We start from the raw sequence: 57,671 nt of genomic DNA, 5'->3' as shown, positions 1-57,671 counted from the left end.
GCGGGTCGCCGAAGCCGCCGCCGCCCTGCCAGTTGTGGTACTCGATCATGTCGGTGTCGAACCGGATCTTCGAGCTGTTGAGCTCACCGACGGTGAACTCGCCCCGGATCTCGTCCAGCGAGCCCGGCAGCGGGGACGCCGCCCGGTTCCCGGCCAGGTGGCGGGTGCGCAGGTAGCGCAGGAACCGGACGGTCGCGCCGGGGAGTCCACCCGCCACGCCGATCGCGTTGGGCGTTACGTTCCCGACTCCCGCGAAGGACGTGGCGAGCGGCCCGGCCGTCCCGTACGGGGTGATCGCGACCTCGGCGGAGACGCCACCGCGGAAGCGGCCCGGGCCGCCGGAGTCGGCGAGCTGCCGCCGGAACATGTAGATCAGCGGGTACGCCTCCTCGGTGGCCTCGATGGACGGGATGTTGGCGGTCGTGTTGATGATGATGCCGCCGCTGTCCACCCCGTCCGCGTACGTGCGGGCGCCGCATCCGGCGGCGAAGTGGCTCGCTTCGGGGGCCACGGTGAGCAGGCCGTCGGAGTTGAGGCCGACCATGGAGACGCCGAGGGACGTGCCGCACCAGCTCGCCATCGCCTCCTCGTGGTGGCGGGGGCTGGCCAGCATGACCCGGGAGAGCGCCACCAGGCAGAGGTTGAGCGTGACGATGATGGCGGAGATCGTCGACATCGACACGGGGGTCGGGTACTCGGCGGTCACGATCGTGCCCCGGGGCGCCGTGATGTCCACGCACCGGGCCGCGCCGTCGTTCCAGGTGAGGTCGTAGCCGAGGACGATGCAGACGGCGGAGAGCGCCGCCGCCCGCAGTCCGCCGTACGCGCAGTTGGCGAAGCCGTCGATCTGCGGATCCGAGCCGGTGAAGTCGAGCGTCAGCCGGTCCTCCCGCTTGGTCACGGTGCAGACGATCTTGCGTACGTTCCGGTCGTGGCCGTCGTGGTCGAGGTACTGCACCTCCCGCCACACCCCGTCGGGCAGCGAGCGCAGCCGCTGGCGCATCCGCTCCTCGACCTGGTCGATGCCCCGGCGCAGCACGGCATCGAGCACCTCGGGGCCGAACTCGTCGGCGATGCCGAGCAGCCGCTCGCGGCCGACCTGGTTGGCGACGAGCTGGCCGCGCAGGTCCAGCTCGGCCAGGGGCTCCCGGACCTGCGCCATGATCAGCTCGACGATGTCCTCGCGGATCTCGCCCGCCTCGACCAGCTTGGTCGGGGGCAGCCGCAGCCCCTCGTCGAAGACGGAGCGCGCGTTCATGTTGAACCCGCCCGGCTCCGAACCGCCGATGTCCAGCCAGTGGCCCGAGGCGCCGACCCAGGCGCGCAGGACGCCGTCGTGGTGCACCGGGGCGACCGTCGCCACGTCGGGCTGGTGGGTGGCGCCCAGGTAGGGGTCGTTGCAGATGAACATGTCGCCGGGGTTGATGCCCGGGTGCGCGGTGCGCCGCTCCAGCACGGAGGCGACGAGCAACCGCAGCACGTGCGCCTGGGTGGTGATGTAGGGGCCCATGGCCACGAGCTGGCCGTCCGGCAGCGTGATCCCGGTGCTGGCGTCGTAGGCGCCGACGAGGATCGGCGAGCCCGACGTGCGCATGTACTTGATGCCCATCTCTTCGGTGATGTCGAGGATGCGGTGCCACACGACTTCGAAGACAACGGGGTCGATACGGTCCATCATGTCGCTCAATCTCCCAACGGGCTGAAGCTGATGATGAGGTTCCGGGCCGGGTCCACCTGCCCGCGCGCGTCGGCCGGGATGACGATGCTGGTGCCCGGCTGCTCGACGATCGCCGGGCCCTCGACGAGGCCCCCGGGGCGCAATGACGATCCGATGTGGACGGCCGTCGGGAGCCAGCGGCGCTCCTCCGGCCAGTACACGTCGCGGCGGCTGGCCGGCTCGACCGCGCGCCGGGCGGCGGGCCCCGGCACGACATCCAGCAGCGCGATCTCGTTCGGCGCGACTGCATCCACCCCGATCCGCAGCACGACCGCCCGGGCCGACCCCAGCCGCGCGGCGTCGCCGTACAGCAGCCGGTATCTGGCGTCGAACGCCCGGGCCAGCCGCGCCGAGATCGACCCCTCGTGGTCGCCGTCCGGCAGCCCGACGCGCACGTCGTGGAGCTGCCGCTCGTAGCGCATGTCGGCCCACCTGGACAGCTGGACGCCCGGACCGTCGAGCCCCTGCGCGTCGAGCGCCCGCCGGGCCCGCGCCTCCAGTTCCCGGTACGCGCCCTCCAGCGCCTCGTCGTCCTCGCTCAGGTCGTGGCTGACGGACCGCTGGGCGCTCTGGATGGTGTCGGAGACCACCGCGCCGAAGGCCGAGTAGGCGGTGGCGCTCAACGGAACGACGATCTCGCGAACGCCGAGGTTGCGCGCGTACCCGGCGGCGTGCACCGGCCCCGCTCCCCCGTATGCGGCCAGGACGAACTCGCGCGGGTCGTACCCCCGCTCGATCGTGGCCTTGCGTACCAGGTCGCTCATGTGCGCGTCCACCACCTGCCGGATCCCGGCCGCGGCGGCGATCACGTCCCCGCCGAACAGCGGGTCGGCGACGTGCCGCTTCACCGCCTCGGTGGCCAGGTCGGTGCGCAGCCGCAGCCGCCCGTCCAGGAACCGTTCCGGGGCGAGGTAGCCGAGCAGGACGTCGGCGTCGGTGACGGTGGGCCGCTGCCCGCCCCAGCCGTAGCAGGCCGGTCCGGGCGAGGCGCCCGCCGACATCGGGCCGATCCGGAGCCGGCCGCTGTCCGCCCAGGCGATGCTGCCGCCGCCGGCACCGATCGAGACGATGTCGATCATCGGGGACAGCAGGGTGTACTGGTTGATGATCGTCTCCGGCGCGACCGTCCAGCGGCCGTTGATGACCAGACCGACCTTGAACGTGGTGCCGCCCACGTCGGTGGCGATGATGTTCGGCCGGCCGGCGGCGACGGACAGCTTCCGCACGGCGACCATGCCCGCGGCGGGGCCGGACTCGATCGTGCTCACCGGCAGCGTCGACCTGACGTCGTTGACCCCGCCCCCGGCCTGGAACACCAGGATCGGCACGCGCAGGCCCCGGTTCTTCAGCTGCTGTTCGAGCCGCTGGAGGTAGCGCTCCAGGGTCGGCCCGACGTAGGCGTTGACCACCGTGGTGGACGCCCGCTCGTACTCACCGGTGATCGGGGCGATCTGGTGCGAGAGCGACGCGTGGGCGTGCGGGGCGACCTCGTGGATCACGTCCCGGACGGCCAGCTCGTGGACCGGGTTCTGGTGACTCCACAGCAGGGAGACGGCGAACGCCTCCACGCCGTTGGCGAGCAGGTCCTCCACCGTGCGCCGCACCGCCCCGGTGTCGATCTCCTCGACGACCCGGCCGTGCCGGTCGACGCGCTCGGCGACCTCGCCCATCCGCTCCCGCGGCACGATCTGCGGCGGCTTGTCGGTCGCGCGCAGGTGCCGGCGCTCGGTGAGGCTCTTGCCGGCGACGCGGCCGCGGGCCCGCATGATGAGCAGCTCGTCGGCGAAGCCGCGCGTGGTGAGCAATCCCACGACGGAGCCACCCGTCCAGGTGAACATCACGTTGGTGGTCTGCGTCGTCGCGTGCGAGAAACGCACCGTCTCGGCGAGCATCGCCTCGGTGGTGAGGTCGAGCTGTTCGGCGGCGAGCCGCAGCCCCTCGAACAGCCCCTCGATCAGGTCGTCGGGGGTGGTCGGGGCCTTGGCCACGAACTCCTGGCCGGAGTGCACGTCCACGACGCACACATCGGTGAACGTGCCTCCGATGTCGACACCCAGCACGTACGGCATGTCCTTCACCTCCCGAACCGGCACGTACGCCGGCGGACACCCGGCCCCGGTGTGTCAGGTAGGGGACCGGGCGCGGGTGCCGGGCATCCGCGCAATCGATTGCGCTACCATATGGTGGGCCCCGAGCCGAGTCAATAAACCTCGGCGGTTGGAATACCGTGGTCCACACATCAGGGTGCGGCGATACACGCCGCGCGAGCGGGAGGTCCCGGTGACACAACGGATGCACCGACAACCGACGCTGAAGAGCATCGCCGCGGCGGCCGGTGTCCACCCGTCCACGGCCTCCCGGGCCCTGAACGGCCACCCGGACGCCCGGGTGCCGCCGGAGACGCTCGCCCGCATCCAGAAGGTGGCCCGGGAACTCGGCTACGAGCCGAACCCGTGGGCGCGCAGCCTGCGCACCCAGCGCACCACGATGATCGGCCTGGTGATCCCGCGGCTCACCGACGTCGTGCTCGCCCAGATGTTCGAGGCCGCCGAGGAACGCGCCCGGATCCTCGGCTACCAGGCGATAACCGTCAACACGTTCGACCGCGAGGAGTCGCAGCGCGAGATCGTCAACCGGCTGATCGACCGCCGGGTGGACGGGCTGGTGCTGGCCACCCCGACCATCGACGACCAGCTCCTGCCCGTGCTGGCCCAGGACAACTTCCCGTTCGTCCTGCTCAACCGCGCCGCAGGCGACCATCCCTCGGTGCGCGGCGACGACGAACTGGGCGGCTACCTGGCCACCCGTCATCTGCTCGAGGCCGGACACCGGCGCATCGGGCACCTCGCCGGCCCGCTGACCACCAGTACCGGCCAATTCCGGCTCGAAGGCTACAAGCGCGCGCTGCGCGAGTTCGACGTGCGGTTCGCGCCCGGCCTGGTGCGCTGCGGCCGGTTCGACGCGCAGAGCGGGCTGGCGGCCGCCGAGGAGCTGCTGGCGACGCGGAACCGCCCGACCGCGGTGTTCGCCATCAACGACGTCAGCGCACTGGCCACCATGGCCGCCGCCCGCCGTCGCGGCCTGCGCGTTCCCGACGACCTGGCCGTCGTCGGCTACAACGACTCGGAGACCGCGGCGCTGCTGCCGATCCCGCTCACCAGCGTGCACGTCCCGCTCCCGGACATGGGTCACCGGGCGGTCGAGCTGTTGATCGACCGGATCAACGGGGCGGCGATCGAGTCGGTCGTGCTGCCGCCCCGGCTGGTCGTGCGCGACTCCAGCGCACGGCCGGCCGGGGCGGCGTGACGCCGCTCAGCGCAACAGTGGCAGGAGCCAGTTGTACGTCTGCGGCACGTAGGTGATGAGCAGGGTCAGCACCAGGAGCGCCACCAGGAACGGGGTGATGGCGATGCTCAGCCGCCCCATCGAGACCCGGCTGATGGACATCGCCACGAACAGGCTCGCACCCACCGGCGGGGTCGCCAGCCCGATGGTCAGGGCCAGCACGACGACCACACCGAAGTGGACGGGGTCGACGCCGAACTGAATCGCCGCGGGCAGCAGCACGGGCGTCACCACGATGATCCCGGGCACCGGGTCGAGCGGCATGCCGACGAGCAACAGGATGACCAGCGAGATCAGCAGGAAGACCGCCTGGCTGTCGGTGACCGACAGCAGGGCGCTGGCCACCTTCGCCGGCAGCTGGGAGTAGGCCAGGCACCAGTTCAGCAGCGCCGACGCGACCACGATGATCATGATCACGGAGCTCATGACCGTCGACTTCTCCAGCACCACGCGGATCTTCCGCCAGGTCAGCGTCCGGAACACGACGAGGCCGATGAGCAGCGCGTACGCCACCGCCACGCCGGCCGCCTCGGTCGGCGTGAAGATCCCGGCCAGGATCCCTCCGATGATCACCACCGGCATGAGCACGGCGATGGCCGCGTCGCGCAGCGCGACGGGCAGCGGGGTGGCCGGCTTCCGCTCCGCGGCCGCCTGCTGCCGCGGCCGGAAGCCGCTGCGCTTGAGCATGACGAAGTTCATCACCATCACCACGACGCCGATCAGAATGCCCGGAATGATGCCGGCGACGAAGAGGTCACCAATCGACGTCTCGCTTTGTACGCCGTAGATGATGAACGGGATGCTCGGCGGGATGACCGCGCCCATCAGCGACGCCGCCGTGATCGTCGCGATGGAGAACTCGCGGCTGTAGCCGTCCTTCTCCATCTCCGGCACCATCGTGATCCCGACGGCGGCCAGGTCGGCGGCGGCCGCCCCGGTGACGCCGCCGAAGAGCATCGACACCAGCGTGGCGATGTGCGCCAGGCCGCCGTAGACCTTGCGCATGATGATCCGGGCAAGCACCAGCAGCCGCTCGGTGAGCCCGACCTCGTTCATCAGGTAGCCGGCCAGCACGAAGAGCGGGATCGCCATCAGCGTGAAGTCGTCCATGCCGACGAACAGCCGCTGCGCGACGATCGTCATCGGCACGTCCGTGGCGTACCAGACGTAGAGGATCCCCGCCCCGAGGACCACCAGCGCCAGCGGCACGCCGACGGCCATCAGGCCCACGAATCCACCGACGAGCTGGATCACGGCTGGACCTCCTCGTGCCCGTCGACGGCGGGTTCCGGCCCGACCAGCCGGACGAGGGCCTGAAGCGTCATCAGCAGGAAGCCCACCGGGATCGCCAGGTACGCCCAGGCGATCGGGATCTGGAGCGCCGGACTGGTCTGGTGCCGTTCGAAGTTGAGGACGGTCAACTCCGCGCCGAGCAGGGTCACCACGGCGCAGAAGAAGACGGTGACGGCCTCGGCGATGCGCCGCGCCCCGGCGGCGCCCAGCAGCGGCGCCCGCCGCAACACCGAGCCGACCGAGACGTGCTCGTTGCGGCGGTGCGCGCAGCTGAGCCCGAGGAACACCAGCCACATGGCGAGGTAGCGGGCAAGTTCCTCCCCCCACAGCAGGGAGGAGTTGAGCACGTACCGGAAGAAGACGGCCGCGATAACCACTCCCACCAGCGCGCAGAACAGCGCGCTCGCCACCGCCAGCACCGCCCGATCGAGCCGGCCGAGCAGCCGGTCGACGAACTCCACGATTCTCGACCACCGACCGGCCGCCGACTGCCCGGCTCCCGGCGCGGCGATCGCCGCAGCATCCCTGGTCACCATCGGCGGATCAGCCTTCTCGGACGGCGAGGATCTGCTCGAGAAGCTGCTCGGCCTTCAACTGCTTCGCCCACTTGTCCCAGGCGGGCCGGACGGCGTCATCAAAGGCCTTCTCGTCGATGTCGGTGAGCGTCACGCCGGCCTTGACCACGTTGTCGATCGCCTCCTGCTGCTTGGTGCGGAACACCTCGCGCTCGTACTTGGCCGCCTCGGCCATCGACTCGTCGATCAGCTTCCGCTCCTCATCGGACAGCGAGTCCCAGAAGGCGGAGCTCATGATGACGGGTCGCGGCTCGGCGAGGAACGCCACGTCGGGCGTGGTGGCGTACTTGATCAACTCGTGGAGCTTGAGCGAGTAGACCGAGCCCCAGTCCAGCGTCGCGCCCTTGACCACACCGGTCTGCACCCCGGTGTAGACCTCGCCGAACGGCATCGGCGTGGGGTTGGCCCCGAGGGTCTGCAGCGCGTCGGCCAACGCCGGGTTCTCGATCGACCGCAGCTTCAGGCCCTTGAGGTCGGCCGGCGTCCTGATCGGCCGGTCGACGCTCTGGATCGAGCTGTCCCCGGTGCTGAACCAGTCGATGACCTCGAACTTCCCCTCCTCCTTGATGCGCTTGGCGAGCTCGGCCGCCGCCGGGGAGTCGATGACGCGCTGCATGTGGTCCTGGTTCTTGATGAGGAAGGGCAGCTCCAGCAGGTTCACCGAGGGGGCCAGGCCGGCGAGGGCGCCCGCGCCGACGCCGATGTGCACGGCGCCGTCGAGAATGGACTCGTTGATGTCGCGCTCGTTACCCAGCTGACCCGCGGGGTGCAGCTGAACGGTGAACTTCCCGCCGGAGTTCTGCTCGATGAGCTCTTTGAACTTCTTCGCCCCATCGTGGTACGGGAACGTCTCCGGGGTGATGTAGGCGAAGACGAGGTTCCTGGCCTTGGTGCCGCCGTCCGCCGAGTTCGTCGGTCGGCTACAGCCGGTCGCCGCCAACCCGACGGTGATCACGGCCGCCAGCAGCCGGAGTGACGATCTTTTCCACATGTCAACACATCCTTACGACGGCGACCCGCTACGACTATGTTCGAAAAAATCCCATTCGGTTTCGTGGTTGGGTGGAACGCTCCCCCACCCGGGCGGGCGGGTGGGGGAGCAAGGGGACGGCGGCGGGGGGTTAGTCGAGCAGGCCCACCCGGCGCAGCGTCTCCCGGATCTCGGTACGGTCGGCCTCGGTCACCGGCGGCTCGGGCGCGCGCACCGTCGGATTGGGCAGCAGGCCCATCTGGAACAGGGCCTCCTTGACCCGCGCGACGAACGACCACGGCGTCTGCCCGAGGTCCCGGGTGAAGGTGTTCATCAGCGGGACGAGCTTCTCGTTGGCGTGCCGCACCCCGGCGGCGGTGTCACCCGACTCGATGAGCTGGTAGAGACGGGTCCACAGGTGCGTCCCGACGTTGCCGACGCCCACCATCGTGCCCGCCGAACCGTAAAGGAGCATGCCGATCAGGGTGTAGGTGTTGTTGTCGGCGAACACCGCGGTGCGCCCGGCGACGGCGTCGTAGTCGGCGGCGTACGTCTCCATCGAGGTGGCTTCCTTGATGCCCACGACGTGCTCGATCTCGGCGAGCCGGGCGATCGTGCTCGGCGGGTAACACACCCCGGAGGCGGTCGGGTACTGGAAGACCGTCATCGGCAGGTCGATGCCGTCGGCCAGGTCCCGGAAGAACTTGACGACGTTGTCCTCGTTGGCGAGGTAGCCGCGGCGGAGAACGTTGTAGAAGGGCGAGTTGACCTGCAGGACGTCCGCCCCCGCCGCCTTCAGCTCGCGCCCGAAGGCAATCGTGTCGACCGTGGAGGTCGGCTGCAGCCCGGCGATGATCGGGACCCGCTTGTCGGTGGCCTCGGCGACGGTCCGCACGACGCGCAGCTGCTCGTCGCGGTTGAGGCTGGTGACCTCGCCGGTGTAGCCGCAGCAGAGTAGGCCGGTCACTCCGTCGACGGACAGGACGTGCTCGATGTACTTGCGAAGGGCGTCCAGGTCGAGCGACTCGTCCTGATGGAATGGAGTCACCACCGCGGTGACCACACCCTGCAGACCGATCGTTCCCATCGTCACTCCCTCTGCGAAAACGATTGTGCGTGGTGGAGAGGCTAGGCTCCCGCTCCCCGAGCGTCAAGGGCCGCGACGGGCTACCCGGGCGCCAGGAGCAGGCCGCATGGCCGTGCCGGGCGGACCCGCGATCGCTCACCACGACGACGGCGTCATCCCCCCGGTGACTACCCGAGCGTATGAATGGCGGGCTCGACCGACGATCGCGATCCACACACCCGGGTGATCCAGTCCGGCAGCAGGCCCTCGTCCAGGAGGTCCAGCGCCACCGCCTTGCTGAGGTAGCTGGCGAAATGGAGTTGCGCCGCACGGCCCGGTCCCCGCAGCCGCTCCCGGAGTCGTCTGCGCTCCAGCCGGTAGCCGGGTGACTGGCGGCCGCGGACCTTGAACTCCTCCCGTTCGCGAACGACCTCCTTCAGGACGACGTTCGGCATCGCCGGTCCGTGGTACTCGAAGAGGTCGGCGTCACGGTCGAGGCCGATCGACGCCGGCTCGAGGAGCTGCACCAGGGTCCAGTGGTACTGGTCGCTGAAGCCGAAGAGCAGGTCCGTGTCGTAGCCGTGGCCGCGTAGCTGGTCCAGCACCGGGAACCGACCGCTCGGTGGCGTCGGGTACCTGCGGCAGAGCTCCAGCAACTCCCCGGCCGGCCCGATGAAACCCCCACTGTTCAGGTACGGGTAGCGGCCGGCCGGGTGGCCGGGATAGAGCGCGAACCCGACGACGCCCAGGGGCCAACTGTTGGGTTCGGCGCCGAAGACGACCGGCTGCGCGAAGCGGCGGTAGGCCGGTTCGATGTATTCCGGGCCGCGGACGAAGAGCGTGTCGTAGGCGTCGGTGAACAGGATCAGCTCGTCCGGCCTGGCCTCCCGCGCCAGGTACTCCGTGAGGATCGTCCTCTTGTCGGTGAACTGGAAGAACCTCCGGCGGGCGTGCAGGATGGTCAGGTCCAGTCCGGTGCCGGCGCACGACGGGATGAGTAGCTCGTTGAGAAAGCGGTTGTCCAGGTCGCTGGCGATCGTGACAACCCTCATCTCAGCAGCGTCCCGATCAGCCGCGCCGCCGCCCGCGCCGAGGCCGCGGAATCGATCGGCGTGGGCGGATCGACGCGGAGGTCGGCGGAGGTCGCCAGCAGCTGGGCGACCCGGTCCGCGCTCCACTGCCCCACCGGCGCCCACCGCGCCAGCCGGTGCTTGTGCAGGCGCGCGGCATTGTCCGGCCGGTCGAGGTTGAAGGGCAGGATGACCTGGGGGGTACGGGAGGCCAGGGCCCGCGCCACCGTGCTGATCCCGCCGTGGTGGATCACCGCCGAGACCCTCGGCATGACGTCCCGGAAGGGCAGGCGGCGAAACCAGTGCACGCCGGCCGGGAGCCGGTCGGGCACCAGTTCCCGATGCGGACATACCAGCAGGCCCACCCGGCCGGCGCGGGCGCATCCCTCGGCGGCCGTGGAATAGAACCGCTCGTGGGCCACCATGCTGGTGCCACCGGCGATCAGGACCGCGGGGCGGCCGGACCGGAGCAGCCGGTCGGCCTCCGCCGGGACGGGGCCGGACTCCGCCGGTTCGTGGGTGACGAAGCCGGTGCGGTGGACGTGCGGCGGGGACGCCGATCCGGCGCTGTCGAACCACTCCGGCCACAGGCCGATCTGCAGGTCGGGCCGGTCGAGCCAGGCGCCCCAGTCGTCGACCCCGGGGAGCCCGAACTCCGCACGCACCTGGTTCATCCGCGGTCCGATGGTGTAGTCGTACATCTTCTCCATGAGCGGCAACGCGTGGATCTGGCTCGGCCACGTCGACACCCACGCCACCGGCACGCCCATCGCCTCGGCCGCCATCAGGGCGGATACGCCGCTGGTATGGCGTGCCACGACGACGGTGTCGCCGGGGGCGTGCCGCTCGACCATGGTGGTCAGCTCCCGCCGAATCTGGTCGAACCAGTTGATCTGCGCGTAGAACCGGGCCACCGCCATCGGCCGGCGGAACAGGTCCTCGTTGAACCGCTTCGTGGTGGCCAACTCCGCCGCGTACTCCGCGTCGGTGTCGATCGGGACGAACCCCATCCCGTGCTTGTCCACGAGGTCCCGGTACGGGTGGTGCGTCAGCACGGTGACCCGGTGCCCCTCGGCCGCCAGTGCCGCACCGACCCCGATGAGCGGCAGCAGGTCGCCAGCCGTGCCGTGGGTGATGACAAACGCGTTGGCCATGGCCTTCCTAACGGATGTCGGCGGTGTCGAGCAGGTCGTCGACCTGAGCGTCCTCGATCGCGGCGGCGATCTCGGCGATGGTCAGGGTGGACTCGAACAGCGTGCTGGTCGGCAGCTCGATGCCGAAGTGGCGGCGGACCTGGCCCATGAACTGGACAAGCTTGAGGGAGTCGCCGCTGAGTTCGAAGAAGTTGTCCTCGATGGACCGGGGCGGCGGGCTGAGGAGGTCGGCCCAGAGCAGCATGACGGCGTGCTGGGTCGCGGTTTGCGCGGGCACGACGTCATCGGTGCCGGCGAAGCCGTCGCCTCGCCAGGCATCGACGGCGGCCACGATCTGGTCGGGGGTGGCCAGGGTGGTGGCGATGTGCTGGACCGGTCCCGAGGGCGCCGCGGGGGCCGGTCCGGTCGGCGCGGCTGCGGCGTGGCCGGGGGCGGCGTCCAACGGCCAACAGTGTGCGAGCCGCGCTGCCGCGGCATCGGCGGCCGCCGGCAGCAGCAGCGCCGTCACCTGGGGCAGGTGTGCCCGCAGCCGCGCCACCTCGACCGGATCGGCGCCGAGGAACAGCACATCGTCCAGCCCCAGCCCGAACCGTGCGGACAGCGACCGCAGGTGGTCGGGGGCCGACTGGCCACCGGCCAACAGCGCGGTCACGTACTCCTCACGTACCAGCAGGTCCGGATGTTCCCGCAGGACCGCCGAGACGCCCTGCCGCTCGCCGCGGGTGTACAGGCACAGCGGCCGCCCGGCCCGCACGTGCTCGACCAGCACCCGCTGCATGCGGCGGCGGGCCTCCGGCACCTCGACACCGGGCGCGCCCACCTCGCCGGCGGCACCGTCCCACAAGACGCCGTCGCACTCGGCCACAATCACGTTCGGGCCGGGCGTCAGCCAGCCGCGTACCGTCCGCGCCACGACCGTACCCAGTGCCGCGTATCCGGTCGGCGGGTATGGCGTCGGCTCCGTGCCGTCCGTGGCCGGCTCGTGCCACGCCGCCTGTGGGTACCACGACCGCACCTGGTCGGCGGAGATCGCCGTCGCCCCCGGCACCGCGGCCACCCGCGTCACCAGCGAGTCTTCCAGCGCCGCCACGTCCGCCACCGGCGACGGGCAGACAACCACCGCGACCGGGGCCGACCCGGCCGCGGCCCGTACCGCCTCCACCAGCTCCGTTATGGACTGCGCTGGATCGGCCGGCCAGTCCCCGGGCCGGGCCAGCACCACCCAACCCCGCACGCCGTCACCGGTCGCCAACCACTGCCGGAAGGTCTGATCGGGCGCGCCGAACTCCCACCTGACGTCCCACTCGAGCAGGTCGCTCCAGAAGCCCAGCACGTCACCCAACGGCTCCACGGCGAACGACCCGACCACTCGTACCCGGAACACAAGTCCTCCTCAGAACGAAAACCGCCGGTGGCTACCCGCGGGTGCGATCGGCGACCAGGGCGTCGAGCGTGTCCCGATACTCGTCGATCAGCGAGGTGACCGTCCGGTGGTCGAACCGGTCGGTCCGGTAGGCCAGATTGCCCTTGAGGTCACCCGCTCCGCCGAAGCTGAGCGTCCATAGTGCTCCGTCCGGTAGCTGGGCGGCCGTCGGCACGAAGCCGGTGCGGGGCCGCTGGATCGGGTCGAAGGCCACGCCGCCGGCGACGGCGGCCGCCGACGGCGGCGCGACGGGCATGGCCTGGAACGTGACCGGTGCGCGCTCGTCGCTCATCGCCGTGGCCATGAGGTCCGGAGCCGCGGTGAACACGTGCACCGAAGGAACATCGTGGGCGTACGCGGCGAGGCACGTATCGCGGGTATGCCGCAGGAGGTCCGCCGTGCGCTGGCCGTCGCGCAGCCGGATCCGCAGCGGCAGGAAGTTGAAGAACGAGCCGACGGTGTCGTCGAAGAGCCCGTTCGCCCGGCCGGGCGTATGCGTCGGGACCACGATGTCGGTGGCGCCGGTCAGCCGGTGCACCAGGCGGCAGTAGGCGGCGAGCAGCACCATGAACGGCGAGCACCGGACCCGCTTGGCCAGGCGCGTGACGGCGGCGGCGGTTTCGGGGGGCAGCACGAACCGGTTGGCGGCGGTCACCGCGGGCAGCCGCGCCGACCGTGGGTGGTCGGCCCGGAGCGCGGTGAGCCGCGCGCCGGCCAGCACCCGCTCCCAGTACGTCCTGGCCGCCGTCATCGACGCGCTCGCCGCACTCCCCCGCTCCCAGGCGACGAACTCCCGGTACTGCCGGGCCGGCGGCAGGTCGGGCTCCGTGCCCGCGCGCCGCGCCGCGTACAGCAGCGCGAGGTCCCGCCCGATCACCGGCAGCGAGAAACCGTCGGCCGCCGTGTGGTGGGTCATCAGCGCGACGACCGCGTCCTCCGGGTCGAAGTACATGAGTACCGCGCGCATCTGGGGCACCGCGTCGGCGTCGACGGTGCCCGACTCCAGTTCGACCAGGAACTCCTCCACCCGCTGCGCCCGCTCGTCGGGCGGGACGCCGGGGCACCGCCGGACCTCCAGGTGCGGCGGGCTCGCGGCGAACACCTGCTGGTAGCGCGGCTCGGCGTCGCGCACGATCCTGGTCCGGAGGGCCTCGTGCCGATCCACCAGGTCGAACAGCGCCGCACGCAGCGCGGTTTCGTCGACCGGGCCGGTCAACCGCCGGCTCTGGATGATGTGGTAGCGCGATCCGAACGGTCCCTTGTCGGAGCCGTTGGCGAACATGCACAGGAACTCCTGGTTGAGCGAGAGCGGCAGCTGATCCACGGCCGCCCGCTCCCGCCATGGCTGTTGCCTCGCCGTCGTCATGTGCTCGGCACCTCGAACATCTTCGGGAACCGCATCGCCAGTCCGAGGTCCCCCTTCGCCCGCATCCGCCCGCGCAGGAACAGCGTCGTCGGATTCGCGTTGCCGGTCACCACCCGCAGGAAGTCGACCGCATCGATCGTCAGCGCGAGCCGCGGCGCCTGCCGCGGCGAGGCGGACACCTGGCACGCGCCGTCGGCGATCACCAGCTCGTAGACGTCCTCGCCGCCGTCCGGGCGGTCCGAGATCCGCCAATGGACGACCTCCTTCTCCCGGCTGGCGCGGTCCGGGCGGAAGACAGCCGGCATGTCCAGGAAGATCTTGTCCAGCACGGCCCGGCGCCGCTCGCCGCGCATCAGACCCAACAGGTCCTCGGCGGTGGACCGCTTGACCAGCGCGGCGAGTTCCGCCGGCGCCAGGGTGGCCGGGTCGACCCCGTCGGCGATCACAGCCGATCACCGACGGTGGCGGGGGTGGTTCCCACGGTGCGGACGAACTCCCGGACGTCCTCGACGAACAGCCGCGGTTGCTCCAGGGCGAGGAAGTGACCGCCCCGGTCGTACTCGCGCCAGTGGGTGAGCGTGGGCACGATCCCTTCGGCGAACCGGCGGACCGGATGCACCACGTCACCCGCGGCGTACGTGACGCCGACCGGCATCGCCAGCGGCCATGGACCGATCCAGGTCCGCAGGAACTTCTCCATGGTGTGGCTGGACTCGTAGTACAGCTGGGCGCTCGATCCGGCGCTGCGGGTGAACCAGTAGATCGAGGCGATGGTGAGGAAGTCGTCGCGCTTCACCGCATCCTCGGGCAGCTCCGCCGAGTCCGCCCACTCCCGGAACTTCTCGACGATCCAGGCCAGCTGCCCCACCGGTGAGTCGGTCAGCCCGTAGGCGATGGTCAGCGGGCGGGTGGACTGGACCTTCCGCCAGCCGGTCCCGGTCTGCTCGAACGCCATGGCGAAGCCGAGCCGCGCCCGCTCCTCCTCGTCGAGCGTGGCCATCACCGCTGGATCGTCCGGCGGCACCGTCACCAACATGTTCACGTGTACCCCGGCGACATGCTCCGGATCCGCCAGGCCGAGCCGGAGCGAGATCGGGCTACCCCAGTCGCCGCCCTGCACGAAGTAGCTGCCGTAGCCGAGCCGGGCCATCAACGCCGCCCAGGCCCTCGCCACCCGTTCGGTGTCCCAGCCGGGCTCCTGCGGCGCGGCGGAGAACCCGTATCCGGGCAGCGACGGCACCACGACGTGGAACGCGTCCCGCGCCTGGCCACCGTGGCGCACCGGATCGGTCAGCGCGTCGACCACGCCGAGGAACTCGGTGAACGCGCCGGGCCAGCCGTGCGTGAGGATCAGCGGCGTGGCGTCCGGCTCCGCCGACCGGGCGTGCAGGAAATGCACATCCACCCCGTCGATCTCGGTGATGAACTGGGGATACTCGTTCATCCGCCGCTCGGCCGCGCGCCAGTCGTACCGGGTCCGCCAGTAGCCGGCGAGTTCCTTGAGGTACTCCATCGGCACGCCGCGTTTCCAGTCGGCGCCGGGCAAACTGGCGGGCCACCGGGTGTCGGCGATCCTCCGGTGCAGGTCGTCGATGCGGGCCTGCGGAATGTCCACACGGTACGGACGCATGTCCTGCCCCCCTCCGGGCTCAGTTGGACGTCGGTAGAACGGAGTGCCGGAACACCCGCAGCATGTTCGCCGGCCGCATGAGCGCCTGCGGCGGATCCACCAGACCCGCGGCGCGGATGAACGCGTCGGTGAGGGCCGAGTCGTGAACCGCCGCGCGCTGCAGCCGCGCGACGTACGCGTTGCCGAGGCGCACCTTCAGGGTGCGTTTTCCGTCAACCCCGGGGAAACCCAGGTCGGCGCCGGCGGACAACGCCCACGGGTTGTCGATGTCACGCCCGATGTCGCGGAAGAACGGCAGCGCCTGGGGCATCCCGTGCGCCAGGTGGTCGCGCAGCTTGAGCGACTCGATCGCGGCCATGGTCATCCCCTGCGCGTATATGGGGTTGAAGCTGCACGCGGCGTCGCCCATCACGAGCAGCCGGTCGGGAAACCTGGTCAACCGCTCGTAGCGGCGGCGCACGCTCGCCGGGTACTGGAACATCACCGGATCGTCCAGCGGCTCGGCGGTCCGGATCGCCTGGTAGATCTCGGGCACCGGCAACGACTTGGCGAAGGCGTGGAAGCCTTCCGGGTCGGTCGGCGGGTGGTCCCCCAGCATCCCGGTCAGGGACAGCTCTATCCGGTCGGTGTGGCCCGGCAGCTGGTAGAAGAAGGCGCCACGGGGAAAGGCCGGCGTCGGCGCGGGGACGATGGCCAGGTCGCTGCCGAGCGGATCGCAGTCCAACCGGTAGTGGCGCGTCGTGTAGGCCAGCCCGACCTTCACCCGCTCTTCGGGGGGCCGCGCATAACCCATCTCCGCCAGCCACGCCGGGGTGCGCGAACCACGGCCGGTGGTGTCCAGCACCAGATCCGCGTGGAGCGTCTCGACGCCGGTACCGTCGCGCTCGCGTACCCGGGCACCGCTCACCCGGGTGTTGTCCGCCGTCGTGGCGAGGCCGAGGATGTCGCGGCCTTCCAGGAACGTGACGTTGGGGATCCGCCGCACCCGCTCCCGCACGTGGTACTCCAGCACCGGCCGGGTCGCCGGCACGCAGAGCAGCCCGGAGTGCCCCGGGCGGATCCGCTTGCCGTTGAAGTACCAGCGGATGTCGCCGTTGAAGTCGCCCGGGCGCACGCCCGCCGCCGTCATGTCGGCGGTGATGCCGGGAAACTGCGCCTCGAGGATCTGCTGGCCCTTGGCCATGATCCCGTGCGCGTGCCGGCCGTGGGGGACGCCCCGCCGGTACCCTTTCGCCTCCGTGACCGCGTCCCGGTCGACGAGCACGACCTCGGCGAACCGGTCGGCGAGCACCCTGGCCGCCAGCAGGCCCGCCATGCTACCGCCGAGGACGACGACACGGTCTCCAATGTGGCCTTTCGGCACGGTATCCCTCCATTCTGGATGGTCAGCCCGGGCGGTTCCCGGAGCCCGATCAGCCACCGGCCATGGGCGGCATGATGGTGACCGTGCTGCCGGCGTCCACCACCGTCGCCGCCCGGGCCTGTCGCGGCACGAGGTCCTCGTCCACGCAGATGTTGATGTAGCCGGCGGGCTCGCCGTCCGGTCCGAGCAGCCGTCGCCGCAGGCTCGGGTTGGCCTCGACAAGCCCCTTGATGATCGCCGGCAGTGGGCCGGCCGGAACCTCGAACGTGTGCTGGCCGTCGACGTGCCACACCGATGGCAGGACGAGCTTGACCACGGGAACCTCCTCGCCTACAGGCTCTTCGCGCAGCGGAAGCCGTGCGCGAAGGTGGACCATCCGGTCGGGTCGCCGTGCATCCGGTCGGCGCACCTGACCTGGTAGCGAAGGTTCATCCAGGAACCTCCGCGCATCACCCGGTACCGGCCGACCGCCATCCGGACCGTCTCGTCGCACCGCACCGCGTCGGCGTAGAGGTGCGACAGCGTGGCCGTCCACTCGTAGACGTTTCCGGCCATGTCCCCGCAGCCGAACGGGCTGTCGCCCCGGCCGGCGAAGGCACCGACCGGCGTCGATCGGGGCACCACCGCCTCCCGGGCGCAGGTGTCTTTCCACCACGCCTGCCACTGCCCGTAGGAGGTGAAGGAGCCGGCGTGGTATTCGGTCGTGTTCGCGTTGCCCGCGTCCCAGCAGTCACCCCACGGCCAGAGCCGGAACTCCTCACCGCGAGCCGCGAACTCCCACTCCACCTCCGTCGGCAGACGCTTACCGGCCCACCGGGCGTACGCCGTCGCGTCCTCGAAGGAGACGTGCACCACGGGGTGGTCCTGGTAGCCGTCCGGGATCACGCCGGCGCCCCCGGGGTCGCTCCAGCAGGCCCCCGGCACCTCCGCCCACCCATCCGGCCCGTACACCAGACCGCGCCCGCGGCGTTCGGCTTCGGTCCGGTGGCCGGTGTCGCGGACGAACCCACCGAACTCCCCGACGGTCACCGGGTACCGGTCGATGAGGTAGGGCCGGACCGCGCGACGCACCTGTGGCGTCTCGTCGGCGAACCACTCCCGCGGAAACGGCTGGTCCGCCCGGCCCAGCATGTCCAGAACCCACTCCGGAGTGCCCTGCAGGAACGTGCCCCCGGGAATCCGCACCATCTCGCCCATCTCCAGCTCCCCCGACGTCCGTCACTCGGCCCGCTTCGCCGGGCTGGGCTTGGCGCCGATGGGCGGTATCTCGCGGAGGGTGGCGACCGTCAGGACCGCGAGGGCGAGGAAGAGGACCACACACAGCGCCGCGATGTTCGTGACCGCGTTGTTGAAGGTGTCCCGCGCCGCGGAGACCAGCGCCTCCGCCGGTCCCGTCGGGAGGTCCCGGGCGATGGCCACCGCGTGCGAGATGGAGTCGTTGGCGTGCGTCTCGGCCGCCGGCGAAAGGGCATCGGGCGTCCGGACGTTGCCCGAGTAGAAGACGTTGACCAGGCTGCCGAACACGGCAATGCCCAGCGCCGAGCTCAGCTCGCCCGCGGTCCCGTTCAGCGATCCGGCGGAGCCCGCCTGCTCGGCCGGCGCGGACTGCATCACCAGTTGGCCGCTGAGCACCCCGACCGGGCTGGTGCCCGCCATCACGATGCACAGGCCGACCAGCAGGGTGGTCAGCCCGCCGACCGCGTCGATCTGGCTCAGGACCGCCGATCCGACCGAGGCGACGACCAGCCCGCCGCCGATCACGAACGCCGGCCGGGTGCGCTTCGCCAGCATCGTGGAGAGGTGTACGCCCCCGATCGCCACCGAGATCGGCAGCACCATCCACAGCGCGGTCGCCAGCGTGGAGTACCCCTCGACCAGCTGGAGGTGCTGGTTGAGCACCAGGCCGTTGCCGCTCTGCACGATGCCGACGAGCAGGAACATGGCGAGGGTCGTGCCGATCGCCCGGATGCCGAACAGGCGCATGTCGAGAAGCGGGTTGGGCAGCCGCCGTTCCCGGGTCACGAACGCCGTGCCGAGCGCCAGCCCGACCACGATGGCGACCACGGGCGCCGCCGCCCAGCCCACTCGCGCCAGGGTGGTCACGCCGTAGATCGTCGGGAGCACCGCACTGAGCCACAGCACCACGCTGCTGAGGTCCACCGGCGCGGTCGAGCGCTGCCGCGTCTCGGGCAGCGCGATCGGGCCCACCACGAGCAGCCACAGCATCACCGGCACCGCGATCAGGAAGACCGATCCCGGCCAGAACCAGTGCAGCAGCACCCCGCCGACCGTCGGTCCGAGGGCGACACCGATCATCGCCGACGTGGCGAAGATGGACATCGCGGTGGCCATCTGCCGGCGGTCCGGAAACAGCTGCCGGATGATGGCGAAGACGCTCGGCCCGACCGTGCCGCCGGCGATCCCGAGGGCGGCCCGCAGCACGATGAGCATGACCGGGCTGGTGGTGAACGCGGCCATCAGCGACAGCACGCTGAACGCGGCGGCACCGATCAGGAGCAGCCTGCGATGCCCGATCCGGTCGGCGATGCGCCCCATCGCGACCAGGAACGCCATCAGGAAGAAGCCGTAGATGTCCGCGATCCAGAGGATCTGGGTGCTGCTCGCCCCGAGGTTCTCGGTCAGCTGCGGCAGGGCGAGGAAGATGATGCCGTTGTCCAGGAGGATGAACATCATCGGCACCACGAGTGCCGCCAGGCCGATCCATTCCCGCCGCCCGGCCCGCCGGACCTCGACTGTCTGCACGCTCTCGACCTCGACCATGCATATGAGCATTCGTCAGGAGGGGCATGGCGGGCATCTTCGAGAGTGCCCGGGCGAGTACCCACCTGTCGTCCACATAGGAACGGCCCGGTGCCGTGCGGCCTCTCACACACGGCACCGGGCTCTGTGGAATGCTCGGGAAGCGAACGGCGGTGGAGCTACGCCCGGACGGTTACCGGGACCGAGGCGGTGTACGCCACCGAACCGAACGCCATCACCTTCACCAGCGCCCAGAAGGCGCCCGGCGGCGTGTCCGGCGGGACCCGCACCCGGTACGCCAACGAGGTCCGCGCACCCGGCTCGAGGCGGAACCGCTGGGTCCACGGACCGATCAGGTCCCACGTGCCGAATGGGGTGATGAGCTGCGCCTCGCCCCGCACCTCGCCACCGCAGAGGTTGCCCAGTTCGACCCGGATCTCCTCGGCGCCTCCCGCGGATACCGTCACGGCCGGCGTTCGCACGGTGACGGCGACCGGACGGTCCCCACCGTCGACGCACCCCAGTCGGACGGCACAGACATCCTCGACGGTCTGACCGTCCGCGGTCACCCGGGCGGTGAGATGGTAGATCCCGGCGGGCGCGTCTGGCGCCGGGCGCAGCTCCACATCGAACTGTTCGTATCCGTCGTGGATGTCGACGTCGAGGTCGCCGGTGAGCACGCTCACTTCTGGCGGGGCGACCAGTCGCACGGTTCCCTTCGCGAGGCCGGTGGAGGACACCGTCACCTGTACAGTGGCCGGGCCGGCCAGGTCGACGACCCGGGGCTCCAGGTACACCGTGGCGGGCAGCTCACCCGCCGGTGCGGCGCCCTTGTCGTGCAACCAGTACCGCGAGAACACCGGATGGGCCGGTTCCGCAGCGGGCGGGTTGGGCGCCGTGGCCGCCGGCGGGTGCGGTGGCTCTGGCACGGCGATCACCGTCGCGGTCGCGGCCGCCGCCAGGTCGAGGCACACCGCCCCGTCGACCACGGCCAGCCGCTCCCCCGGCCGCTCCCGGATGTCGGCGCGGGCGGCGTCGCGCAACGGAACGAGCGAACGGATCCGCGCCCGGGTCGGCCTGCCGTCCGTCTCGTAACAGCGGACCACCAGGTCGCCACCCGCGCCCGGCTCCCGACCCGCGTCGAGCGCGTCGGCGGCCGGCTTGCACGCGGTCAGGATGACGTTCTCCGGCTCCGCCGCGAGCAGGCTGGCCCCCGAGGGCGGCAGCGGACCGGCATGCCCCGGCTCGGCCTGTGCCACGAACCGGCTGTTGTACGCCAGGCCGGCGCGCACGAACCCCGCCTCCCGCCAGTCGCCGCCGCCGCAGACGAGGGCGTACTCGAAGGTGTGGCTCCAGTGCTGCAACGCGAAGCTGGACCCGTCCGGTGTGGTCCGCCGCGGCGGGTCGATCCAGGTACCCGTCGGCCACCCGCTGCACGATCTCATCAGCGAGACGGAGAGCGTCCCGTCCGGCTCGACGACGGCGCCGGGGGTGCCACGGTTCAGGACGCCCACCGAGTAGTCGACGAGCCGCTCCCCGTCCGGCACGCCGTGCAGCCCCGCCGGCTGGTCCACGTCGACGGTGGCGTCGGCCAGGTCCGCCACGAGGTCGGCGACGGCCCGCGCGGTTGCCGCATCGTCCCGTCCGGCCACGACGAGGACCGGGAGCGCCCGCTCGCCGCGCAGGTCCGCACCGGGCACCCGGGCCGGCGTGCCGGTCGCCGCGGGGATCCAGAGCCGCGCCGTCCCGTTGGCGCGCAGCTGCTCGTCCAGATTGGACGCGTATTCCGGCTCGGCGGCGTCGAGTACCCGCGCGGTAAACGCGTTCTGGGCCGGCCCGCCGACGCTCACCCGGACGTCGGGGAGGTTGGAGTCGAGGGCCAGCGACCCGTAGCGGGCGCCCTCCGGTCGCGAGGTGGTCGCCGTGACGCCCTGCGCGGCCAGCGCGGCCACCAGGTCGCGCACGGCGCCGCCGCCCTCGTCCGTGCCACCCCGCGCCGCCACGACCTCCGCCACGCCGATGGCGCACCGGTCACCGGGCACTCCCGCGTCGTGGAGCGCGACCCGCACCGTGGACGAGAGCCCCGCCCACGTGTGCGCGGGGCAGTCGAGCGTGAACGGGTGCTCCTTGACGTCGACCCGCGGGTGGCCAAACGTTCGCCCGACCACCGCGTTGCCCACCTCGTACACCGGCCGCGCACCGGGCACCGCGAGCGGGAAGCGCACCCGCGCCAGGCGATCCTGTCCGATGGACCCGTCGAGGCGGGTGCTGAACTCCACCCGGTCGAGCCCGTGCCAGAGCGTCACCTCGGTCGTGACCCGCAGGTCGCCGAGCTGGCAGGTGGCGACGACGCGCTGACCGGCCGGGCTCACTTCGGCGCGCACCGCCGCCGGCCCGTCCGCCGTCGCCGAGCCCGTCCCCGTTGGCACGATGTGCCAGGGCCCCTTGCCGAACTGTGGATGGTCGGCGTACTCGTCGTCGAGAACGATCGAAGCGCCCACCTCCCCGACGCGCAGCACCTCCCGGCCCGCGCGCTTGTCCAGGACCCGGCTCAGCGCGCCGCCGCGCGCCGGATCGGCCTCGATGAGGAACGCCTCGCTCTCCACCCGGTTGCCGTCCACCGGGCGCCAACCGTCGACGGGCCGCTCGCCGCGCAACACCCGGTACACGCGGTATCCGCCCGCTGGGACGTCCGCCGCCACGAACGTGAGCGTGGCCGCCGCGAGCGTACCGTCGGCATGCCGGCGGACGCCGGTGACCACGACCGGCACCGGTACGCCCGCGTCGTCGCCCAGGTCCACCCCGATCGGGCCGGGCGCGGCGAACTCGACGGCCGCGCGGACCAGATCGGTGCGGACCCAGCACTGCGCGTTGACGATGACCAGAGCCTCGCCGTCGCCCCGGGTGTCCAGCTGCGACGCGAGGTGTGCCACCGCCGTGCGCCGGACGCGGGTGGCCAACTCGTACGCCTCCCGCCACGCGCCGGCGAGGTCCAGGTAGACCTGGTCCGAGGCCACCCCGGTGATGCCGTCGTGGTGCGCGCAGAACAGCAGCTGCCGCCACGCCTTGTCCACCGCGCCGGCCGGAAAGGGCGCACCGAGCAGCGAGGCGAGCGTGGCGAGCCGCTCCGCGTCCAGCAACGCCGTCTCGCTCGCCCGGTGGGCTTGCTTCACGTCGATGTACGACACGTCCTTGCCCGGGTACACCGGATTCATGTCACGCGACTGCGGGCTGAACCGGATGCCCCGCCGCGCCGCCTCGACGCGCACCCGGGAGAAGAACTCCGACGGCAGCCCGCACACGAACCGCGGCCAGACGTAGCGCTTGCGCCAGTCACGGTGGACCTCGGTCGTCCACCGCGCCGGGACCACGTGGTTGTACCCCACCGGCAGGATCACGGTCCGGGTCGCCGCCGCGCGCTTCAGGCTCTGGAAGCGTTGGTACGCCTCGGCCTCCGCCTCCTCCAGCGTGTCCACCTCGTTCAGCCGCCACCCGGCCGGGTAGTGGTGGGCGAGGTAGCCGCAGAGCACGCCGCGTCCGTCCGGCGCGATCCATTCGAACTCCGTCGGAAACTGCATGCCGGTCTCGTCGCCGGTCGTCACGGTCGGTCCCCACCGGTGGAAGGGCCCGCGGGCGGTGGCGACGGCGGCCAGCCCCGCGTCCGCGAGGGCGGCCGGCAGTGCCGGGTCGTGGCCGAAGACGTCGAGCATCCAGCCGATGTGCGGGTCCGAGCCGACGACGTCCCGTTGGTACCGGGTCCCGTACAGGATGTTGCGGATGGTGCTTTCGAGGGCCGTCAGGTTGGTGTTCGGCTCGTTGTACATGCCGCCGACCAGTTCGACCCGCCCGGTCGCCATCATCCGGCGCAGCTCCGCCCGCTCCCGCGGGTGCGCGTCCCAGAAGGGCTTGAGATAGTCCAGCCCGGACAGCACGAACTTGTAGTCGGGGTCCCGCCGGGCCAGGTCGAGGTGCGCCCGCACGAGCTCGAACGCGGCGGCTTGGCCGGGTTTGCGCGCGTCCTGCGCCGCCTTCGGCTGATCGTCCCAGGTGGCCAGGTAGCCGGCCTGCGTGTTCCACCAGAACGGGTCGTAGTGGAAGTGCGGCACCATGATCATCGTCCAGCCGGGGGCGCTCACGGTCAGCTCCGCCACCCGGCGGGCCCGGCCGCCGGGGGACTCCGCGTAGACGGTGACCGGCTGGCGGGCGCCCTCGGCCAGCCGCGGATCCACCGCGACGGCCACCTCCACCTCGCGCTCCTCGCCGGCCCGGAGACCGACCACCGTCACCGGTTCCGGCGTGCCGACGCCGTCCCCCTCGATCCACACGGTCACCGCCTCGGTGTCCCGTGTGGAGTCACCGTCGAGGCGGACGTACTGGATCTGGAGTGGGTGCTGTTCCGTGCCGACGAACAGGTCGGTTGACGAAACGGTGCCGATTCCTACCATGTATCCCCGACCTCGCGGCTTCCCGATACCTGCCGGGTGCCGTGGATCCGGGCACCCGAACGACATCAACGATGATCGGCAGGCCGCGCCGCGGTGGGCATCTTCTGCGTTGCGCGGGTCGGCCCTCCGGCGGCTCCCGCAATAGCGCAACCAGGAAGACCCGCCGCGCCGCCGCCGCCGGTCATGCTGGAGCCGCCCGTACGCCGAAGAAAGGACCTGCCGTGCGTCCCTTCCAGATCCGCGTCGCGGAGTCCCAGCTGACCGACCTTCGCCAACGGCTCGGCGCGACCCGTTGGCCGGCCACCACGCTCGAGGCGGGTTGGGCGCGCGGCGTGCCGATGGCGTACCTGCGCGAGCTTGCCGAGTACTGGCGTACCGGGTACGACTGGCGCGCCGCCGAGGCAGAGCTGAACAGGTACCCGCAGTTCGTCACCGAGATCGACGGCGCCACCATCCACTTCGCACACGTCCGGTCGCCCGAACCGGGCGCGCGGGCGGTGCTGCTGACCCACGGCTGGCCCGGCTCGATCGCCGAGTACCTGGACGTCATCGGGCCGCTGACCGACCCGCGGGCCCACGGTGGCGACCCGTCCGACGCGTACCACCTGGTCATCCCCGCGCTGCCCGGGTTCGGCTTCACCGGCCCGGTGACCGAGACCGGCTGGGACGTGCGGCGCGTCGCCAGGGCGTGGGCCGAGCTGATGGACCGGGTCGGCTACGACTCCTACCTCGCCGTGGGCGGCGACTGGGGATCGTTCGTCTCGCTCGAACTGGCCCGCCTGGCACCGGAGCGGGTGACCGGCGCGCACCTGTCCATGGTGCTCACCGCGCCGTCCGGCGCACCGGGCGAGCTCGACCGGCTCTCGCCGTCCGACGCGGCACGGCTGGCCGACGCCGCTCACTTCAACGAGGACCTGTCCGGGTACCTCGTGCTGCAGATGACCCGACCGCACACGCTCGCGTACGGGCTCACCGACTCGCCGGTCGGTCAGCTCGCCTGGATCGTCGAGAAGTTCCGCGAGTGGAACCGCGAAGCCGGGACGCCGGACCAGTTCATCGAGCGGGACCGGCTCCTGACGAACGCGAGCATCTACTGGTTCACCGGCACGGCCGGCACGTCGGCCCAGCTGTACTACGAGTCCGCGAAGTATCTCGGCGCCCTGTTCGTCCCGGGGGTACGACCCGAGCCGGTGAAGGTGCCCATCGGCGTGGCCTCCTACCGGCTGGACACCACGCCGCCGATCCGCGCGTTTGCCGAGCGCGACTACCCCACGATCTCCCACTGGTCGGAGATCGACGGCGTGGGCCACTTCGCGAGCATGGAACGGCCCGAGGTCTTCGTCAACGATCTGCGGGCGTTCGGCCGGTCCCTGGCCGGCTGAGGGAACCAAGGCACAGAGGGAGGACCAGATGACACCGGTGGGGATCTCCGGCGCTTGGCTCCGGCGGGCGCGGGTCTTCAGCGACACGCGGGGCAGCTTCCACGAGTGGTTCCAGGGCGCGGAGATTCGCGCGGTGGCCGGACACGACTTCGGGCTGCGGCAGGCGAACTGCGTGGTGTCCAGGCGGGGCGCGCTGCGCGGCGTCCACTACACCGCGACGCCGCCGGGGCAGGCGAAGTACTTCACCTGCCTGAGCGGCGCGATGCTCGCCGCGGTGGTCGACATCCGGGTGGGCTCGCCCACCTTCGGTCAGTCGCGCACCGTGGAGCTCGACGCGGGGCAGCACACCGGCCTGTACGTCTCCGAAGGGCTGGGCCAGGCGTTTCTGGCGCTCACCGACGACACCGTGCTCATCTACCTGTGTTCGCGGCAGTTCGATCCGGGCGTGGAACACGCCATCAACCCGCTCGACCCCCAGCTCGGCATCGCCTGGCCGGGAGACGTCGTCCCGGATCTGTCCGAAAAGGACAGCGCGGCACCCACGCTGGCCGAGGCCCAACGGTTGGGGCTGCTCCCCACCTACACGGAGCCCACGACCTGACCCGCGCACCGGTGCCGGAGGGCGATCGCACGGCTGAGGGCGCCAGATCACCTGGCGCCCTCAGCCGTTGTCCGGTATGGGGTGCAGCTCAACCGTCCAGGGTCAGCTTCTCCAGCGTCGGCACCAGGTCGGTGGGGCTCGGCGCGACCATCAGGTCACTGCGCAGCCGGGCCGCGCCGGCCGCGTACGCCGGGTCCTTGAGCACGGTCATCACCTGCTCCCGCAGGCTGACCACCGAGCGCTCGGTAAAGTCGAGCACCTCGCCGGCGCCGAGGCTGGTGACGTATCCGCCGGTCACCGACCAGAGCCGGTACCCGGCCACCGAGGTGGAGCCGGGGCCGATCACGAGCTGCGGCACCCCGGCATGGCCGGCGGTGGCCGTCGTGCCGATCCCGCCGTGGTGGATGAGCAGGGCGCAGGTCAGCATGAGCTGGTCGAGCGGGAGGAAGTCGGCGATCCGGACGTTCGACGGGAGCCTCCCGACCGATCGCAGCTGCCTCTCGTTGAGCGTGGCCACCACCTCGACGTCCAGGTCGGACAGCCCGCTGAGGAGCAGCTCGACGAAGCTCCAGTCCGCGGACGGAAGGTAGTGGCGCACCGACATACCCAGCGAGACCGCGACCCTCGGCCGCCGACCCTGGTACAGCCAGTCGGGCAGGGTCACCTGGGCGGTGTACGGTATCCACCGCATCGCGATCCGCCGGGTGTCCACCGGGAAGTTCATCCCCATCGGCACGTGGTCGATCGTCCACTGCCCGTAGAGCGTGTCGCGGTCGACCGGCACGTCGTACTTCTCCGCCATCGCCCGCACCGTCTCGACGAACGGGTTGGGCACCCCTGCGCTGCCGGGCCGCGTGGCGAGCTGGGCGTACCGGTCGAGAAACCAGCCGTTGAAGTCGGTGCCGGTCAACCGCGCCTGCGCCGCGCCGACCACGCGGGCCCCCACCGCCGCGCCGGGCACGCACGGGTCCCAGACGACCAGGTCGGGCCGCCAACGCCGGAAGAAGTCCACCATTCCTTCCATGGCCGGCATCGGGTCGTCCGGCGAGCCCTGGAACGGCGTGAACTCCCACATCGAGGGCAGGAAGCCCGTGGCCACCACGTTCCAGCGGCTCTGCTCCGACTCCGGGACCCCGAGCGCGTCGGTGATCCGGTCCATCTCCTCCCGCTCACGCGGCCAGGGCGCCGCCGGACCGGCCGGTGCCGGCATCTCCGCCTCGCTGCACATGGGCTTGAACGGCATCCCGGAGGAGACGACGGCGTCCCCGATGGACGGGTGGGACAGGAAGATCACCTCGTGTCCACCGGCGCGCAGCGCCCACGCCAACGGAATGAACGGGAAGAGATGGGCCGGCGTCGGCCACAGCACCATAGCGACACGCACGACATCTCCCAACGGGCCCGGCGGTTGGCGAATGGCCGGCGCCGTGCGGCACCGGCCACTGCGGACACGGTCAGGATCGCCCGCCACCACTTGTCGAGCATCTTCCCGGTTGCGGACATCGCGGCGCCCGCCCCGCACCGGCGAAGGCCCCTGCCAGGACGACAGCACCGGCGGCTCAACGGGGCAACGTGCGAGATGACCGGGGCACCGGAGCCGGCGCAGCATCACTCCATATGCCCGATGAAAGGAGTACCCCATGACGGCAGCGGCCGCCACGCCACACGGTGGCATCCCGACCGCGCTCAATACGAAGTACCACCGGGCCGCCCTCAACGGCTTCCTCGTCGTGGTCCTGGCGCACTGGGCGGAGCACCTCGTGCAGGCGTACCAGATCTGGGTCATGGGCTGGCCCCGCCCGGCCGCCAGGGGCCTGCTCGGCCAGGTGTTCCCCTGGCTGGTCAGTTCGGAGTGGCTGCACTACGGATACGCCCTGGTCATGATGGTCATGCTGTTTCTGCTGCGGCCCGGTTTCACCGGCCGCGCCCGGACCTGGTGGACGGTCGCCGCCGCCATCCAGTTCTGGCACCACATCGAGCACCTGCTGCTGCTCGTCCAGGCCCAGAGCGGCCACAACCTGTTCGGCAGGCCGGTGCCGACCAGCGTCGCGCAGCTCGTGTTCGAACGGGTGGAGCTGCACCTGTTCTACAACTCCGTCGTGTTCATTCCCATGGTCATCGGCATGTACTTCCACCTGCGCCCCAACCAGACCGAGCGGCGGGCGATGGCCTGCGGCTGCGCGGGTCCGCTTGCCTCGCCCGCCGCCTCCGCCGCGACGCCATGAGGCCGGCGGGTTTCTCGCCGCCACGCCGGACGGCCAGCCGCCTCGCGCTGCTGGCCGTCCTGGTGTGTGCGGGTCTGGCGGCGACTCCCGGCGCCGGTTATGCGGCCGAGCGGCTCACGGCCGCCCGGCCGGCCGACGGCGCGGCGCTGGCCACCGCCCCGACCGAGGTGGTGCTGACCTTCTCCCGGGCTCCGGACCGGCAGCTGTCCCACATCTCCGTCCGGGACAGCGCCGGACAGGAGGTGGGCAGCGGCGAGCCCGCCCGCTCCGGTGCGGACGGTCTGCGCGTGGAGGTGTCCATCCGGTCCCCCGGTGACTACACCGTCGCCTACCACGTGGTGCTCGACAACGGCAGCGACGTCACCGGCGCGCTGCGCTTCAGCTCGGGCACCGGTATCCCCCCGGCGCCGATGGGCAAGGCGGAGTCCGCCCGGGTGACGGCCGGCGGCCACGCGCACGGCGTCGACCCGATCGGCGCCACGCTGCTGCTGGTGGACCTGGCGGTCGTGGTGTTCGTGGGAGTGTTGCTGCTGCGCCGCCGACCCGGATAGCACAACGGATGGGCTGGGTGCCGCACCCAGCCCATCCGGCCAGCCGGTCAGTCGGTCAGTCGGTCAGGCGGTCAGGCGGTCGCCGGGACCGTGCGCGGGGGGACCGGTGCGAGCGCCTCCTGCCGCTGCCGGCCACGCGCGAGCGACCACTTGACCCACCAGAACACCCCGCGGCCCAGACACACGACGCACACCGCGAAGAACAGGGTGTAGACGATGTTGAAGACCATCAGGACGCCGTACACCGTGGCCACGAGCGAGCCGAACATGAACTGCGCCCGGGCGCTCACCGGCGTCGTCGCCGGGTCCGTGACCATGTAGTTGGTGAACAGGACGAACGCGACGCCGGTCATCATCCCGAGCGCCGACCACAGCGCCACGTCCCAGACGAAGTGCCGCACCAGGGCCTGGATCACGAAGCCGCCGAGCCAGCCCAGGATCAGGGGAACCCTCCGGGTGAGCATCGCGTTGAGCGTCGTACCCGCGGTGAGGATGATGAACGGGATCATCAGCCGGAAGACGTCGGGGACCTCCTCCGTGAAGTGGTACGGCGGCGCCACGTTCACCCACGGAAACACCAGCAGGGCCGCGGTGATCCCGAGGTTGGACGGGTTCATGAAGTGCCGCATCCGGCCGTTGATCGGCGCCCGCAGCACCACCTTCTGCCCGATGGCCACGACCACGGCGAAGGCGATCGGCCAGAACCGGTTGTTGGCGTACAGCAGCATGTTGGCCGCGAGCGCCGTGATGTGGGTGGGCAGCAGGAACGTGTAGAGCCCCCACATGCCGTTGCCGGTGAACTCCGGACGCCTGCGGTGTGCCCAGGCGGCGATGAGCTCGATCACGATCTCGGTGGTGTAGCCCAGGGCGAGCGCGAGCAGTGGCCACGCCCACGGCTGCTCGAAGCCGAGCACCGTGTACCCGAGGATGTTGAAGATGCTCATCGAGATGGCGAAGTTGCGCAGTGCCTTGTAGCGCGGGTCCTTCCCGTCCACCCGGGGGACCGCCCTGCGCACCGCCGGGTCTGTGCGGTGCGTCGGCGTGCCTGTCCCGTGCGGCAGCGTGGCCGTGTTCGGGCCGTCGCCCGCCGGAGCCTCCTGCTGGGCCGTCATCGCGCCGGTACCTCCAGGGCTCGCGTGGTCAGCATGAGGTCATGCCAACCGCTGGTCAGATCAAGGGTCTGGTGATGGACGACACCGTCCAGGTCGCGCCAGGACAGCTCGACCGACACCGGCCGGTCGCCGTCCGCGCCGAGCCCGAAGAAGACGTCGAAGCTGCGCTTGCCGCTGTGCCCGCTCCCCCCGTCCAGCTGCGCGACCTGCACGTGCCCGCCGGCGGTGACGATTCTGGCCAGCGCGCCGTAGGCCGGCGAACCGACCACCCGGCCACGCACGCGGTTCAGCTCGTCGCCCGCGCCGGCGACCGGGCGGTACAGCCGCAGGCCGAGGAAGGCGTCCTTGCGCGGAATCTCGTTGTGGTAGAACGCCGGCGGACCCCATTGCCGGGCGACCGCGAAGTCCTGAGCGCCGTCGCCGTCGGTGTCCGCGACCGCGACGCCGCGGGTCGGGATGGGCACGTCCAGCCCGAGCGCGGCACTGACGTCGAGGAACTTGCCGTCCGCCTTGCGGACCCAGAACGCCAGCCGCTGGGACCCGGCGATGTCGTCACCCGGCCCCTGCTTGGGCCACATCTGGGGGTTCTCCAGCAACAGGTCGTTGCTGGCGGCAAGCTCCTGCAGCCAGTTCCAGCGGTTGACGGTCCCCTTGATGAACCCGTCGGTCTGCACCACGGCCAGGTGCCCGCTGTTGTCGAAGTCCGCCATCTTGGCGTCCCAACCCCAGCCCGTCCAGGCGATGTCGTACCGCGCGGACTTCTCGTCGAACGGCGCCGTGCCGCGCTCGAGTTTGGCCCTGGCCTCGGCGGCGGTCGAGGTGTTGTTGATCCAGAGGAAGTTGCTCTCCTCCAGGCCCCAGGACGTGGTGATGTTGCTGACGAACATGTCGAAGCTGCCGTCGGAGTCGATGTCTCCGAATTCCATCGACATCCCCTTGAACGAGTCGTGGCCGAGCACCATCGACTTGGGGGTGAACGCGCCCCGCCGCCCCAGCACCTCGGTGAACCTGATGCGCCCGCGCGTCGACACGTTGTGCAGCAGGTGGTCGTTGCCGAAGTCGTTGGCCAGGTACAGCTCCGGCAGCAGGTCACCGTCCAGATCGGCCGACCCGGCGCCGAGGGTCCAGCCGCTGGCCGCCGACGCGTCGATCGCCCCGGCCTGCTCCTGGTACTGGACGGACGGCTCCCCGCCGCCGGTGGCGGACACCCAGCGCAGGACGTGCGCGCCGCCGGCGTTCTTCGCCTTGGACATGGAGTGGTTCATGCGCACGTTGGCCGGCGCGTCCGGGTCGAGCACCGCGGAATCGGGGAAGTAGTTGTGCACCGAGATGTCCGGGCCACCGTCACCGTCGAAGTCCGCGACCGCGATCGCGTTGGTGTTCCATAGTGGACCATGGTAGGTCCCGTCCGGGGATGGCACCTGAGGCACCAGCTCGGCCGGCCGGAACGCGGCGAGATTCAGCCCGGTTGTCTCCGCCTTCCGCAGGAACAGCACCGGGGTGCGGCCCCAGTAGTACACCAGCAGGTCCATCCGGCCGTCGAGGTTGAAGTCGCCCGGTACGCATCCCATCGGCGCGATCGCGGGGCCCATCGGCAGCGGTGCCGGGTCCAGGACGAACGGTGGGTACCGGTCGCCGCTGGTGGGCGCCGGCGTGACGATGGCGGTATCGCTACGGGTGTCCACAAGACACAGATCGTTCGCGACACCGGTGCCCTCGATGTCGTTCGCCGCGACCGCGGCGCCGACGGACGAGATCCAGGAGCGGATGTTCTGGTAGTCGGGGTTCACCTCGCGGATGGTGCGCTGCGCGAGGCCCGGCGGGAGCGCGATCGGCAACTGCGTGAAGCGGAAGCCCGCGGCCACGGACGCCTTCTCGTCGGCCGACGCCTCGGGCGCCCTGGCCATGAGAAACAACGTTCCCGCCAGCAGGATCGCGAAGACGGCCGGCAGCGCTCTGCGCGCCGGCCCGACGGATTGGGTTGGCAACTGGTTCCCCCTTCAGGTGGCGATGCGGGACCACCGAAATCCTGGCGTGGCACCCACCTGATGTCTTCTCACCGGATGCTGGATCGCCGGTACGGCACCGGTTGCGCAATCGTGGAGTACCGGTGCCGGATGATCCGTCCTAGCCGAAGGGATGGACGGTCATCGGCAGCCCGCCCCGCACCCGCAACGACAGCATCGGCTCCGGCACCACGGCGTGCGTGGGCACGCGTACCAGTCGCAGCTCGCGGCAGAGCATCGCGAGCGCCACGACCGCCTCCATCATGCCCAGGCTGCTACCCACACAGACGCGCGGGCCCGCACCGAACGGGATGTACGCGTACCTCGGTCGGTCCACTGTGCTCTCCGGGTCGAACCGCAACGGGTCGAACCGGTCCGGGTCCGGCCAGAACCGCGGGTTCCGGTGCATCGTGAAGGGCGAGACGACGACGTCCGACCCCGGTGGAACGTGGTACGGCCCGACCTGGTCGGCCCGCTTCGACCTGCGCGGCAGCAGCCACACCGGTGGGTACATGCGCATCGCCTCCTGCACCACCATTGTGGTGTACCGGAGGCGTTGCAGATCCTCGTAGACCGGCAGCCGGTCGCCGAGCACCCCGGTGGCCTCCGCGTGCAGGCGCTCGCGGACCTCCGGGTGACCGTCGACGAGGTAGAGCGTCCAGCCCAGGGTGCTGGCGGTCGTCTCGTGCCCGGCCAGCAGCAGCGTCACCAGTTCGTCCCGCAGCCGCTGCCGGCGTACCCGCGAGTCCGGCTCGGCGCCGGTCGAGAGGATCAGGCGGGACAGCACATCGTCGCGGCCGGCCACGTCGTCCCGGCGCGCGACCAGCTCGTCGACGATGCGCTGCAGGTCCCGGCGGGCCCGCCGGAACCGGCGCTGCCGGGCCAGCGGGATCCAGGTCGGCACCGCGCTCAGCGTGGCGAGCTCGAACATCGCCTGGTCCTGCACGGCCGCGAACGAGTCACCGATCGAATCCAGCGCGGTGAGGTCGGCGTCCAGCAACGCCCGGCCCAGGACGCCCAGCGTCAGCCCGGTCATCTCGGTGATGACGTTCACCGGCCCGCTGGCCGCCCGCAGCCGATCCACCAGGACGGCCACCTCCTCGGCCACCACCGAGATCTGCGCCGCGATCCGCCTGCTCTGGAAGGACGGCTGGATCACCTTGCGCTGCTTGCGCCACAGCTCGCCCTCGCTCGTCAACAGGCCGTCCCCGAGTGCCCGGCGCGCGTGCACCAGGCCGATGCCCTTCTCGTAGTTGGCGCTGTTGTCGGCGAGCACATGCTTGACGTAGTCGGGGTGGTTGAAGAAATAGAGCGCCTTGTGGCCGACCGGCAACCACGAGGCGTCGCCGTACTCCCGGGCCGCGGCGGTCATCATGCCGAGCCGGTCGCGGCTCATCACCACGAGCATCCTCAGGGCGGCGGCGCGTGGTGGGCCGGGTGGGCGCCGGCGGGTGGGGGTGGTGCTAGCTGTCGTCGTCATCGCGTACGCGGTGCCGCCCGCGACGGGCCAGCACCGCTGCCCCCTCTCAGGCGTGGTCAGGTGGTCAGGTCGACGGCCGCCTCCCGGTCCAGCTGGCGAAACCGGCCGTTGAGGAAGAGCAGGACCTCCGCGTCCGGCTCGCGGTCGAACCGCACCAGACGACCGACGACGATGCTGTGGTCCCCGCCGTCGTAGGTCCGCCACAGCTCGCACTCCAGGAGCGCGGCCGCGTCCGCCAGCAGCGGTGCGCCACCGAATCCGCCGGGAAACCAGTCCACCGGATCGAACTGCCGGTGCCCCAGCGGACGACGGGGGTTGGCGAAGTGCCGGGCCACCGCCTCCTGATGGGCGGCGAGCACCGAGATGCCGAACGCGTCGGCGCTCAGCAGCCGGTCGTGCATCACGGTATCGCGCCGCACGCAGACCAGGATCAGGGGCGGATCGAGCGAGACCGCGGTGAACGAGTTGGCGGTCATCCCGTGTGGCTCCGTGCCGGCCACCGTGACCACCGTGACTCCCGTGGCGAACAGGCCTAGGGTACGGCGCAACAGCAGCGGGTCGTTCGCGATCGCCAGGTTGGAACGCACGTGCACGGTAGCCTCCCTACGTCTTGGCCAGTCCGAGGTACGGCTCGAGCGCGCGCACCAGCGATTCGGGCACCCGGGCCGGGACCGTCCGGGTGTTCGGCCCGCGCATGCAGGCGACGCGCTGCAGCCCGCGGGCCACCAGCGTCTCGCCCTCCCCCGGCGTCAGGCGTACGTAGTCGAAGGTGAACTGGATCTGCGTCTGGGCCAGCTCGGCCAGCCGCATCCGGATGGCCAGGTCGTCGAAGGCGGTCAGCTCGGCGAAGAACTCGCAGGACACCCGCAGCGTGAACAACTTCAGGTCGGCGCGCAGGTCGTCGAGCACCTCGGGGGCCCACTCCTTGAGGAACATCTCCCGGCAGCGCCCCTGCCAGCGCAGGTAGTTCACGTAGTAGACGTTGCCCACCAGGTTGGTCTCCTCCAGGCCGACCGTGTGGCGGTACTCGTAGTAGCCGTCCACCGCCGTCACCTCCCGCCGCTCAGTACCGCGAACGCGACCGGCCCGGCCACGCCGTGCAGCGTGGTGACGAGCACGGCGACGCGCAGGTCGCCCGAGCCGAACACGGTCCAGCCGTCCGGGGATGCCGACAGCAGCGCCAGCGGCGCGCCCGGCGAACAGCCCGCCTTGCGCAGGCACTCCAGCGCCGACCAGATCCGGGTCGCGGCGGCGTCGGCGTCGTCGCCGGCATCCGTCTCCAGGACGGCGGTGCCCGCCGCGTGTACGCCGAGCAGGTCCCGCCACGCCTTCTCCGGCCGGTGCACGACGGGCTCCACATCGCACGCCACCGTGTCGTGGGCCGCGACGCAGACGGTCACGCCGGCGCCGTGCGCGGCCGAGACGGTGTGGTCCCCGGCCACCTCGGGGCGGCCGTCCGGGCGGTAGCGGATGTCGACCGGCCGGCCGAACACCCGCGCCGCGGCCAGCGCGGTCCGGGCGCGGCGCGCCGGCGGGTCGCCACCGGTGAGCGGGGCGTCCGGCTCGACGGCCACCGCGACCCGGGCGCCGAGCAGGTCACCCACGGCCCGTTCGAGGTACGGGCCCAGCAGCGCCGCCACCCACGGGCCCTGGCCCCCGGTCTTGCGCACCGCCCGCAGTCGCAGGCCCTCCCAGCGCTCGACGATCTGTCCGTCCGGGGTGCGCAGCGCGATGTCGTAGGTGTACGTGTCGCCATCGCGACCGCGCTCGGTGGCGCAGTAGCGCAGCCCGGTCGCGGCGGACAGTTCGGGGCCGGCGGGGTACAGCCGGTCGATCCCGGCGGGCAGCAGCGTGGCGTGGGGAACGCAGACCTGGTTGCCGTGCATCAGCGCGTCCCGCACCCCGGGGTCGCCGAGCAACAGCGTGGCGGGCAGGTGGTCGGCGAACCAGCGGACCGAGTCGTCCGCCGCCAGCTCCGCGTCCACCTCCCGGGCCGCCGCCCGGTGGTAGCGGCGCAACCGTTGGAACCGGTCGCCCTGGAACAGCACCGAGCCGTAGAGGTCGGCCGCCGGATCCAGCTGGACCGTGGGCATCCCGGCCGCCACCTGCTCGGGCGGGCCGGCGGGCGCGGGTCCGGCGCCGTACCACAGGGTGGCCCGGAAGTGCTGCGCGGCGAAGCCGGTCTCCTCGGCGTGGATGACAACGTCCACCGTGTCCGGTCCGGTGACCAGCGCGGCCACCCGGATCCGCCGGGAACCGTCCGGCGGCACGACGATGGGTCGCGCGAACTCCACCCGTTCGATCACCGACGGCCGGGGCTCGCCGGTCAGCGCCCCGGCCACCTGCGCCATGGCTTCCATGCCGAACACGGCCGGCAGCAGCAGGTTCCCGTCGAGGTGGTGGTCGGCCAGGTACGGGTCGGTGGCGGCGCTCAGCTCGACCTCGGTGACCAGTTCGACCCCCGGGTACCAGACCAGCGGGCGCTCCAGGAACCGGTGCAGCGGCAGCTCCGGACGCTCGTGCCGGACGGTGTGGATGCCCTCGGTACGGCCACTGATCACCACGGTCGGCGGGCAGTCCGGATCGGACAGCACCCGACGCAGAATCCGCACACCCTGGTCCGCAGTGATCGCGGTGACGCCCTCCCGGGCCAGCGACTCGACCACGGACAGCCGCTCGCCCATGCCGACACCCGACCAGACCGACCACTCCAGACAGACGGCGCGGCACTGTGCGTGGCCGCTGCCGAACTCGACGGTCAGGTCATTGAGCCAGTCGTTGGCGACCGCGTAGTGCGCTTCCCCACGCAGTCCGGACCGGCCGATGATGCTGCCGAGCGTCACGAGCAGGCGCAGCCGGCCGGTGTCCACCGCGGCGAGCACCGCGCGCAGGCCGTCCACCTTCGGCGCGATGATCCGCCGGAACGCGTCCAGGTCCAGACCGCCCAGGGCCGCCGGTTCGTTGCGGCCGGCGCCGTGCAGGACGGCGGTGACCGGGCCCAGCGACCCCTCCAGCGCCCGGACCGCGCGGCGCACCTGCTCCGCGTCGGTCACATCCGCCCGGGCGTACTCGACGGCGACACCGGATTGCGCGATCCGGGCCAGGTTCGCGGCCAGTTCCGCGTCCTCGCCCGGGTCTGACCGGCCGATCAGGGCCAGCCGGGCGCCGGTGTCGACCGCCAGTGCGAGGGCGCACTCGGCCGTGATTCCCTTGCCGCCGCCGGTCACCAGCAGGACGTCGGCGCCGCCCAACGGCGCCACGGGCTCGGCGGGCTCGATCGGCATGGCCCGCAGGGTCGGTACCCGGCGGGTGCCGTCGAGGTCGTGGTACGCCTCGCTGAAGCCGGTCGTCCCGGCGACCTCGGCCACGATCCGGTCGACGGCAGCCACGGACGGCAGGGTGTGCACGACCGTGGTGCGCACCTGCGGGGCCTCCAGGTGCAGCGTCTTGGCCAGCCCCGCGGCGCCGCGCCCATGCTCGACGAGCACGAAGCGGTCGCCCGCGGAGCCGGCGAGCACCCGCTTCGCACCGGCGAGGGCCAGCTCAAGCTGCTCCGCCGGGCAGTCCGGCGGCAGGCAGACCAGCACGCCGCCGCCCACGCCGGCCGCCTCCAGCGCCGCCCGCAACGGTCGCGCCAGCGGGTGGCCTTGGTCGGCGTACACCTGCCAGGCGCCGTTGCCGTCGCGCGTCGCGGACGGGGGCAGCGGCACCGGGTCGAGACTGACCGCCCACGGCCGAGCCCAGTCGCCGGCACCGGCGACCAGGCTGGCGCCGCTCCGGTCCGCCGATCGCACGGTGCTGGCGAGGTGGTCGAGCACGTCGGCCAGCTCGCCCACCGTCGCCGTGGCGAAGTTGGTCGGTACGCGCATCGCCGGGATGTCCAGCGCCTGCGCGACCTCGTTGACCACCCGACCGACGGTGATCGAGCTCAGGTGCAGGTCGTCGAGCAGCCTGCTGCTGTCGGTCACCAGGTCGACCGGCAACTCGGCCCGCTCGGCCGCCAGCCCGCGCAGCAGCTCCGCGGTGGACTTCCCGGCGGTGGCCACCGCCGCGGCGGGCACCGCCGCCGGCACCGGCTCGGCCGGGCGCGCCGGAGCACCGCCGGCCCGGGCCGTCGACACCAGCGGCGCCTGCTCGCATGGGCTCTCGAAGAACGTGAACTCGGCACCGGGCAGCAGCGGGCGGATCAGGCGGCCGTGGAACAGCGCCGCGTCCACGTGGGACGCGCCCCGCACGTACGCGGCGCCGACCACGCGCAGCAGGCCGGTGAGGGACTCGTCGTCGGTGTCCAACGCGACCGTGGGCACGTCCGTCACCATCTCAGCCAGGCCGCTCAACACGCGGCCCGGGCCGACCTCGACCAGCAGGTCCACGTCCTTGGCGGCGATGCTGACCGCCGGTGCGAAAAGGACCGGTGCGGTTATCTGGCGGCGCAGCAACGCCGGCAGGTCGGCGTCGGGCGCCAGGCCCTCACCGGTGACCGTCGAGACGACCCGCCGCCGGACCCGGCCGAACGGCTCGCCCAGCACCGCGTCGCCGAACACGTCCGCCGCGCCCGCCACGAGCGGCGAGTGGAAGGCGTGCGAGACCCGCAGCCGGGTGCCGGTCACGCCGGCCTCGGCGGCGGTGCGGCACACCCGCTCGACCGCGTCGACCGGCCCGGCGACGACGGTCTGCGCCGGGCCGTTCAACCCGGCGATGACGACCGGCAGGCCGGTGGTGAACCGCTCCACCACCTCGGGTGCCGCCCCGATGCCGGCCATCGTGCCGGAGGCGCTCTGCTGCGACATGATGCGGCCACGGGTGCCCGCGATCCGCAGCAGGTCTTCCGCGTCCAGGGCGCCGGCCCAGTGCAGCGCGGTCAGCTCGCCGAGGCTGTGGCCCACCGCCACCGTGGCCTCGACGCCGAGCGCCGAGAGCACCCGCAGCCCGGCGAGCGAGCCGGTCACGATCCGCGGCTGGGCGACCTGGGTGGCCACCATGTCGTCGCCGTCCGGCAGCGCGGCCGACGCGTACATTTCCTCCGCCTCGGCGAACCTGCGCCGCAGGGCGCCACCGCTGACACCGCGGCCCGAGCCCTGCCCGGGAAACAGGAAGCCGATCCGCCCCGGACCGCTGACATGCCCCAGCAGGCAGCGACCGTCGGCGGCGAACAGGCTGCTCTCCCCGGCGTCCAGGGCGGTGCACAGCCGGCGGAACAGACGCTCGGCATCGTCCGGACTGGTGGCGACCACGGCCGCCCGCCACGGCAGGTCCCGCAGCTCGCTGTGCAGCCCGGCGGCGAGGTCGGCCAGCTCCGCGTACGCCACGGTGGACACGAACCCGGCCAGCTGCTCCAGTCGCTCCCGCAGCTCCCCCGGTGCGGCGGCCTCCACCAGCAGCAGCTCGGCGTCCTGTATGGAGCTGGCCAGGGCGCGGGTCCGGGCCCGGAACCGCGGGTGCCGGCGCGGCCGCGGGCTCTCGAGCGCGAGATGGGTGTTGATGCCGCCGAACCCCATCGCGGTGACCCCGGCCCGCACCTCGCCGGCCTCGGGCCACGGCTCCGCCCGGCGCAGCACCCGCAGCGCTGCCGCCTTCTCCCGCAGCAGTTCGTGCGGGTCGTGGCAGCCCAGCGACGGCGGGATCACCTCCTCGTACACCGCCATCGACGCCTTGATCAGGCCGGCCACGCCGGCGGCCGCCTTGGTGTGGCCGATCATCGCCTTGACGGAGCCGATCGCGGCCGGCGGCGCGGACGGGTCCGCCGCCCGGCGGGCGGCCGACAGCGCGGTCAACTCCGTGGTGTCACCGACCTTGGTGCCGGTGCCGTGGCCCTCGAACATGGCCACCGTCTCCACGCCGAAGCCGGCCCGCTGGTACGCCCGGCGCAGCGCCAGCCGGTATCCGCCCACCTCGGGCCGGGTGATCCCGCCCTTGCCGTCCGACGAGATGCCCCAGCCCGCGACGCTCGCGTAGATCCGGTGCCCGGCCCGCGCCGCCTCCGGCTCGCGCATCAGCACCACCATGCCGCAGCCCTCGCCCGGCCAGAAGCCGTTCGAGCCGCGGTCGTAGACCCGCATCTCACCGGTCGCCAGCGCGCCCGTCTTGGCGAAACCGATGATTTCGAACGGGTCGATCGACAGGTCGACGCCGCCGGCCACCGCGACGTCGAGCTCGCCGTCGACCAGTGCCTTGCACGCGGTCGCGACCGACAGCAGCGAGGACGAGCAGGCGCCGTCTACCGTGTACCCGCCGCCCTTGAGGTCGAAGTGGTTGCAGATCCGTCCGGCGATCGTGTTGGACAGCCCACCCGCCAGGGTGTCCTCGTCGACCGGGGGAAACGGACCCTTGAAGGTCGCCTCGAACCGGTCGAGGAAGGAGCCGATCTGATCGTCGTCCCAGTCCTGTTCGTGCAGCGCGCCGGCGACCATGCGCCGCACGTACGGCCAGCGCAGGCGGAGCTGGTTCGCGCGGGAGAACTCGCCCGTGAGGGTGTTGCCGACCACCACACCGGTGCGCTCCCGGGGCAGCCCTTCGGCCATCGGAAAGCCGGCGTCGGCCAGCGCGAGCGCGGCGACGTCCAGGGCCAGCCAGTGCGTGAGGTCGGTGGAGCGGTAGGTGCTGCCGGCGACCTTGTACGCGATCCGATCGAACTCGTAGCCTTCGATAACCGCCGCGTTGCGGGCGTAGAACCGGTCCGGGGCCTTGGGGTCGGCGTCCCAGTAGTCCGCCAGGCGCATCCGCACGTCCGGGAGCCGGCGGAAGGCACGCCGCCCCGCGAGCGCGTTCTCCCACAGCTCCCGGGGTGATGTGGCGTCTGGATACCGGCAAGCCATGCCGACGACCGCGATCCTCGTCATCGCACCTCGACCTCTTCCTCTTGGCGGGCGTGTGCCAGCCAGCGGCCGGGCCGTGCCGGCCCGGCGCTCGTCCGATCAAACGTGGGTGGGGTGGGCGGATCCGCTAGCAGCGGCCCCGGGCGGCGAACGTGTCGCTGATCCGCGTCCGCCAGGTGGCGTAGGCCGGCACGCGGTCCTCCGCCGGCAGGTCGACCAGGGCCTCGTCCGGCACCTTCGCCGCGTCCGCCGCCGACATGTCGCAGAACACCTCGGCCGCCAGTTCGTTGTAGGGCATCACCAGGTCCGCGCGGACCCGGGCGCGCGCCGCGAAGGCGGCCCCCTGCGCCAGGTGGGGCCGGTGGGCACCGGCGAGGTCCCACAGCCGCTCCAGGGCCGCGCGCTCGACGCCGCCCGCGTATGTCGCGGCGAGCCCGACACCGCTGAACAGGTCGGCCCGGCGGTCCGGTGCGAACTCGCCGAACAGCCGGGTGACCAGCTCCGGGTCGCCGCCGGCCACGAACCAGGTCGCCCGCCCGACGCCCTGGTCGACGGCGTGCGGCGCGTACCAGCCGTGCTCCCCGGCGGGCCAGGGGCAGGCGCCGTCCCGCGGGCGCTGCCCGTACACGTACCGCCGGGTGTGGAAGTACGCCTGGTGGAAGCCGTATCCGTCGAGGATGAGCCAGCGCAGCAGGGGGTCGGCGGCGTGCAGCGCGCGCCACCTGAACTTCGGGATCCGCGCCATCGCCCACCCGACACCCACGTACACCATGTAGATGTGCCGGTGGGCCGCCCCGTCCAGGAATCCGGTCACGTGGTTCCGGCCGCCGACCGGCAGGCCGTCGCGGACGGCGAACGCCATCGCCGCGCCCTCGTACGCGAAGCCCCGATACCCCGTGGGCACCTCCCGCAGCGCCGGCTCGCAGTTGAGCGGCCGCGCGGCCTGCGCCGCCGCCGCGTAGCCGACCAGGAAGTAGCGACCCACCGTCTCCATCCGCCGTCGCGCCTCCGGGTCGCCGGCGTGGAACCCGCGGACGTCGAAGCTCGTCTCGCTGCTGTTGGGCGTCAACAGCCGCCGCCGGAGCGTTCCCATCAAAGCCATTACCCGGCCTCCCCAGAGCTGGCGCCTGAGCCGATTCTCATACCGCGCGGTGCGCGTTGTCTTCTTCGCCCGTGCGGGAGCGTCACGGCGTCCAGATAGGACTGTTCGCCGGGAAGTGGTCGCGGACCCGCGCGCGCCAGATCTCGTAGTCCGGTTCGTCGCCGGGTGCGAACCCGCCGGCCGCGACGTCGTCCGCGAGCGCGGCGGCGGCCGAGACCCCAGTCCCGGCGAAGACCTCGACCGCCATCTCGGTGTGCTCCGGCACGTAGCCCGAGAAGTGCCGGGCCTTGGCCGCGAACACCGCGCCCTGGGCGAGGTGCGGGCGGTGCTCCCCCGCCCGCTGGCGCATCGCCCGCAGGTCTTCGCCGGCACATCCGCCGGCGAACGTGGCGGCCAGGCCGACGCCGCTCCACAGGTCGGCCCGGCGCGGCGCGGCGAACGCCCCGACCGAGGCCGCGACGTCCACCGGCCGGCCCCCGTGGATGAACCAGAGCGCTCGACCGACGCCCTGGTCGACCGCCCGGGAGAAGTACTCCGGGTGGCCCAGCCACGGGTACGCCGCCGGCCGGTGCTGCTTGGCCACGACCTTCTCGGTGTCGAAGTACGCGCGGTCGAACCCGTACCCGTCGACCGCGAGCCAGCTCATCGTCGGGTAGTACGGCGTGCCGGTCAGGTCCGGCAGCACCTTCCGCCATAGTGGACGCGGTAGGCGGGCCATCGCGAATCCGATGCCGATGTAGGTCAGGAAGGTGTGCGGCACGCCGGGACCGCGGAGCAGGTCACGGGTGCGGCGGCCGCGCCCGCCGGCCATGCTGTCGCGCACCGTGAAAGCCATCGTGGCGCCCTCGTAGGCGAAGCCGCGCAGCTCCGGTTCGACGAGCTCGAGCCGGCGCTCGATCTCCCACAGCTCGCGGACGTCCATGCCCCACTCGAAGCCGACGACGACCGCCTGCGGGATGGCTTCCAGGCGCCGCGTCCCGTCACCCGGTACCGCCGGGAACGCCCGGCCGGCGAAGCTGATCGAGCGGAAGGACGGTGTCAACAACAGCCTGCGCAGCGAACCGAACACGGTCGGCATCTGTCATACCCCCTGTCGTCGCCGGCGTGCGGGGCCACCGCGGTCCACCGGTCTCATCGCGAACTCTTTGGCCGAGCGGCGCCACCCCGGTCGTGCGTGGTCGGCGGCAGCCCTCCCGCCTGGCCCTGCCGCTCGCCGATCAGCCGGGCCGCGGCGAAGCTCGCCCACCCGGTCGCCCCGATCACGGCCGCGTCCCCCGGGTGGTACCGGCGGAACTCAGCGACATCGTCGTCACTGACCTGATGGGACGCGATCGAGGCGAGCAGCGCGAGCCGGCCGGCGGCCCGGTCGGCCGGGGGCAGCCCGGCGACGAGTTCGTCGCACCACGCCGTGCCCAGCCCGGTCTCCTCGCCCCGCCACCGCGACAGGCGTTGGAGCACCAGCGCGCGCACGGCGGGGCTGAGCACCCGGGCACCCGCGGCCTCGAACACCGCGCCGGCACGGGCCAGCGCCCGGGCGACCGCCGGTGACGCCGCCGCCCATTCGCTCCCGCCCGCCACCGGCGCCTCGGGCAGCAGGCTCAGCGACCGTCCGGGTTCGTGCGGTGCCCGTAGGGTCGGACGCATGACCACGCTGGCGCCGCGCTTGAACCGACGGCGGCCCCGCGGGCCGAGCCCCGGTGGCAGCAGGAAGTTGGACAGGAAGATGTTCACCATCCGGGTCAGGTAGTGCATGCTCACCACGACGCCGACCAGCTCGGCCCGGGCCGCCATGGACAGCCCCGCCGGCAGCTGCACGGCACGGTCGGCCTCGTGCGCGTGCCGGGCCCAGAGGGCGACCTCCCGCAGCCGGGGGTCGCGCACCTCCCAGGCACGGTCGCCCGCGATGGCCTCGGCGTCGTGCTCGCCCGAGAGGTCGTAGAGGCCGACGGTGTGCATCTCGGTACAGTAGGGACAGATCGCGGCGACCGAGACGGCCGCGGCGACCGCTTCCTTGGTCGCCCGGCCCACCTCGCCGGTGGGCAGCAGCGACTCGCGCAGCAGCATCCAGTACGCGGCCAGCAGATCCGGCACCGGAGAATGCAGCATCGCCGGCGGTACCACCAACCGCATCTCCTGCGCGACCTGCCGGTACACCGCCGCCACGAGTCCGCTCGCGGTCGCCGCCGGCACCGGCCGGACGTACCTGACCTGACGTTGTACGACGGATGAGGCCAGCCGGGCGGGAACCATCGCTTCCTCCCCTCCGGTCGGGCCGAACCGGCGCGCGGCTACCGAGCCGGGTTGTCGTTGTACAAGCGGAACGTCTGCCCGTGGTAGCTGTCCCATGTGGACCCACCGGGCTCGGCCGGCACCAGCGCGCCCCAACGCAGCCCGAACCGCGCTACCGCGGTGGCCCGTTCCGGCCCCAGCCATCCGGCCAGCTGCGTCACGGTGAAGCCGGCCGGATCGGCCGCCTCCGGCGGCAGCGCCAGGCGCTCGACCGATGGATCGGCCCCGACCCCGAAGTGCAGACCCACCATCGGGGTGCCGTCGTCGAGCAGGTGCCGCGCCTGTGGCGCTACCGCCAATCGCATCCCGGCGAGAACCTCCGGCGGGTACGGCTTGTACAGCACCACGCCCACCGGCACGGCGCGTAGCCCGGGCCCTACGTGCGCACTCGACCAGAGCCGGCCCACATCGAGCGTTTCCTCGGCGAAGGTGCCCGTCCCCGGGTGGTCGTCCACCCGGCCCGGGTCGTTCAGCTCAAGGCCGGAGGCGCGCACCAGCGCCGCCACGTTCACGTTGCCGTCGTTGGGCAGCCAGGCGTACCACTGCCGCTTCCGTTCGCGCGCCGCATGCCAGCGGGGCCAGTCGAGGAAGTAGTCCAGCGTCAGCACCAGGCGGCCGCCCGGCCGCAGGCAACGGGCGAGGTTGCCGATGGCGGCCACCTGGGCCGGCTCGAGCAGGTGCTCCAGCACGCTCAGGCAGAAGATCAGGTCGAAGTGCGCGTCCGGATAGTCGAGCCGCTCCAGCGGTGCCGTCGACAGCGCCACACCGCGCAACTGCTTCGGCTCCTGCCACTGGAAACACGGATCCGCCGCGTGGTATCGGGCATCGGGTATGCGCTGCTGGAGGTGCTGCAGGAACGACGAGTATCCGGTGCCCGCGTCGAGGACCCGCATGCCGGGCCGCAGCCCGCTGTGGAAATACGCCCACGGGTACTCCCAGTACCGGTTGACATTTCGGTGCCGGTCCACCAGGGCGGTCTCGCGGCAGAAGTCCACAAACGCGTCGCCACACGCGTCGTCGCGCAATGCCCATCGAATCATCCAAACCTCCTTCCGGTCGCGGGCTCCAGTATCGCGGTCGCGACGGGCCCGGCAAGCGCCCCGGCCGGCAGTGCGCACGCATGAAGAATCGGCACGCCGGAGTGCGCAGATATATCGACGGCAACGCGGAAGTTGTCCGTTCCGGTGGCCAATCGCGACCATGGTCCGGCCTGGCGAATTCAGGTGACCGTGCGGGCAGGAGGCAATGCTATGAAAGTCGATGCTCCGGTGCCGGAAACGTCGTCCGGGATCCGGACGATGACCATCGAGGCGTTCGCGGACACGATCCTTCCGGGCGCGAAGCGACACCCGGAGGACCGAGCCGTCGCCGGTGCGGCGCCCGGGCCGGGCGCCACCGTCTGCGGCGCGGTCGAGCTGCTGGAGCTTCCCGGTGGCGGGTTGGCGCCCACCCTGGACGCTTTGGTCGGCTCGCTGAACGAACACGCGGACGAGTACATCGCGACGCACGGGCTGCGACCCGACCGGGACGTACCCTCGTTCGTCGCCCTCCCCTTCGAGGATCGGACCGCGCTCGTGCGGGGGTTGACCGCGCCGGACCACCCGGAGAAGCAGCTGTGGGTGGGACTGGCGCTGTTCAGCTACATGGCCTTCGACAGCGCCGCACACCTGCGCACGGTGGACGCGCTCGCGGACCGGCACCCGGGGTTGACCTTCCTCGGATTCCGCCAGCCCGACGCGGATGGACTGTTCCGCTTCCCGCGCTTCTCGTACGGCCGAAAGCTGGCCGATCCTCATCCCCAGACCACGCAGACGGGCAGCCCGCGATGACCAATGTGGAGTCGACCGACGTCCTGGTTATCGGTAGCGGGTTCGGCGGCGCGATCCCGGCCTACCACCTGGCCGCGGGCGGCGCCCGGGTGGTGGTGCTGGAACGGGGACCCTGGCTGACCGCGAAGGAGTTCGACCAGGACTTCCTGCTCGGCACCTCCAACACGCGCATCTTCGACTTCGTCGTCGGCGACGGCATGAGCATCCTGGGTGGCAACTGCGTCGGCGGCGGCAGCGTGGTCTACTTCGCGACCATGCCGCGCGCGCCCCGGTTCGTCTTCGACCGCCGTGGCGGGATCGGCCGCCGCATGTGGCCCGGGTCGATCACCCGCGACGCCCTGGATCCCTGGTACGACCGGGTGTGCGAGGCGCTCCCGGTCAGCATGGTGTCCTGGGACCAGGTGCCGTACGCCGGCGGGCTCTGGGCTTCGGCATGCGCGCACGCGGGGCGCACCGCCAACCCGGTGCCGAGCGCGGTCGACGTGGGGCTGTGCACCAACTGCAACTGGATGATGGCCGGCTGCAAGTTCGACGCCAAGCGGTCGCTGTTGCTGAACTACCTGCCGGCCGCGCTCGCCCACGGCGCCGAGATCCGGCCCCTGCACGAGGTGCAGCGGCTCACCCGCAACGACGACGGCAGCTACCGGGTGCATTACCGGATGGTCGACGGCGAGGACTACCGGGTCCTGCACGCCGCCGGCGCCATCGACGCCAAGCTCGTCGTGCTGGGCGCCGGCACCGGCGCGACGCCGGTGATCCTGCGCCGGTCGGAGGCGGATCTCGGGCCGATGCCGCACGCGGTGGGCCGGTACTTCTCCGGCAACGGCGAGCGGCTCAACACCGCCGTTTTCGACGAGACCCGGATCCGCGAGGTGCTCGGCCTGGACCGGGGCGACGGCACTCCGTACGAGGCTTACCAGATCGGGCGCGGGCCCACCGTCGCCGCCTGGGACCGGCTCGACGGCAACCTGCCCGAGTATGAACGCTTCTCCCTGGAGCAGCTGTACTTCCCGCCGGGGTTGGGCACCATCCTGGCCCAGGTGCCGGGGGTCAGCGACGGCCCCAGTTGGTTCGGCCGGGAGAAGAAGGAGATGCTGCGCCGGTGGCAGTCGTGGCTGACCATCTTCATCATGTCCGAGGACGACAACGAAGGTGTGTTCGGGCCGCCACCCCAGACCGGCAACGCCGACCGGCTGTCCCAGCAGATGCTGGGCTTCGGCCCGCTTCGTTACCGGCCGACCGCGAACACGCTGCGCGGCTGGTCCCTCGCGGACGCGGAGATCAAGGACATTCTGGAACGGGACGGGCTGGCCCGGGTGGCACCGTGGACCAACGACGTCATCGGCGCGTACACGGTGCATCCGCTGGCCTCCTGCCGCATCGGTGACGACCCGGCGACCTCGGCGCTCGACGACCGCCACGAGCTGCGCGGCCACCCGGGAATCTTCGTCACGGACGGCTCGGCGGTACCCGGCGCGCTGACCGTCAACCCGGCCCTGACCATCGCCGCGCTCGCCGAGCGCGCGATGCCGGGCATCGTCCGCGCCGCGCAGGCGCGCGGGGTGACCGTCCGCTATGGCGCTCCCGCACCGGACGGGGCGACCGCCGGGCGCCGGGCGGTCGCGAGCACCTCGTGACGCGCGGCCGCCGCCAACGCGCCCTGCCGGCACCCCGCCGGCAGGGCGTTGCGATGTCGAGCGGAAGCGAACGGCAAGCAGCAGGAGACGAGGGAGGAAGTTCGCATGGTGTCCCTGTTCGCGCGGGCGACCCGCAACGTGGGAGCGACCCACATCCGCTACCTGACACCGGTGTCCCTGGGCACGGCGACCGGCCCGGTCGCCGGCATCTACCGTGCGGTCGAACGGGACTTCGGCATGCTCGCGCCGCCCCTGACGCTGCACGCGGCGGCGCCGGCGACCCTCGCCGCGGCCTGGCTGATGCTGCGCGAGACGCTGCTGGTGCCCGGCCTGCTCGGCCGGGCGGCGAAGGAGGCGATGGCGGCCGCGGTGTCCTCGACCAACCGGTGCCCGTACTGTGTGGACGTCCACGGCACGACGGTGGTCGGCCTGCTGGGCGCACCCGACGCGGCAGCGGTGGCCGCCGGCGAGCTCGCCGACCCGTGGCTGCGGGCACTGACCCGCTGGGCGGGCTCCGGCCCCGGTTCGCTGGCCCGGCCCGACGGCCCGCCGGTCAGCCCGGCCGAGGCACCCGAGGCGATCGGTCTCGTGGTGACGTTTCACTACATCAACCGGATGGTGAACATTTTCCTGTCCGAGTCACCGCTGCCACCGCTACCGGCGCCGGCCCTCAGGCCGGTACGGCGCGCGGCGGCGCGCATCCTGGGCCGCCTGGCCCGCCGCGTGCCGCAACCGGCAGGCCGCTTCGACCTGCTGCCGGCGGCACCGCTGCCGGCCGACCTGTCGTGGGCTGCCGGTCGGCCCGCCATCGCTGACGCGTTCGCTCGGGCCGGCGCGGCGTTCGACGCGGCCGGCGCGAGATCGGTGCCGGAGCCGGTGCGCCGGTTGGTGGCCGATCGTCTGGCCGCCGGTGACCGGCCCGGCCTGGACCACCGCACGTGGCTGGCGGAGGCGGTGGCGGCACTCGCGGAGCCGGACCGTCCCGCCGCCCGGCTGGCGTTGCTGGCCGCGGTCGGCTCGTACCTGGCGACCGACGCGCTCGTGACCGACTTCCTGGCTCGGGGGCACGGTGAGGACGCGCTGGTCGAGGTCGCCGGCTGGGCCAGCATGGCGGCCGCGCGCAGCATCGGTGACCGGCTGTGGCGCGACCTGGACGGGATCGTGGTCGACTCGTGACGGAGCCGCCAGAGGGCTTGCGGCGCCCCGGCCACAAGCCCTCTGGCGGTTCAGGCCACCGTGTCGAGCAGGGCCCCCTGGGTCAGCCGCATCCGGGCGAGTTCGGTCCTCGCGTACCGGCGCGCGTCGAGCAGAGCGAGCAGGACCGGCGGGTCGAGCAGGCGGCTGGGCCGCAGGAGCAGATCCAGGCTGCCGGACCAGCCGGGGTGGACGTGCAACGGACCGTAGGTCGCGACCGCCACCGGCCGGTCGACGCTGTCCGGTTCGCCGGGCGGGGTTCGCTCGTCCGCCATGGCCGACTGAGCGAGCAGGAACCACGTGCCGGCCGGTATCGAGTCGAACCGCACCTGCTCCCGGTCGCCGAGGACGGCGCACCGCACCGGGCGCCCCTCAGGAATCCGGTCCGGGAAGATGCCAAGGAACACCACGGCGTTGTCGTGGGGCTCGGCCAGCCGCACCCGGCAGGACAGCGTCGCCTCGCCGGCCCGGCCGCGGTGGGTCGCCGCATCGATCGGCATGGCCGGCGCGAAGCCGGCCCGGCGGCGATAGGTGGTCGGCGACATTCCGACGCTGCGACTGAATCGGGAGCTGAAGGTGCCGACGCTGTTGTATCCGACGTGCGTGCTGATATCGGCGACGCTCATCGCGGTCGACACCAGCAGGAGCTTGGCCCGCTGCAGGCGTAACGCGGACAGAAAGCGCCCCGGCGAAATTCCGGTTACCCGCTGGAATACCCGGGTGAAGTGAAATTTGCTGAACATGGCGGCGCGGGCGAGGTCGTCGATAGTGAGTTGCTCGCCCATCCGTTCCCGCATGACCGCGATCGCCCGCAGCACCGCCCGTTCTGAGGCGTCTGCGACGTCGGCCGCCCGCTCTTTCATGGTCTACCTCCCAGGACCATAGGGTACGGCGGAGCGTCGCTATGAGCGCGGAGGATCCAATGCCAGACAAAAGAATGGCACGGAAATTGAAACCTGATAGCGCCGACCCGACTTACCAGCGGACTAAACGCTAGCTGACCCCGACGACATTCGCAACACAGTCCGCAACAGACCGGGCGCGGACAGCAATATTGAAGTAGGAAGAATAGATATCGGCACTAATTACTGTCGATGTCTCATGCCTGGCCCGCCAACCTCAGCGCGATCAGGTGCTCCTCCGCCAGCATCCGCATGGCAGCGAAGGCGACCGCCAGCAGGATGCTGCGCGCCATGACCGCCGCACCGTCGCCGCCCTGGCCGGAGGGCACCAGGTCCAACTCCATGGTCGCGATCCGCTTGGCCGCCTCGGCGTACGGCTTGAAGAAGTCGATGGTGCACGCGCAGCCCAGGTCCCGCAGCGTGGCCAGCACGACGGCCAGCCGGGCGCAGGCGGGCGCGGCCGGTTTGACCTGCCAGCCGAGCTCCTTGATGAACTCGTCTATATCGCCCCAGGCCCGATCGAGGTTCTCCGACCGCACCGGCGGCTGACCGACGGGGAACAGCACGTCATGGAGGATGTCGTGCACCGTGGCGAGCGTGCTCGTGTCGTCGTCGACCGCGGCCAGCAGCGTCCGCACCGACATCAGGTCGAGTTGCCCGACGGTGGTGAACGCCCGGATGAGCAGGAGCCGCCGGCGGTGCTGCTCCCCGTAGCGGGCCTGGTTGCGCCCGGTCCGCGTGCCGGGTGGAAGCAGGCCCTCCCGCAGGTAGAACTTGATGGTTGCGATCGGTATGCCGGTGTGCCTACTGAGATCCGAGATTCGCACGGACGTCACCCCCAGTGCTCAGAAGCGGGCAAGGTTTGACTCGGGCGCATGGCGGAGACAGGCCGCGCTCACCCACCGGAACCGGCGGCGACATCCACATCGTTGCCCCACCGCGCCGTCAACCCTGAAAGTTCGCGACTGCGCCGCGACCCGAAAGGAGGAGGTCGCGCAAGCGCGGGCACATGCGGCGTCCGCATGGCCGGCACGGTCGGCGGCCGTGTCGCCCCTCCGCTGCCCAGAATCAGAGACCCTCCGCTCACGACACCCACGCACCCGTCTGGAGCACCGGCCCGCGCCCCGCGCCGGACCCGCTCACGCGCCCCGGTCCGGCAAGGCCAACCACCACGGGTTGGCGCGAGCCCACTCGATGGTCTCCACCAGCCCCTTCCGTAGTTGCGTGCGACACTCCCAGCCCAGCAGCGAGCGCGCCCGGCCGGTGTCCGGTACCCGCCGCCCCAGATCTTGATACGACGGACCCAGCTTATCTGCGGTATCGACCTCCGTCACTGGGTCAGCGGCGCCCACCAACTCCGAGATCAAACTGATGACGTCGTACACCGTGGTCTCGCGGGTGTTACCCAGGTTGAACGCCGTGCCGATCGCCTCCTCGCGTTCGCCCGCCAGCACGGTGCCGGCCACCGTGTCGCTGACGTACGTCAGGCAGCGGGTCTGCGCACCCCGGTCGTACACCACCGGCGGGAGTCCGTTGAGCGCCCGGTGCACGCTGCGGCTGACCAGGTAGGCGGGGCGCTGGCGGGGCCCGTACACGTTGAAGTAGCGCACGACCGTCGCCGGCAGCCCGTGCTGCCGGACGAACGCGAACGTCAGGTGTTCGGCGAGCGCCTTGCTGGACGAGTACGCCCAGCGGTCGGTGGTGGTGGGCCCGAGCACCCGGTCACCGTCTTCGGACCACGGCACCTTCGGGTTCTTGCCGAAGATCTCGCTGGTACTCGCGACCACCACCCGGGCACCGGTCCGGGCCGCCGACCGCAGCACGTTGCGGGTGCCGAGGAAGTTGGTGTCGATGACATCGAGCGGCCGGCTCAGGTACTGGTCCACGCCGACCACCGCCGCCAGGTGGTAGACGGCGTCGATGCCCGGCCGGACGAGCGCGGCCACCGCGTCCGGGTCGCGGATGTCTCCGGTCACGAACCGCGCGTGCTCCCGCACCGCGGCACCCAGGTCCGGCGGTTGCGCCGCGCCGTCGAAGACCGTCACCGCGTCGCCCCGGGTGACCAGGCGTTGCACCAGATGGCCGCCGACGAACCCGCAGCCGCCGGTGACCACGACCCGCCGCGCGCTCATCGACCGATCCCCCGGTACCGGAAGCCGAGCCGGCGCAGCTTCGCGATCGTCGCCTTCGGGTAGTACGCCCGCCCGTCCAGCACCAGGCACGGCCGGGCCACCGGCAGGTTCGCGAAGTCGATGTCCCGGAACTCGCCGTGCAGAGCGAGGATCGCGACGCAGTCCGCGGCCCGCACGGCCTCGTCCACCGTCCGGCACGGCCGGATGCCCAGCAGCTCGGCCACCTCGGCCGGATCCGCCACCGGATCGTGGACGCGGACCTCGACGCCGGCCTTCGCGAGCGTTTCGACGACCGCGCGCGCCGGGGTTTCCCGCAGATCGGCCGTGTTGTTCTTGTACGCCACGCCGAGCACGGCCACCACCGACCCCGCCGGGTCCCGCCCAGCTTCGGCCAGCCCGTCGAGGATCAGCTGGGCCGTGTACGCCGGCATCGCGTCGTTGACCTCGCGGCCCACCCGGGCGCTGTGGATCTCAAGGCCGCGCTGGCGGGCCGAGCGCCAGACCATCCACGGATCCTTGGTCAGGCACGAGCCACCCACGCCGGCGCTCGGCGCGAGGATGTTGACGTACCCGGCGCCCTTGGGTATCGCGTTGGCCGCCGCGATGACGTCCAGCACGTCGACCCGGTAGAGGTCGCAGAACTTCGCCAGCTCGTTCGCGAGGGCGATGTTCAGATCGATCCACCAGTTGTCCGCCAGCTTGACGATCTCGGCCGCCTCCAGCGAGTCCTGCGCGGTCACGGTGACCCCCAGCGCCCGCCGCCAGAAGGCCACCGCCGCGGCCGTGCTCGGCTCGTCCAACCCGCCCACGACGATCGGCAGCCGGCGTAGCTCGGCCATCGCGGTCGACTCGGCGAGCCGCTCCGGGGTGAAGGCGAGCAGGAAGTCGACGCCCGCCCGCATCCGGCCGCCTTCCAGCAGCGGTGCGACCAGGCCGCGGGTCGTACCGGGCGGCACGGTGCTCTTGAGGACAACCAGTTGGCCGGGCCGGATGTGGTCGCCGAGCGAGCGGCAGGCGGCGCGCAGCTGGTCGTCGGCGAGCGAACCGTCGTCCCCGACCGGGGTGCCGACCGTGATCACCACGACGTCGGCGGCCGAGACCGCCGTGCCGTCCGTGGTGAACCGCAAGCGGCCGGCCGCCCGCGCGCGGCCGATCTGTTCCGCCAGGCCGGGCTCCGCGAACCGGGGCCGGCCGGCGTTCAGCTCGGCCACCCGCCCGGCGTCGGTGTCCACGCCCACCACGTCGAGGCCGCGGTCGGCCATGGCCGCGGCGAGACAGGAGCCCACCCAGCCGGTACCGACGACCGCCACGCACGGGTCCGGCCCGCCGGGCGTGCTCGGGTCCTCAGTCATGGTTACCTCCCGATCTCTGCGATGCGAAGGGGGATCCGGTGCGGGCGCGGTCGCCGGCGAACCGGCGGCGTCCGGGCTGGTCGTCGTGCACGGGCCGGACCGTCGCGTGCTGGCCGATCACGGACTCCCGCAGCCCGCGCACCGCCTCGACGCGCGCGCCGTCGAGCACCACCGAGTCGGACAGCTCGGCGGCCCGCACCACGCAGTCGCGCCCGACGGAGGTGGCCGCCCCGATCCGGCTGTCCTCGACGAGGGTGCCGGGCCCGATGATCACCGGGCCTTCGATGTGCGAGCGGACCACCCGGGCGCCCCGCCCGACGACCACCCGGCCGCGCAGCCGGCTGGCGGCGTCGACCCGGCCGGCGACGGCTGGCCGCAGACCGGTCAGCAGCCGGCGGTTGCCCGCCAGCAGGTCCTCGACCCGGCCGACGTCCTGCCAGAACCCGTGATACTCGTGCGCCAGCACGCCGGCGCCGCGGTCGATCAGCCACTGGATGGCATCGGTGATCTCCAGTTCGCCCCGGGCACTCGGCTCGATCGCCTCGGTGGCCTTGTGGATCGCCGCGGTGAAGAAGTAGACCCCGATCACCGCCAGGTCGCTGCGCGGCCGGGCCGGCTTCTCCACCAGCCCCCGGACGACGCCGCCGGGGTCGACCTCGGCCACCCCGAATTCGGACGGCGCCGGCACCCGGCGCAGCAGCAGCTGGGCCGCGGGCCGGCGGCCGCGGAACTCCTCCGCGGCCGCCGCGACGCCATCGGGCAGGAGGTTGTCCCCCAGGTACATGACGAAGTCGTCACCGCCGAGGAATGGGCGGGCCAGCCGCACCGCGTGCGCGAGACCCAGCGGGCGCTCCTGCCGCAGATAGGTGATCCGGAGACCGTGTCGGGCGCCGTCGCCGAGCGCGTCGCGAATTGCGTCCTCCCATTCCCCGACGACGACGCCCACCTCGGCGACTCCCAGGTCGCGCACATTCCCGATCGCATATTCCAGCACGGGCCTGTTCGCGACCGGCATGAGCTGTTTCGGCAGCCAGTACGTAAACGGCCGGAACCGGACGCCGGATCCGCCCGCCAATATCAGGGCTTTCACGCCCTGCCTCCCTTGCGATAGTTCCGGGTTTCGGCCGCACGCCGTAACGGCCGGCATTGTCGACCGCGTTTTCGGTATCCCGCCGGACCGGCGGCCACCGCGCGAAATCGTGTTTCGATCAGGCACGCGTCGAACCGGCGAGCTCGCGCACGCCCAGCAGCAGCCGGTCCACGTCCTCCCGGGTGCTGCCCAGCCCCAGGCTCGCGCGGACCGCGCCGCCGCGCAGCCGCCGCCCGATCCGTCGCCCCGCCTCGTCCAGGAGCCGCCGGGCCAGCGGGTGCGCGCACAGCCAGCCGTCTCGCACCGCGATGCCGTGCTGGGTCGCCAGGTGGTCGGAGACGTCCCCGGCGGGAACGCCGGCGACGGCGAAGCTGACGATGCCCACCCGATCACACTCCGGTGCGAACGTCCGCAACTCGGCTACGCCGTCCAGGCCGGACAGGCCCGCGCGCAGGCGATCCAGCAACGCGCGCTCGTGCTCCTCGAGGGCGGGGCGGTCCGCCGCGGCGATCGCACCGCAGGCGGCCGCGAGCGCGACGGCACCCAGCAGGTTCGGCGTACCCGCCTCGTGCCGCCCGGGCCCGGTGTGCCAACGCACCTGCCCCGGCCCGTCCCCGACGTACTCGGTCGCCCCACCACCGGACAGGTAGGGCTCGGCCGCGTCGAGCCAGTCCGCCCGCCCGGCCAGCACCCCGACGCCGTACGGCGCGTAGAGCTTGTGCCCGGACAGGGCCAGGTAGTCCACATCGGACTCGATGAGCGACACCGGCCGGTGCGCAGCGAGCTGAGCGGCGTCCAGCGCGATGCGCGCGCCGTGCCGGTGAGCCACCTCGGTCAGCTCGGGTACCGGCCACACCTCTCCGGTCACATTGGAGGCTCCGGTGACTGCCACCAGTGCCGGGCCGTCGATGCCCGCCAGCGCCGCCGCCAACGCACGGACCGCGGCCGTGGGCGAGTCGGGCACCGGCAACCGCAGCACCCGACCCCAGGGCAGCAGGTTGGCGTGGTGCTCACTGGCCCAGGTGACCACGGTGGTCTCCGCCGGAAGCGCCCGGGCCAGCAGGGTCAACGCGTCCGTCGTGTTGCGTGTGAAGATCAGATGGTCGTCGGGCCGGGCACCCACGAACGCGGCGACGGTCCGCCGCGACCGCTCGTACGCGGGCGTACACCGCCGAGAACCGGCCCCCGAACCGCGGTGCACGCTGGCGTACCACGGCAGCAGCTCGTTGACGGCGTCGGCGGCCGCGACCGAGCACGGCGCGCCCGCGGCGTAGTCGAGGTTGACGTATCGGACGACCCGCCCGTCGGCGAGCGGGACCCGCGCGCCCTCGCTGAGCAGGGTCGGGCCCGGCGCGCGGGCGGTGGAAACGGCTGAGGTCGGCACCATGGGACTCTCCGTTGAGATGGCCGGGCCGGGCTACGGCGCGGCACCGCCGGGACGGCTCAGCACGCCGGTGGACGGCGCGAGCCCTCCTGTGGACGTCGCCGCCGCTGGCGCGGGCGGCGTCGGCGAGAACTGGCCGGGCTGCCGGCCCGGGCCCGGCGAACCGCGATAGGCCTGCGCGATGTCCAACCAGCGGTCCGCCTCCTCGCCGCTCGCGACGATGGCCAGGTCCGCGCGGTGCCGCCGGCGGGTGACGAGCAGGCAGAAATCCGCGGCCGGACCGGTGATGCGCTGCGCGCTGTCGGCCGGCCCGAACTCCCAACGCTGCCCGGAGGGCGCGGTCAGCTCGAACCGGAACGTGACCTCGGGCGGTCGCAGTCCACGCGCGAGGTACCCGAAGTCCCAGGTGCGTACCGCGAACGCGACCACGTGCCCGATCCGGTCCGTGAACCGGCGCTCGACGCCCAGGGCGTCGGCGATGTCCTGGCCGTGGCCGATCAGCTCGGTCATCCCGGCCGCGGCCAGTACGGCCGCGGGAATCGGGCGGACCAGCCAGGGCACGAGCGTGTCCGGTGGCAACGCGCGCAGCGCGTCCTCCGCCGCCGCGCGCTCGGACCGCCACCGCGACAGCAGCACGTCGCGCGGTTCGGCGAGATACTCCGCCAGCGCCTGCTCCACATTGGCTTCGAAGTTCGCGCCGAGCCGGGAGGTGATCTCCTTGAACGCCTCGGGTCTGGCGGCGGCCAGCGCGGCCAGCCGGAATGTGGCGGCCAGGTGGGCGACCTGGTGCGCGACGGTCCACCCGGGCGCCGGTGTCGGCAACGACCACTGCCTGGCACTCAACGAAGCCACCAACCGGTCCACCTCATCGCCCTCGGCGACCAGAGCGGCGACCACATCGCGATGTTGGGTCATGGTCTGTCTCCTCACGCCAGTTCCTCGGTCAGTCCGCCCGGACCCCGCCGGCGGCTTTACGAGCATGTTGGCGAGGCGACACGGGTGTCTTCTCCCCTCGTGCTCTCCGGTTGATCGCCCGCGCGCAGTCGTCGCCTGTGCGGGCGCGGATCCTCGAAATCGGCTCGACGGGAAGTCGCGCACGTACCGAGATGCTCGGACCGCCGGCATTTGCCAGGCTCCAACGCGTATTGGCGCGGCCGTGACAGTGCGTCGTCAGCTTCTCTCGGAGGGCAGCATGACACTTACCACCCCATCTCCATCTCACTTGGATGTGGTCAGCAGCGCGGAGGACATCGTTCCCGTCCTTCGTTCGCACGCGCGTTGGGAGGACGAGAACAGGCGCCTGCATGACGAGGTCATCGAGGCGCTGGCCGCCGCGGGCATCTTCCGGATGCGCGTGCCCAAGCGCTACGGCGGTCACGAGGCGGACGCCACCACGATGTTCCGGGCGATCGTCCAACTCGGACGCGGGGACGGCGCGGCGTCGTGGAACGCGGCGGTCTGGTCCATGTGCGCGTGGCTCGCCGGGCTGTTCCCGGACCACGTCCAGGACGAGGTGTTCGCCGATCCCGACACCCGGGTGTGTGGCGTGCTGAGCCCGACGGCGATCGCCGTACCGCGCGACGACGGTCTCGTTGTCAACGGCACCTGGCGGTTCATCAGCGGCGCGCTGCACAGCCAGTGGCAGCTGGTGCTCGCGATGGCGCCCACCCCGGACGGGGCGGCACAGTGGCCGGTCATGGCGCTGGTGCCCGTCTGCGACCTGGAGCTGATCGACGACTGGCACACCGCCGGCCTGCGCGGCACGGGGAGCATCAGCACCGCCGCGCGGGACCTGTTCATTCCCGTCGACCGGGTCCTGCCTCTGCCGGCGATCCTCCAGGGCCAGCACGCCTCCACCCTGAATGCCCGGTCGCCGATGTACCAGGCGCCGATGATGGCCACCGGTTGCGCGTCCTTCAGCGGCACGGCGGTCGGGCTCGCGACGGCGGCGTTGGAGGACTTTCTCGAGCGGATGCCGACGCGGAAGATCACCTACACCGACTACGCGAGCCAGGCGGAGGCACCGCTGACCCACCGCCAGGTGGCCGACGCGACGCTGCTGATCGACGAGTCCGAGTTCCACGCGGTCCGGCTGGCCGCGACGATGGACGCCAAGGGCACCGACGGCGAGCCCTGGACGGTCCTGGACCGGGTGGCGGCCCGGGCCGCCCTGGGGCGGGTCTTCAGCCGCGCCAAGGACGCGGTCGACGTGCTCAACACGGGCAGCGGCGGCACGTCGCTCTACCTCGATGTGCCGATCCAGCGCATCGAGCGGGACATCCAGGCCCTCAACCTGCACGCGCTGATGCACCCGAACACCAACCTGGAGCTGTTCGGGCGGATCAGGTGCGGGCTGGAGCCGAACACACTGTACATCTGAGCGACAAGTGGTGGTCCGCTCCGTGCCACGG

The 57,671-nt window shown here is 71.9% G+C and carries 43 protein-coding genes and 1 pseudogene (1 of these 44 running past the window's edge); 9 read left to right on the top strand and 35 right to left on the bottom strand.

Translation table 11 applies throughout. The features are described from left to right. Nucleotides 1–1,678, bottom strand: the 5' portion of a protein-coding gene (locus KJS59_RS06415; RefSeq protein WP_213451378.1) for a hydantoinase B/oxoprolinase family protein. Its footprint begins 551 nt before the window's first position; 1,678 of the gene's 2,229 nt are visible here — the first part of the coding sequence; the start codon lies at nt 1,676–1,678; its stop codon lies off the left edge, out of view. A 5-nt stretch (nt 1,679–1,683) separates the two neighbouring features. Then, complete coding sequence (locus KJS59_RS06410) at nt 1,684–3,786, bottom strand: hydantoinase/oxoprolinase family protein (protein WP_213451377.1); 2,103 nt, start codon at nt 3,784–3,786, stop codon at nt 1,684–1,686. Nucleotides 3,787–3,997: 211 nt separating this feature from the next. On the opposite strand from KJS59_RS06410, the gene KJS59_RS06405 reads away from it, so the two are divergent. Further along, on the top strand, nt 3,998–5,023 hold the full coding sequence (locus KJS59_RS06405; protein ID WP_213451376.1) for a LacI family DNA-binding transcriptional regulator: 1,026 nt from the start codon (nt 3,998–4,000) through the stop codon (nt 5,021–5,023). Nucleotides 5,024–5,029: 6 nt separating this feature from the next. Here KJS59_RS06405 and KJS59_RS06400 read toward each other — a convergent pair whose 3' ends face one another. The 15 genes from KJS59_RS06400 to KJS59_RS06330 form a co-directional block, all read right to left on the bottom strand. Next, nucleotides 5,030–6,316, bottom strand: a complete 1,287-nt coding sequence (locus tag KJS59_RS06400; protein WP_213451375.1) for a TRAP transporter large permease — start codon at nt 6,314–6,316, stop codon at nt 5,030–5,032. After that, entirely contained in the window at nt 6,313–6,891 is a 579-nt protein-coding gene (locus KJS59_RS06395) for a TRAP transporter small permease (protein WP_213451374.1), read from the bottom strand. The genes KJS59_RS06400 and KJS59_RS06395 overlap by 4 nt, the downstream gene beginning before the upstream one ends. A gap of 7 nt (nt 6,892–6,898) precedes the next feature. Further along, complete coding sequence (locus KJS59_RS06390; protein WP_213451373.1) at nt 6,899–7,921, bottom strand: TRAP transporter substrate-binding protein; 1,023 nt, start codon at nt 7,919–7,921, stop codon at nt 6,899–6,901. A 130-nt stretch (nt 7,922–8,051) separates the two neighbouring features. Continuing rightward, nucleotides 8,052–8,987: a dihydrodipicolinate synthase family protein gene (locus tag KJS59_RS06385; RefSeq protein WP_213451372.1), complete on the bottom strand. Its 936-nt coding sequence runs from the start codon at nt 8,985–8,987 to the stop codon at nt 8,052–8,054. 167 nt (nt 8,988–9,154) lie between these two features. After that, nucleotides 9,155–10,018, bottom strand: a complete 864-nt coding sequence (locus KJS59_RS06380) for a glycosyltransferase domain-containing protein (protein ID WP_213451371.1) — start codon at nt 10,016–10,018, stop codon at nt 9,155–9,157. Continuing rightward, nucleotides 10,015–11,190 carry a glycosyltransferase gene (locus tag KJS59_RS06375; RefSeq protein WP_213451370.1) on the bottom strand — a complete coding sequence of 392 codons (1,176 nt, stop codon included), beginning with the start codon at nt 11,188–11,190 and terminating at the stop codon, nt 10,015–10,017. Before KJS59_RS06375 ends, KJS59_RS06380 begins: the two co-directional genes overlap by 4 nt. A gap of 7 nt (nt 11,191–11,197) precedes the next feature. Beyond that, nucleotides 11,198–12,574: an acyl carrier protein gene (locus KJS59_RS06370; RefSeq protein WP_213451369.1), complete on the bottom strand. Its 1,377-nt coding sequence runs from the start codon at nt 12,572–12,574 to the stop codon at nt 11,198–11,200. Between the two features lie 31 nt (nt 12,575–12,605). Beyond that, nucleotides 12,606–13,979, bottom strand: coding sequence for a condensation domain-containing protein (locus tag KJS59_RS06365; RefSeq protein ID WP_213451368.1), 1,374 nt, complete (start codon nt 13,977–13,979; stop codon nt 12,606–12,608). Beyond that, nucleotides 13,976–14,425 carry an SCP2 sterol-binding domain-containing protein gene (locus tag KJS59_RS06360; RefSeq protein WP_249713921.1) on the bottom strand — a complete coding sequence of 150 codons (450 nt, stop codon included), beginning with the start codon at nt 14,423–14,425 and terminating at the stop codon, nt 13,976–13,978. The genes KJS59_RS06365 and KJS59_RS06360 overlap by 4 nt, the downstream gene beginning before the upstream one ends. After that, entirely contained in the window at nt 14,422–15,609 is a 1,188-nt protein-coding gene (locus KJS59_RS06355) for an epoxide hydrolase family protein (RefSeq protein ID WP_213451367.1), read from the bottom strand. The genes KJS59_RS06360 and KJS59_RS06355 overlap by 4 nt, the downstream gene beginning before the upstream one ends. 19 nt (nt 15,610–15,628) lie before the next feature. Next, nucleotides 15,629–16,924 carry an FAD-dependent oxidoreductase gene (locus KJS59_RS06350; RefSeq protein ID WP_213451366.1) on the bottom strand — a complete coding sequence of 432 codons (1,296 nt, stop codon included), beginning with the start codon at nt 16,922–16,924 and terminating at the stop codon, nt 15,629–15,631. A gap of 97 nt (nt 16,925–17,021) precedes the next feature. Beyond that, nucleotides 17,022–17,288 carry a MoaD/ThiS family protein gene (locus tag KJS59_RS06345; RefSeq protein WP_249713920.1) on the bottom strand — a complete coding sequence of 89 codons (267 nt, stop codon included), beginning with the start codon at nt 17,286–17,288 and terminating at the stop codon, nt 17,022–17,024. Nucleotides 17,289–17,302: 14 nt separating this feature from the next. Beyond that, nucleotides 17,303–18,169, bottom strand: a complete 867-nt coding sequence (locus tag KJS59_RS06340; protein ID WP_213451365.1) for an SUMF1/EgtB/PvdO family nonheme iron enzyme — start codon at nt 18,167–18,169, stop codon at nt 17,303–17,305. A gap of 21 nt (nt 18,170–18,190) precedes the next feature. Next, the gene (locus KJS59_RS06335; RefSeq protein ID WP_213451364.1) at nt 18,191–19,753 is read right to left on the bottom strand and encodes an MFS transporter; all 1,563 of its coding nucleotides are present in this window, start codon (nt 19,751–19,753) and stop codon (nt 18,191–18,193) included. 158 nt (nt 19,754–19,911) lie between these two features. Next, nucleotides 19,912–24,177: a glycoside hydrolase family 38 N-terminal domain-containing protein gene (locus KJS59_RS06330; RefSeq protein WP_213451363.1), complete on the bottom strand. Its 4,266-nt coding sequence runs from the start codon at nt 24,175–24,177 to the stop codon at nt 19,912–19,914. A 221-nt stretch (nt 24,178–24,398) separates the two neighbouring features. Here KJS59_RS06330 and KJS59_RS06325 point away from each other — a divergent pair, with 221 nt between their 5' ends. Continuing rightward, nucleotides 24,399–25,559, top strand: a complete 1,161-nt coding sequence (locus KJS59_RS06325) for an epoxide hydrolase family protein (protein WP_213451362.1) — start codon at nt 24,399–24,401, stop codon at nt 25,557–25,559. Nucleotides 25,560–25,587: 28 nt separating this feature from the next. Further along, on the top strand, nt 25,588–26,160 hold the full coding sequence (locus KJS59_RS06320; RefSeq protein WP_213451361.1) for a dTDP-4-dehydrorhamnose 3,5-epimerase family protein: 573 nt from the start codon (nt 25,588–25,590) through the stop codon (nt 26,158–26,160). An 88-nt stretch (nt 26,161–26,248) separates the two neighbouring features. Here KJS59_RS06320 and KJS59_RS06315 read toward each other — a convergent pair whose 3' ends face one another. After that, entirely contained in the window at nt 26,249–27,544 is a 1,296-nt protein-coding gene (locus KJS59_RS06315) for a nucleotide disphospho-sugar-binding domain-containing protein (protein ID WP_213451360.1), read from the bottom strand. Between the two features lie 256 nt (nt 27,545–27,800). Here KJS59_RS06315 and KJS59_RS06310 point away from each other — a divergent pair, with 256 nt between their 5' ends. Further along, a complete protein-coding gene (locus tag KJS59_RS06310; protein ID WP_213451359.1) occupies nt 27,801–28,385 on the top strand; it encodes a hypothetical protein in 585 nt (194 codons plus the stop codon). Next, nucleotides 28,382–28,936: a copper resistance CopC family protein gene (locus KJS59_RS06305; RefSeq protein ID WP_213451358.1), complete on the top strand. Its 555-nt coding sequence runs from the start codon at nt 28,382–28,384 to the stop codon at nt 28,934–28,936. The genes KJS59_RS06310 and KJS59_RS06305 overlap by 4 nt, the downstream gene beginning before the upstream one ends. Nucleotides 28,937–29,007: 71 nt before the next feature. Here KJS59_RS06305 and KJS59_RS06300 read toward each other — a convergent pair whose 3' ends face one another. From KJS59_RS06300 to KJS59_RS06255, 10 genes are all read right to left on the bottom strand, one after another. Then, nucleotides 29,008–30,048, bottom strand: a complete 1,041-nt coding sequence (locus KJS59_RS06300; RefSeq protein ID WP_249713919.1) for an enediyne biosynthesis protein — start codon at nt 30,046–30,048, stop codon at nt 29,008–29,010. Beyond that, entirely contained in the window at nt 30,045–31,955 is a 1,911-nt protein-coding gene (locus KJS59_RS06295; protein ID WP_213451420.1) for a CRTAC1 family protein, read from the bottom strand. The genes KJS59_RS06300 and KJS59_RS06295 overlap by 4 nt, the downstream gene beginning before the upstream one ends. A gap of 220 nt (nt 31,956–32,175) precedes the next feature. Then, nucleotides 32,176–33,534, bottom strand: a complete 1,359-nt coding sequence (locus KJS59_RS06290; RefSeq protein ID WP_213451357.1) for a cytochrome P450 — start codon at nt 33,532–33,534, stop codon at nt 32,176–32,178. Between the two features lie 56 nt (nt 33,535–33,590). Next, nucleotides 33,591–34,127, bottom strand: coding sequence for a flavin reductase family protein (locus KJS59_RS06285; RefSeq protein ID WP_213451356.1), 537 nt, complete (start codon nt 34,125–34,127; stop codon nt 33,591–33,593). A 10-nt stretch (nt 34,128–34,137) separates the two neighbouring features. Continuing rightward, the gene (locus tag KJS59_RS06280; protein WP_213451355.1) at nt 34,138–34,578 is read right to left on the bottom strand and encodes an acyl-CoA thioesterase; all 441 of its coding nucleotides are present in this window, start codon (nt 34,576–34,578) and stop codon (nt 34,138–34,140) included. 5 nt (nt 34,579–34,583) lie between these two features. Then, a complete protein-coding gene (locus KJS59_RS06275) occupies nt 34,584–40,373 on the bottom strand; it encodes a type I polyketide synthase (RefSeq protein ID WP_213451354.1) in 5,790 nt (1,929 codons plus the stop codon). Between the two features lie 103 nt (nt 40,374–40,476). Continuing rightward, nucleotides 40,477–41,451 carry a DUF1702 family protein gene (locus tag KJS59_RS06270; protein WP_213451353.1) on the bottom strand — a complete coding sequence of 325 codons (975 nt, stop codon included), beginning with the start codon at nt 41,449–41,451 and terminating at the stop codon, nt 40,477–40,479. Nucleotides 41,452–41,533: 82 nt separating this feature from the next. Continuing rightward, nucleotides 41,534–42,529 (bottom strand): DUF1702 family protein, encoded by a 996-nt coding sequence (locus KJS59_RS06265; RefSeq protein ID WP_213451352.1) that lies wholly within the window; start codon nt 42,527–42,529, stop codon nt 41,534–41,536. 53 nt (nt 42,530–42,582) lie between these two features. Then, nucleotides 42,583–43,641: a carboxymuconolactone decarboxylase family protein gene (locus KJS59_RS06260; RefSeq protein ID WP_249713918.1), complete on the bottom strand. Its 1,059-nt coding sequence runs from the start codon at nt 43,639–43,641 to the stop codon at nt 42,583–42,585. 98 nt (nt 43,642–43,739) lie between these two features. Next, nucleotides 43,740–44,780, bottom strand: a complete 1,041-nt coding sequence (locus KJS59_RS06255; RefSeq protein WP_213451350.1) for a class I SAM-dependent methyltransferase — start codon at nt 44,778–44,780, stop codon at nt 43,740–43,742. A 210-nt stretch (nt 44,781–44,990) separates the two neighbouring features. Here KJS59_RS06255 and KJS59_RS06250 point away from each other — a divergent pair, with 210 nt between their 5' ends. From KJS59_RS06250 to KJS59_RS06240, 3 genes are all read left to right on the top strand, one after another. Next, the gene (locus KJS59_RS06250) at nt 44,991–45,569 is read left to right on the top strand and encodes a DUF5987 family protein (RefSeq protein WP_213451349.1); all 579 of its coding nucleotides are present in this window, start codon (nt 44,991–44,993) and stop codon (nt 45,567–45,569) included. Continuing rightward, nucleotides 45,566–47,206, top strand: coding sequence for a GMC family oxidoreductase (locus tag KJS59_RS06245; protein ID WP_213451348.1), 1,641 nt, complete (start codon nt 45,566–45,568; stop codon nt 47,204–47,206). The genes KJS59_RS06250 and KJS59_RS06245 overlap by 4 nt, the downstream gene beginning before the upstream one ends. A 105-nt stretch (nt 47,207–47,311) precedes the next feature. Continuing rightward, a complete protein-coding gene (locus KJS59_RS06240) occupies nt 47,312–48,382 on the top strand; it encodes a carboxymuconolactone decarboxylase family protein (protein WP_213451347.1) in 1,071 nt (356 codons plus the stop codon). 50 nt (nt 48,383–48,432) lie between these two features. Here KJS59_RS06240 and KJS59_RS06235 read toward each other — a convergent pair whose 3' ends face one another. From KJS59_RS06235 to KJS59_RS06200, 7 genes and pseudogenes are all read right to left on the bottom strand, one after another. Then, the gene (locus tag KJS59_RS06235; RefSeq protein ID WP_213451346.1) at nt 48,433–49,263 is read right to left on the bottom strand and encodes a helix-turn-helix domain-containing protein; all 831 of its coding nucleotides are present in this window, start codon (nt 49,261–49,263) and stop codon (nt 48,433–48,435) included. A gap of 236 nt (nt 49,264–49,499) precedes the next feature. After that, nucleotides 49,500–50,129: a MerR family transcriptional regulator gene (locus tag KJS59_RS30930; protein WP_249713917.1), complete on the bottom strand. Its 630-nt coding sequence runs from the start codon at nt 50,127–50,129 to the stop codon at nt 49,500–49,502. Between the two features lie 312 nt (nt 50,130–50,441). Further along, nucleotides 50,442–51,434, bottom strand: a complete 993-nt coding sequence (locus tag KJS59_RS06220; RefSeq protein WP_213451345.1) for an NAD-dependent epimerase/dehydratase family protein — start codon at nt 51,432–51,434, stop codon at nt 50,442–50,444. Then, nucleotides 51,431–52,786: a nucleotide sugar dehydrogenase gene (locus tag KJS59_RS06215; protein ID WP_213451344.1), complete on the bottom strand. Its 1,356-nt coding sequence runs from the start codon at nt 52,784–52,786 to the stop codon at nt 51,431–51,433. Before KJS59_RS06215 ends, KJS59_RS06220 begins: the two co-directional genes overlap by 4 nt. Next, nucleotides 52,779–53,876, bottom strand: a complete 1,098-nt coding sequence (locus KJS59_RS06210) for a glucose-1-phosphate thymidylyltransferase (protein WP_213451343.1) — start codon at nt 53,874–53,876, stop codon at nt 52,779–52,781. Before KJS59_RS06210 ends, KJS59_RS06215 begins: the two co-directional genes overlap by 8 nt. Before the next feature lie 118 nt (nt 53,877–53,994). After that, nucleotides 53,995–55,263 carry an aminotransferase class V-fold PLP-dependent enzyme gene (locus tag KJS59_RS06205; protein ID WP_213451342.1) on the bottom strand — a complete coding sequence of 423 codons (1,269 nt, stop codon included), beginning with the start codon at nt 55,261–55,263 and terminating at the stop codon, nt 53,995–53,997. Nucleotides 55,264–55,386: 123 nt separating this feature from the next. Further along, nucleotides 55,387–56,175: pseudogene (locus KJS59_RS06200) on the bottom strand (TIGR03084 family metal-binding protein); the annotation flags it as partial. Nucleotides 56,176–56,452: 277 nt separating this feature from the next. On the opposite strand from KJS59_RS06200, the gene KJS59_RS06195 reads away from it, so the two are divergent. Next, a complete protein-coding gene (locus KJS59_RS06195) occupies nt 56,453–57,640 on the top strand; it encodes an acyl-CoA dehydrogenase family protein (RefSeq protein ID WP_213451340.1) in 1,188 nt (395 codons plus the stop codon). Nucleotides 57,641–57,671: the final 31 nt, after the last annotated feature.

The organism is Rhizomonospora bruguierae (assembly GCF_018397995.1).
Taxonomy (GTDB): domain Bacteria; phylum Actinomycetota; class Actinomycetes; order Mycobacteriales; family Micromonosporaceae; genus Rhizomonospora; species Rhizomonospora bruguierae.
Note: the sequence above shows the minus strand (reverse complement) of the source record. Positions and strands in the feature narration are given on the sequence as shown.

Coding starts and splice junctions, on each gene's coding strand:
- KJS59_RS06380 (WP_213451371.1), bottom strand. CDS start 10,018: ATGAGGGTTGTCACGATCGCCAGCGACCTGGACAACCGCTTTCTCAAC.
- KJS59_RS06390 (WP_213451373.1), bottom strand. CDS start 7,921: ATGTGGAAAAGATCGTCACTCCGGCTGCTGGCGGCCGTGATCACCGTC.
- KJS59_RS06310 (WP_213451359.1), top strand. CDS start 27,801: ATGACGGCAGCGGCCGCCACGCCACACGGTGGCATCCCGACCGCGCTC.
- KJS59_RS06330 (WP_213451363.1), bottom strand. CDS start 24,177: ATGGTAGGAATCGGCACCGTTTCGTCAACCGACCTGTTCGTCGGCACG.
- KJS59_RS06265 (WP_213451352.1), bottom strand. CDS start 42,529: ATGCCGACCGTGTTCGGTTCGCTGCGCAGGCTGTTGTTGACACCGTCC.
- KJS59_RS06305 (WP_213451358.1), top strand. CDS start 28,382: ATGAGGCCGGCGGGTTTCTCGCCGCCACGCCGGACGGCCAGCCGCCTC.
- KJS59_RS06275 (WP_213451354.1), bottom strand. CDS start 40,373: ATGACGAGGATCGCGGTCGTCGGCATGGCTTGCCGGTATCCAGACGCC.
- KJS59_RS06270 (WP_213451353.1), bottom strand. CDS start 41,451: ATGGCTTTGATGGGAACGCTCCGGCGGCGGCTGTTGACGCCCAACAGC.
- KJS59_RS06235 (WP_213451346.1), bottom strand. CDS start 49,263: ATGAAAGAGCGGGCGGCCGACGTCGCAGACGCCTCAGAACGGGCGGTG.
- KJS59_RS06365 (WP_213451368.1), bottom strand. CDS start 13,979: ATGACGACGGCGAGGCAACAGCCATGGCGGGAGCGGGCGGCCGTGGAT.
- KJS59_RS06240 (WP_213451347.1), top strand. CDS start 47,312: ATGGTGTCCCTGTTCGCGCGGGCGACCCGCAACGTGGGAGCGACCCAC.
- KJS59_RS06335 (WP_213451364.1), bottom strand. CDS start 19,753: ATGGTCGAGGTCGAGAGCGTGCAGACAGTCGAGGTCCGGCGGGCCGGG.
- KJS59_RS06410 (WP_213451377.1), bottom strand. CDS start 3,786: ATGCCGTACGTGCTGGGTGTCGACATCGGAGGCACGTTCACCGATGTG.
- KJS59_RS06220 (WP_213451345.1), bottom strand. CDS start 51,434: ATGAGCGCGCGGCGGGTCGTGGTCACCGGCGGCTGCGGGTTCGTCGGC.
- KJS59_RS06215 (WP_213451344.1), bottom strand. CDS start 52,786: ATGACTGAGGACCCGAGCACGCCCGGCGGGCCGGACCCGTGCGTGGCG.
- KJS59_RS06205 (WP_213451342.1), bottom strand. CDS start 55,263: ATGGTGCCGACCTCAGCCGTTTCCACCGCCCGCGCGCCGGGCCCGACC.
- KJS59_RS06255 (WP_213451350.1), bottom strand. CDS start 44,780: ATGATTCGATGGGCATTGCGCGACGACGCGTGTGGCGACGCGTTTGTG.
- KJS59_RS06385 (WP_213451372.1), bottom strand. CDS start 8,987: ATGGGAACGATCGGTCTGCAGGGTGTGGTCACCGCGGTGGTGACTCCA.
- KJS59_RS06375 (WP_213451370.1), bottom strand. CDS start 11,190: ATGGCCAACGCGTTTGTCATCACCCACGGCACGGCTGGCGACCTGCTG.
- KJS59_RS06320 (WP_213451361.1), top strand. CDS start 25,588: ATGACACCGGTGGGGATCTCCGGCGCTTGGCTCCGGCGGGCGCGGGTC.
- KJS59_RS06355 (WP_213451367.1), bottom strand. CDS start 15,609: ATGCGTCCGTACCGTGTGGACATTCCGCAGGCCCGCATCGACGACCTG.
- KJS59_RS06295 (WP_213451420.1), bottom strand. CDS start 31,955: ATGGCCAGGGCGCCCGAGGCGTCGGCCGACGAGAAGGCGTCCGTGGCC.
- KJS59_RS06350 (WP_213451366.1), bottom strand. CDS start 16,924: ATGGCGGGCCTGCTGGCGGCCAGGGTGCTCGCCGACCGGTTCGCCGAG.
- KJS59_RS06245 (WP_213451348.1), top strand. CDS start 45,566: ATGACCAATGTGGAGTCGACCGACGTCCTGGTTATCGGTAGCGGGTTC.
- KJS59_RS06195 (WP_213451340.1), top strand. CDS start 56,453: ATGACACTTACCACCCCATCTCCATCTCACTTGGATGTGGTCAGCAGC.
- KJS59_RS06300 (WP_249713919.1), bottom strand. CDS start 30,048: ATGACGGCCCAGCAGGAGGCTCCGGCGGGCGACGGCCCGAACACGGCC.
- KJS59_RS06340 (WP_213451365.1), bottom strand. CDS start 18,169: ATGGGCGAGATGGTGCGGATTCCCGGGGGCACGTTCCTGCAGGGCACT.
- KJS59_RS06395 (WP_213451374.1), bottom strand. CDS start 6,891: ATGGTGACCAGGGATGCTGCGGCGATCGCCGCGCCGGGAGCCGGGCAG.
- KJS59_RS06290 (WP_213451357.1), bottom strand. CDS start 33,534: ATGACGACGACAGCTAGCACCACCCCCACCCGCCGGCGCCCACCCGGC.
- KJS59_RS06250 (WP_213451349.1), top strand. CDS start 44,991: ATGAAAGTCGATGCTCCGGTGCCGGAAACGTCGTCCGGGATCCGGACG.